51 protein-coding genes (2 of these 51 only partly in view) are annotated in these 55,658 nt (G+C 68.4%); 33 read left to right on the top strand and 18 right to left on the bottom strand.

Annotated elements, in window-relative coordinates; all coding sequences use genetic code 11:
* The 3 genes from NR810_RS06765 to NR810_RS06755 all read left to right on the top strand — a co-directional run.
* A protein-coding gene (locus NR810_RS06765; RefSeq protein WP_257449138.1) for a cytochrome P450 family protein crosses the window boundary here: on the top strand, nt 1-1,037 show its 3' portion. Its footprint begins 163 nt before the window's first position; 1,037 of the gene's 1,200 nt are visible here — the last part of the coding sequence; its start codon lies off the left edge, out of view; its stop codon occupies nt 1,035-1,037.
* Between the two features lie 100 nt (nt 1,038-1,137).
* Nucleotides 1,138-3,201 (top strand): carbon starvation CstA family protein, encoded by a 2,064-nt coding sequence (locus NR810_RS06760; protein ID WP_257449136.1) that lies wholly within the window; start codon nt 1,138-1,140, stop codon nt 3,199-3,201.
* A 1-nt stretch (nt 3,202) separates the two neighbouring features.
* Nucleotides 3,203-3,406, top strand: a complete 204-nt coding sequence (locus NR810_RS06755) for a YbdD/YjiX family protein (protein WP_257449134.1) — start codon at nt 3,203-3,205, stop codon at nt 3,404-3,406.
* A gap of 11 nt (nt 3,407-3,417) precedes the next feature.
* On the opposite strand, the gene NR810_RS06750 is transcribed toward NR810_RS06755, so the two are convergent.
* The 3 genes from NR810_RS06750 to NR810_RS06740 are packed head-to-tail and all read right to left on the bottom strand — an operon-like array spanning nt 3,418 to nt 7,138.
* Complete coding sequence (locus NR810_RS06750) at nt 3,418-4,614, bottom strand: substrate-binding domain-containing protein (protein ID WP_257449132.1); 1,197 nt, start codon at nt 4,612-4,614, stop codon at nt 3,418-3,420.
* Nucleotides 4,611-5,417: a hypothetical protein gene (locus NR810_RS06745; RefSeq protein ID WP_257449130.1), complete on the bottom strand. Its 807-nt coding sequence runs from the start codon at nt 5,415-5,417 to the stop codon at nt 4,611-4,613. The genes NR810_RS06750 and NR810_RS06745 overlap by 4 nt, the downstream gene beginning before the upstream one ends.
* 20 nt (nt 5,418-5,437) lie before the next feature.
* Nucleotides 5,438-7,138, bottom strand: coding sequence for a substrate-binding and VWA domain-containing protein (locus tag NR810_RS06740; protein ID WP_257449128.1), 1,701 nt, complete (start codon nt 7,136-7,138; stop codon nt 5,438-5,440).
* Nucleotides 7,139-7,355: 217 nt separating this feature from the next.
* Between NR810_RS06740 and NR810_RS06735 the strand changes: the two genes are divergently transcribed.
* Nucleotides 7,356-8,171, top strand: a complete 816-nt coding sequence (locus NR810_RS06735; RefSeq protein ID WP_257449127.1) for a hypothetical protein — start codon at nt 7,356-7,358, stop codon at nt 8,169-8,171.
* Between the two features lie 9 nt (nt 8,172-8,180).
* On the opposite strand, the gene NR810_RS06730 is transcribed toward NR810_RS06735, so the two are convergent.
* Genes NR810_RS06730 through NR810_RS06720 form a run of 3 tightly spaced genes read right to left on the bottom strand, consistent with a single transcriptional unit; the run spans nt 8,181 to nt 10,166 of the window.
* Nucleotides 8,181-8,885, bottom strand: coding sequence for a hypothetical protein (locus tag NR810_RS06730; protein WP_257449125.1), 705 nt, complete (start codon nt 8,883-8,885; stop codon nt 8,181-8,183).
* Complete coding sequence (locus tag NR810_RS06725) at nt 8,882-9,295, bottom strand: hypothetical protein (RefSeq protein WP_257449124.1); 414 nt, start codon at nt 9,293-9,295, stop codon at nt 8,882-8,884. The genes NR810_RS06730 and NR810_RS06725 overlap by 4 nt, the downstream gene beginning before the upstream one ends.
* Before the next feature lie 19 nt (nt 9,296-9,314).
* Nucleotides 9,315-10,166: a WGR domain-containing protein gene (locus tag NR810_RS06720; RefSeq protein WP_257449123.1), complete on the bottom strand. Its 852-nt coding sequence runs from the start codon at nt 10,164-10,166 to the stop codon at nt 9,315-9,317.
* Nucleotides 10,167-10,250: 84 nt separating this feature from the next.
* Between NR810_RS06720 and NR810_RS06715 the strand changes: the two genes are divergently transcribed.
* From NR810_RS06715 to NR810_RS06705, 3 genes are all read left to right on the top strand, one after another.
* The gene (locus tag NR810_RS06715; RefSeq protein WP_257449122.1) at nt 10,251-10,724 is read left to right on the top strand and encodes a GNAT family N-acetyltransferase; all 474 of its coding nucleotides are present in this window, start codon (nt 10,251-10,253) and stop codon (nt 10,722-10,724) included.
* A gap of 119 nt (nt 10,725-10,843) precedes the next feature.
* Entirely contained in the window at nt 10,844-13,993 is a 3,150-nt protein-coding gene (locus tag NR810_RS06710; RefSeq protein ID WP_257449120.1) for a serine/threonine-protein kinase, read from the top strand.
* An 83-nt stretch (nt 13,994-14,076) separates the two neighbouring features.
* Nucleotides 14,077-14,289 carry a hypothetical protein gene (locus tag NR810_RS06705; RefSeq protein ID WP_257449118.1) on the top strand — a complete coding sequence of 71 codons (213 nt, stop codon included), beginning with the start codon at nt 14,077-14,079 and terminating at the stop codon, nt 14,287-14,289.
* Nucleotides 14,290-14,298: 9 nt separating this feature from the next.
* Here the strand turns inward: NR810_RS06705 and NR810_RS06700 are convergent, their stop codons facing one another.
* The 3 genes from NR810_RS06700 to NR810_RS06690 form a co-directional block, all read right to left on the bottom strand.
* Nucleotides 14,299-15,183: an OmpA family protein gene (locus tag NR810_RS06700; protein WP_257449116.1), complete on the bottom strand. Its 885-nt coding sequence runs from the start codon at nt 15,181-15,183 to the stop codon at nt 14,299-14,301.
* 104 nt (nt 15,184-15,287) lie between these two features.
* Complete coding sequence (locus tag NR810_RS06695; RefSeq protein WP_257449114.1) at nt 15,288-15,680, bottom strand: DUF2750 domain-containing protein; 393 nt, start codon at nt 15,678-15,680, stop codon at nt 15,288-15,290.
* Nucleotides 15,670-16,677, bottom strand: a complete 1,008-nt coding sequence (locus NR810_RS06690) for an FAD-dependent oxidoreductase (protein ID WP_257449112.1) — start codon at nt 16,675-16,677, stop codon at nt 15,670-15,672. The genes NR810_RS06695 and NR810_RS06690 overlap by 11 nt, the downstream gene beginning before the upstream one ends.
* Before the next feature lie 105 nt (nt 16,678-16,782).
* Between NR810_RS06690 and NR810_RS06685 the strand changes: the two genes are divergently transcribed.
* Both NR810_RS06685 and NR810_RS06680 read left to right on the top strand, forming a co-directional pair.
* Complete coding sequence (locus NR810_RS06685) at nt 16,783-17,565, top strand: SAM hydrolase/SAM-dependent halogenase family protein (protein ID WP_257449110.1); 783 nt, start codon at nt 16,783-16,785, stop codon at nt 17,563-17,565.
* Between the two features lie 96 nt (nt 17,566-17,661).
* Entirely contained in the window at nt 17,662-18,294 is a 633-nt protein-coding gene (locus tag NR810_RS06680) for a DUF488 domain-containing protein (protein WP_257449108.1), read from the top strand.
* On the opposite strand, the gene NR810_RS06675 is transcribed toward NR810_RS06680, so the two are convergent.
* The gene (locus NR810_RS06675; RefSeq protein ID WP_257449107.1) at nt 18,242-19,288 is read right to left on the bottom strand and encodes a PrsW family intramembrane metalloprotease; all 1,047 of its coding nucleotides are present in this window, start codon (nt 19,286-19,288) and stop codon (nt 18,242-18,244) included. The genes NR810_RS06680 and NR810_RS06675 overlap by 53 nt on opposite strands.
* Nucleotides 19,289-19,720: 432 nt before the next feature.
* Here NR810_RS06675 and NR810_RS06670 point away from each other — a divergent pair, with 432 nt between their 5' ends.
* The 4 genes from NR810_RS06670 to NR810_RS06655 all read left to right on the top strand — a co-directional run bounded on the left by NR810_RS06670 (nt 19,721) and on the right by NR810_RS06655 (nt 27,595).
* Nucleotides 19,721-22,633: a hypothetical protein gene (locus tag NR810_RS06670; RefSeq protein WP_257449105.1), complete on the top strand. Its 2,913-nt coding sequence runs from the start codon at nt 19,721-19,723 to the stop codon at nt 22,631-22,633.
* A 172-nt stretch (nt 22,634-22,805) separates the two neighbouring features.
* Entirely contained in the window at nt 22,806-24,368 is a 1,563-nt protein-coding gene (locus NR810_RS06665) for a GMC family oxidoreductase (protein ID WP_257449103.1), read from the top strand.
* A gap of 82 nt (nt 24,369-24,450) precedes the next feature.
* Entirely contained in the window at nt 24,451-24,651 is a 201-nt protein-coding gene (locus tag NR810_RS06660; protein WP_257449101.1) for a hypothetical protein, read from the top strand.
* Nucleotides 24,641-27,595, top strand: a complete 2,955-nt coding sequence (locus tag NR810_RS06655; protein WP_257449098.1) for a sensor histidine kinase — start codon at nt 24,641-24,643, stop codon at nt 27,593-27,595. The genes NR810_RS06660 and NR810_RS06655 overlap by 11 nt, the downstream gene beginning before the upstream one ends.
* Nucleotides 27,596-27,607: 12 nt before the next feature.
* Here the strand turns inward: NR810_RS06655 and NR810_RS06650 are convergent, their stop codons facing one another.
* On the bottom strand, nt 27,608-28,039 hold the full coding sequence (locus NR810_RS06650) for a MarR family winged helix-turn-helix transcriptional regulator (RefSeq protein WP_257449096.1): 432 nt from the start codon (nt 28,037-28,039) through the stop codon (nt 27,608-27,610).
* A 189-nt stretch (nt 28,040-28,228) separates the two neighbouring features.
* On the opposite strand from NR810_RS06650, the gene NR810_RS06645 reads away from it, so the two are divergent.
* Both NR810_RS06645 and NR810_RS06640 read left to right on the top strand, forming a co-directional pair.
* Entirely contained in the window at nt 28,229-28,609 is a 381-nt protein-coding gene (locus NR810_RS06645) for a DoxX family membrane protein (protein WP_257449094.1), read from the top strand.
* Entirely contained in the window at nt 28,606-28,932 is a 327-nt protein-coding gene (locus NR810_RS06640) for a c-type cytochrome (protein ID WP_257449092.1), read from the top strand. The genes NR810_RS06645 and NR810_RS06640 overlap by 4 nt, the downstream gene beginning before the upstream one ends.
* 619 nt (nt 28,933-29,551) lie before the next feature.
* On the opposite strand, the gene NR810_RS06635 is transcribed toward NR810_RS06640, so the two are convergent.
* Nucleotides 29,552-29,854: a hypothetical protein gene (locus NR810_RS06635; protein WP_257449090.1), complete on the bottom strand. Its 303-nt coding sequence runs from the start codon at nt 29,852-29,854 to the stop codon at nt 29,552-29,554.
* On the opposite strand from NR810_RS06635, the gene NR810_RS06630 reads away from it, so the two are divergent.
* The 15 genes from NR810_RS06630 (at nt 29,853) to NR810_RS06560 (ending at nt 45,445) form a co-directional block, all read left to right on the top strand.
* Nucleotides 29,853-30,311, top strand: a complete 459-nt coding sequence (locus NR810_RS06630; protein ID WP_257449088.1) for a hypothetical protein — start codon at nt 29,853-29,855, stop codon at nt 30,309-30,311. The genes NR810_RS06635 and NR810_RS06630 overlap by 2 nt on opposite strands.
* Nucleotides 30,312-30,402: 91 nt before the next feature.
* The gene (locus NR810_RS06625; protein ID WP_257449086.1) at nt 30,403-30,849 is read left to right on the top strand and encodes an SRPBCC family protein; all 447 of its coding nucleotides are present in this window, start codon (nt 30,403-30,405) and stop codon (nt 30,847-30,849) included.
* Between the two features lie 37 nt (nt 30,850-30,886).
* Entirely contained in the window at nt 30,887-32,062 is a 1,176-nt protein-coding gene (locus NR810_RS06620; RefSeq protein WP_257449084.1) for an alpha/beta hydrolase family protein, read from the top strand.
* Nucleotides 32,063-32,076: 14 nt separating this feature from the next.
* Nucleotides 32,077-32,940 (top strand): cyclase family protein, encoded by an 864-nt coding sequence (locus NR810_RS06615; RefSeq protein ID WP_257449082.1) that lies wholly within the window; start codon nt 32,077-32,079, stop codon nt 32,938-32,940.
* A gap of 28 nt (nt 32,941-32,968) precedes the next feature.
* Complete coding sequence (locus NR810_RS06610) at nt 32,969-33,919, top strand: aromatase/cyclase (protein WP_257449080.1); 951 nt, start codon at nt 32,969-32,971, stop codon at nt 33,917-33,919.
* Nucleotides 33,920-33,961: 42 nt separating this feature from the next.
* A complete protein-coding gene (locus NR810_RS06605) occupies nt 33,962-34,753 on the top strand; it encodes an SDR family NAD(P)-dependent oxidoreductase (protein WP_257449078.1) in 792 nt (263 codons plus the stop codon).
* A gap of 26 nt (nt 34,754-34,779) precedes the next feature.
* A complete protein-coding gene (locus NR810_RS06600) occupies nt 34,780-36,075 on the top strand; it encodes a beta-ketoacyl-[acyl-carrier-protein] synthase family protein (RefSeq protein ID WP_257449076.1) in 1,296 nt (431 codons plus the stop codon).
* Nucleotides 36,072-37,319: a beta-ketoacyl-[acyl-carrier-protein] synthase family protein gene (locus NR810_RS06595; RefSeq protein ID WP_257449074.1), complete on the top strand. Its 1,248-nt coding sequence runs from the start codon at nt 36,072-36,074 to the stop codon at nt 37,317-37,319. Before NR810_RS06600 ends, NR810_RS06595 begins: the two co-directional genes overlap by 4 nt.
* A 35-nt stretch (nt 37,320-37,354) precedes the next feature.
* On the top strand, nt 37,355-37,591 hold the full coding sequence (locus NR810_RS06590) for an acyl carrier protein (RefSeq protein WP_257449072.1): 237 nt from the start codon (nt 37,355-37,357) through the stop codon (nt 37,589-37,591).
* 86 nt (nt 37,592-37,677) lie between these two features.
* Nucleotides 37,678-38,142, top strand: coding sequence for a holo-ACP synthase (locus NR810_RS06585; RefSeq protein ID WP_257449070.1), 465 nt, complete (start codon nt 37,678-37,680; stop codon nt 38,140-38,142).
* A gap of 47 nt (nt 38,143-38,189) precedes the next feature.
* Nucleotides 38,190-40,130 carry an asparagine synthase (glutamine-hydrolyzing) gene (asnB, locus tag NR810_RS06580; protein ID WP_257449068.1) on the top strand — a complete coding sequence of 647 codons (1,941 nt, stop codon included), beginning with the start codon at nt 38,190-38,192 and terminating at the stop codon, nt 40,128-40,130.
* Nucleotides 40,127-41,467 (top strand): hypothetical protein, encoded by a 1,341-nt coding sequence (locus tag NR810_RS06575; protein ID WP_257449066.1) that lies wholly within the window; start codon nt 40,127-40,129, stop codon nt 41,465-41,467. The genes asnB and NR810_RS06575 overlap by 4 nt, the downstream gene beginning before the upstream one ends.
* Nucleotides 41,464-43,050 (top strand): phytoene desaturase family protein, encoded by a 1,587-nt coding sequence (locus NR810_RS06570; protein ID WP_257449064.1) that lies wholly within the window; start codon nt 41,464-41,466, stop codon nt 43,048-43,050. Before NR810_RS06575 ends, NR810_RS06570 begins: the two co-directional genes overlap by 4 nt.
* A gap of 35 nt (nt 43,051-43,085) precedes the next feature.
* Nucleotides 43,086-43,889 (top strand): SDR family NAD(P)-dependent oxidoreductase, encoded by an 804-nt coding sequence (locus tag NR810_RS06565; protein WP_257449062.1) that lies wholly within the window; start codon nt 43,086-43,088, stop codon nt 43,887-43,889.
* Between the two features lie 194 nt (nt 43,890-44,083).
* Nucleotides 44,084-45,445, top strand: coding sequence for a sigma-54-dependent transcriptional regulator (locus tag NR810_RS06560; RefSeq protein WP_257449061.1), 1,362 nt, complete (start codon nt 44,084-44,086; stop codon nt 45,443-45,445).
* A 12-nt stretch (nt 45,446-45,457) separates the two neighbouring features.
* On the opposite strand, the gene NR810_RS06555 is transcribed toward NR810_RS06560, so the two are convergent.
* The 3 genes from NR810_RS06555 to NR810_RS06545 all read right to left on the bottom strand — a co-directional run bounded on the left by NR810_RS06555 (nt 45,458) and on the right by NR810_RS06545 (nt 48,849).
* Nucleotides 45,458-46,654 carry a cytochrome P450 gene (locus tag NR810_RS06555; protein ID WP_257449051.1) on the bottom strand — a complete coding sequence of 399 codons (1,197 nt, stop codon included), beginning with the start codon at nt 46,652-46,654 and terminating at the stop codon, nt 45,458-45,460.
* 150 nt (nt 46,655-46,804) lie between these two features.
* Nucleotides 46,805-47,431, bottom strand: coding sequence for an SAM-dependent methyltransferase (locus NR810_RS06550; RefSeq protein WP_257449049.1), 627 nt, complete (start codon nt 47,429-47,431; stop codon nt 46,805-46,807).
* The gene (locus NR810_RS06545) at nt 47,401-48,849 is read right to left on the bottom strand and encodes an APC family permease (RefSeq protein ID WP_257449047.1); all 1,449 of its coding nucleotides are present in this window, start codon (nt 48,847-48,849) and stop codon (nt 47,401-47,403) included. Before NR810_RS06545 ends, NR810_RS06550 begins: the two co-directional genes overlap by 31 nt.
* A 273-nt stretch (nt 48,850-49,122) precedes the next feature.
* Between NR810_RS06545 and NR810_RS06540 the strand changes: the two genes are divergently transcribed.
* Both NR810_RS06540 and NR810_RS06535 read left to right on the top strand, forming a co-directional pair.
* Nucleotides 49,123-49,401 carry a DUF485 domain-containing protein gene (locus tag NR810_RS06540; RefSeq protein ID WP_257449045.1) on the top strand — a complete coding sequence of 93 codons (279 nt, stop codon included), beginning with the start codon at nt 49,123-49,125 and terminating at the stop codon, nt 49,399-49,401.
* A 15-nt stretch (nt 49,402-49,416) separates the two neighbouring features.
* Nucleotides 49,417-51,039: a sodium:solute symporter family transporter gene (locus tag NR810_RS06535; RefSeq protein ID WP_257449043.1), complete on the top strand. Its 1,623-nt coding sequence runs from the start codon at nt 49,417-49,419 to the stop codon at nt 51,037-51,039.
* 55 nt (nt 51,040-51,094) lie between these two features.
* Here NR810_RS06535 and NR810_RS06530 read toward each other — a convergent pair whose 3' ends face one another.
* The 3 genes from NR810_RS06530 to NR810_RS06520 all read right to left on the bottom strand — a co-directional run bounded on the left by NR810_RS06530 (nt 51,095) and on the right by NR810_RS06520 (nt 55,297).
* Nucleotides 51,095-51,487, bottom strand: coding sequence for a RidA family protein (locus tag NR810_RS06530; protein WP_257449041.1), 393 nt, complete (start codon nt 51,485-51,487; stop codon nt 51,095-51,097).
* A 23-nt stretch (nt 51,488-51,510) separates the two neighbouring features.
* Nucleotides 51,511-54,312 (bottom strand): PAS domain-containing sensor histidine kinase, encoded by a 2,802-nt coding sequence (locus NR810_RS06525; protein ID WP_257449038.1) that lies wholly within the window; start codon nt 54,310-54,312, stop codon nt 51,511-51,513.
* Nucleotides 54,313-54,442: 130 nt separating this feature from the next.
* Nucleotides 54,443-55,297: a sterol desaturase family protein gene (locus tag NR810_RS06520; protein ID WP_257449036.1), complete on the bottom strand. Its 855-nt coding sequence runs from the start codon at nt 55,295-55,297 to the stop codon at nt 54,443-54,445.
* 120 nt (nt 55,298-55,417) lie between these two features.
* On the opposite strand from NR810_RS06520, the gene NR810_RS06515 reads away from it, so the two are divergent.
* Nucleotides 55,418-55,658: the 5' portion of an RNA methyltransferase gene (locus tag NR810_RS06515; RefSeq protein WP_257449034.1), read on the top strand. It continues 422 nt past the right edge of the window; 241 of the gene's 663 nt are visible here — the first part of the coding sequence; its start codon is at nt 55,418-55,420; its stop codon lies off the right edge, out of view.

Genomic DNA, 55,658 nt, shown 5'->3' with positions numbered 1-55,658 from the left:
TGCGCGACGAGCGGCTGACCAAGGACCCGCGCAAGTTGAGCGCGCAAGCGCGGTCGACCGTCTTCCGATCCGCCCAGCAGGGGCTGCTCGAGCACATGCTGGCCTCGGATCCGCCGGACCACACCCGGCTGCGCGCGCTGGTCTCCCAGGCCTTCACCCCCAAGCGGGTCGAAGCGCTGCGCCCGCGCATCCTCACCCTCGCCACCGAGCTGCTGGAGGCGGCGCTGGCCCGTGGGAGCGTGGACTTCATCGACGCCTTCGCCTTCCCCTTCCCCGTCATCGTCATCGCCGAGATGCTGGGAATACCCACCGAGGATCGCGATCAGTTCCGCGAGTGGACACAGGCCCTGTTCGCTCCGGACAGCAGCCCCGAGCACTCCATGGCCGCGGGCCGGAGCTTCGTGCAGTACCTCTCCACGCTCATCCAGCGGCGGCAGACCGAGCCGGGGGAGGATCTGCTCAGCGCGCTGATGGCGGCCGAGGAGCAGGGAGAGCGGCTCAGTCCCACCGAGCTCACCAGCATGGTCTTCCTGCTGCTGGTGGCCGGCCACGAGACGACCGTGAACCTGCTGGGCAGTGGGCTGCTGGCGCTGCTCGCGCACCCCGAGCAGCACGAGCGGCTGCGGGGAGACCGGAAGCTGATGGGCCCGGCGGTGGAGGAGATGCTGCGCTATTGCAGCCCGGTGGAGACGAGCACGGCGCGCTTCACGGTGGACCCCATCGAGGTGTGCGGCCAGATCATCCCCGCGAACGAGATGGTGGTCGCGGGGTTGATGGCGGCCAACCATGACCCGGAGGTGTTCGCCGAGCCGGATCGCTTCGATGTGGGGCGCACGCCCAACAGACACGTGGCGTTCGGCTCTGGCATCCACTTCTGCCTGGGGGCGCCGCTGGCTCGGATGGAAGCGGCGGTGGCCTTCGAGCTGCTGTTGAACCGGGCACCGGGGGTGAGGCTGGCGGTGGAACCCGAGCGCCTGGAGTGGCGCAAGACGGCCTTCATCCGGGGCCTGGAGCACCTCCCGGTCACCTTCGGCTGAACCCACGCTGCTGACTGGTGCCCGGAGCGCGATCTGGAGCATTGACCCGGCCCGGTCCATGGGGAACGTTCCGGGAGATGCACCGAGCGAAGGGAACACCATGAATCGTATCGCAAGCAAACTGGGGTGGGCACTGCTCGCCATTCTCGGCGCGTTCTGTCTGGGGACGGTGGCGCTGCACCGGGGCGAGACAATCAACGCCACCTGGCTGGTGGTCGCGTCCGTCAGCATCTACCTGCTCGGCTACCGCTTCTATGGCCGGTTCGTCGCGGACAGGGCCCTGAGGTTGGACCCCTCCCGGGCCACCCCGGCGCAGCGCCGCAATGACGGCCTCGATTACGTGCCCACCGACAAGTGGGTGCTGTTCGGCCACCACTTCGCCGCCATCGCGGGCGCCGGTCCGCTGGTGGGCCCGGTGCTCGCCGCGCAGATGGGCTACCTGCCCGGCACCTTGTGGATCCTCTTCGGCGTGGTGCTGGCCGGCGCGGTGCAGGACTTCATGATCCTGTTCCTCTCCATCCGCCGCGACGGCAAGTCCCTGGGCGACATGGTGCGCATGGAGCTGGGCCCCGCCGCCGGCGTGGTGGCGATGATCGGCGTGCTGATGATCATGATGATCATCCTCGCGGTGCTGGCCCTGGTGGTGGTCAAGGCGCTGGCCGAGAGTCCCTGGGGCACCTTCACCGTGGCCATGACCATTCCCATCGCCCTGCTGATGGGGCTGTACCTGCGCTACCTGCGTCCGGGCCGCGTGCTCGAGGTGTCCGTCATCGGCTTCGTGCTGCTGATGCTGTCCATCTGGCTGGGTGGCCGGGTGGCCGAGAACCCGACCTTCGCGCCGCTGTTCACCTACGACGGCAAGGCGCTGGCCTGGATGCTCATCGCCTACGGCTTCTGTGCCTCGGTGCTGCCGGTGTGGCTGCTGCTCGCGCCTCGCGACTACCTGTCCACCTTCCTGAAGATCGGCACCATCCTGCTGCTGGCGGTGGGCATCGTCCTGGCCATGCCGGACCTGCGGATGCCGGCGATGACCCGCTTCGTCGACGGCTCGGGTCCGGTGTTCGCGGGCAACCTGTTCCCGTTCCTCTTCATCACCATCGCCTGCGGCGCGGTGTCCGGCTGGCACTCGCTGATCTCCTCGGGCACCACACCGAAGATGCTGGCCAACGAGCGCGAGGCGCTCATGGTGGGCTACGGCGCGATGCTGATGGAGTCCTTCGTCGCCATCATGGCGCTGATCGCCGCCACGGTGCTGCAGCCGGGTGTGTACTTCGCCATGAACTCACCGCCCGCGGTGATCGGCACCACCGTGGAGCAGGCGGCCCAGACCATCAGCCAGTGGGGCTTCGTCGTCACCCCGGAGATGCTCACCCAGACCGCCCGGGAGATTGGCGAGTCCTCCATCCTGTCGCGAGCGGGTGGCGCGCCGACCCTCGCGGTGGGCATGGCGCAGATCCTCCATGGGCTGGTGGGCGGCGAGGGCATGATGGCCTTCTGGTACCACTACGCCATCCTGTTCGAGGCGCTGTTCATCCTCACCACCGTGGACGCGGGCACGCGCGTGGGGCGCTTCATGATTCAAGAGCTGGCCGGCCTGGTCTACGCGCCGCTGAAGAGGACGGAGTCCTGGAGCGCCAACCTGATCGCCACGGCCATCTGCGTGGCGGGCTGGGGCTACTTCCTCTACCAGGGCGTGGTGGACCCGCTGGGCGGCATCAACACGCTGTGGCCGCTGTTCGGCATCGCCAACCAGATGCTGGCCGCCATCGCGTTGATCCTCGCCTGTGTGGTGCTCGTGAAGATGAAGCGCGAGCGCTACCTGTGGATTCCCGCGCTCCCCACCGTGTGGCTGGTGTGCTGCACGCTGACCGCCGGCTGGCAGAAGGTGTTCGGCGAAGATGTCCGGGTCAGCTTCCTCGCCCACGCGCGCGCCTTCTCCGCGGCGGCGGAGAGCGGCAAGGTGCTGGCACCGGCGAAGTCGCTGGCGGACATGCAGCAGGTCATCACCAACGACTACGTGGACGCCGCCCTCACCGTCATCTTCATGCTGGTGGTGGTGGCGACCCTCGCCTTCGGAGTCCGCGCGGCGCTGGCGGCCCGCCGCTCGACGGTCCCGACGGCACAGGAGACACCGCCTGTCCCCCTCGCCGCCGCGGGCCCGTGACATGGACGCCTCTCGAGCCACTCCGAAGACGCTCTGGCGCCGGGTGGTGCAGACCGCCCGGTTGCTCATCGGCGTGCCCGACTACGACACCTACGTCGCGCACATGCGCCAGCACCACCCCTCGCGGCCGGTGATGAGCTACGAGGAGTTCTTCGACGAGCGCATGCGCGCGCGCTACCGGAGCGGCGGCGGGCGCTGCTGCTGAGCACGGTGGGCTCAGCGCTGCGCCGAGCCCACCACGCGCGACCACATCGTCAGCAGGTTGCGGACCACCGACCCCTCCGGCACCTCGGCCACGGGGGGCACGTCCACCTGGATGCCCTGGGGTGCCAGCCGCGTGAAGGGGTTGGCCGCGTCCTGCGTCTTGAGCGGTACCGAGGGGTCCGCCGGGCGGAAGCCGAACGCCAGCGCGCGCTCCTGCACCGGACGGCTGTGCAGGTACGCCAGCCACTTGCGCGCCGCGTCCTGCTGCTCCGGCGTCACCCAGTCCGCCTGCAGCAGCGCCGCCGGGTGGTCGCTCCACAGCGTGAGCGCCGGGTAGTACACCTTCAGGTTGCCCCACCGGCCCTGCGCGTTGCCGATCTGCGAGATGGCCAGGTTCTCGTACACCACCGCCATGTCGTACTTCGATGGGCCGAAGCGGACCATGTCCGTCATGAAGGTGCCGGTGGAGGTCTCGAACCGCGTCACGCCCTTCTCCAGCTCCTTCACCCACGTCTGGTACTCGGGCTTGAGCAGGTCTCCCACCGACAGCCCCGTGCGCTTGCCGTAGAACTCCAGCGTCGCCAGCAGCATCGCCTGCAGGCCCGAGTTGGAGCGCGTCGGATCCGTGTGGCCCAGCTTCACGAAGCCCCACTCCGGCTTGCCGCCGATGGCCGGCCAGCCCTGGTCGCTCGCCACCGCCTTGTGGATGGCCTTCCACGACACCACGCCCCCCGAGGCCTTCTGCAACACCTCGGCCCGGTCCTCCCACACCACGAACACCAGCGGGGTGATCACCAGCGGCTGCGGAGCGTCATCCCCGCTGGTGGCGAACAGCTGCCCGCGCTGCGGGTCCGTCGACCACTCCGACTCCAGCATGCGCAGCACGGCGCTGTCGGCCGGGCTCCACACCGTGGGCTTCTCCTTGCCGTCCAGGATGGATTGGGCCGCGTCCAGCGAGCCCTTGCCCACCAGCTTCACGCGGATGGACGGGTTCTCCTGCTGGAAGCCCACCACCGCGGACTCCACCCACTCCTTCTTCTCCGTACTGTAGAGGAAGGTGATCTCCGTCGCCGGCCCGGAAGGCCCCTGCCGCGATGAAGGGGCGGTCTCTCCGCCCTGCTGCGCCTTGTCCTTGTTCGAGGACGTGATGAAGAGCACCGCGCCGACCGCGACGAGGAACCCCAGGATGATGAAGACCTTGGGCTTCATGATGCGACTCGAACCTCCTTGAGCGATTGCAGGGTGTCCTCGAAGGCCTGGAGCTCACCGTTCATCCGGGCGAGCTCCTCGCCGAGGTCCCCGTACATACTGTCCGTGGCCTGCGCGTCCAGGGCGCGCAGGCGCATCACCTTGGCGGGCAGCCCCTGGAAGGTGACCGCGACGCTCGAGAGGTTCGCCAGCACCCGCTCGTACGCCGTGTGGATGTCCATCAGCGCCGCCAGATGCTCCTCGCGCGTCTTGCGCGAGCTCTCGTACTGCCCCCGCGCCTCCGTGTCCCGCGCCGCCCGGGACTGCTCGTCCAACAGGCGGATCTGCTCGCGCACCGCGCCCAGGTCCACCGTGCGCAGGTAACGGAAGAGCTCCTCGCCCCGCTGAACCAGGCGCACCGCCCGGCCCTCCAGCTCCCGCACCGACGCCAGGGCCAGCCCCAGGTGCGCCACCACCCCGCGCGGCGCGCCCTCCAGTGTGCGCGTCAGCTCCTCGCGCGCCTGGTGGATGGCCCGCACCGAGTCTCGAATCCGGGGATCCTCCAGCCTGCCCGGGGCGGGCAGCTTCCGCGCCTCGTCCGAGCCGCCGGAGAGGGTCTCCTTCCAGAAGCCGGGCGACACCACGTCCCACGCCACCAGCGCGACGTAGGCCGCGCCTCCCAGCGCGGCCACCGCCCAGGAGTGCAGCACCGCGGCCAGCAGCGCCGACGAGCCCGCCACCACCAGGTTGAGCGTGCTCCCCGCCGAGCGCGCCAGCACCTTCGGAAGGTGGCCCACCAATGTCGATTCACCGCGCTCGGCCATGTCCCCTCTTGGTCCCACTCTCAGAAGAAGGAGGCCATGTCCCGGTACACCTGGACGATGTCCTCCACGCCGCCCTTCGCGCTCGAGCCCTTGCCCGCCTCGGCGATGCGCTCCAGCACCTGGCCCTCGGCGCCCTGCCCGTAGGCGATGGTGAAGATGCGCACCGGGTTCTCCTCGCTCGAGGAGGACAGGCCGCTCTGCAGCTGCGCCAGTGTGATGGTGCTGCTCTCATCCTTGCCGTCCGTCATCACCACCACCGCGTGGATCATCCCCGGGCTCTTCTGTGCCCGGGCGACGGCGGATTGATAGGCCGCCAGGGTAGCGGAGTAGAGGGCCGTGCCCCCGTCGGCGATGATGTTGTCGACGCGGCCGAGCAGTTCGGCGCGGCCCTTGCCGAGCACCAGCGGGCCCATGGGCGGATACACGTTGTTGTCGAACAGCATGAGCGTCACCGCGTCCCGGTCCGACAGCGACTCCAGGAAGCGGCGGGCCCCCACCTTGGCCTCCGCCAGCGGGCGGCCCAGCATGCTGCCGGACTTGTCGAAGACGAAGGTGACGTCCGTGGACTTCTTCGTCTCGCGCCACACGGCCAGCAGCTTCTCCAGCACGTCCGCGCCGGGCACCTCCAGCAGCGTCTGCGGCTGCTTGGGGTCCACGCCATGCGCCGCGTCCACCGGTGCCGCGATGGCCACCGCGGGGTCCGCCGGACGGAAGCCCAGCGCCAGCGCGCGCTCCTGCGCCGGCCGCGCCTTGAGGAAGGTCAGGAAGGCCTGCGCCGCCTCACGCTCCTCCGCCCCCACCCAGTCCGCCTCCAGCACCGCGTACGGATGGTCCGACCAGAAGGTGCCCTCCACCGGGTAGATGGAGACCAGCGGGAAGGGCGCGGCCGATGGCTTGCCGTAGGATTCGATGACCAGGTTCTCGTACAGCACCGCCGCTGACACGTAGCCCGGTCCGCGCTGCTGCATCTTGTCGGCGAAGAAGCCGGTGGACTTGCCGTAGTGCACCACCGTGCCCTCGATGTCCGTCAGCAGCTCCCTCGTCTTCTTGCCCTCCACGTCGGACACCGTCAGTCCGCGCGTCTTGCCCGCTCCCGCGTAGGCCTCGGCCAGCACCGACAGCAGCCCCGAGTTGGAGAACTCGGGATGCGTGTGGCCCAGCTTGAAGCGGCCCCACTCGGGGTGCCCGTACGCGCCCCACCCGCGCTTGTCCGCCGCCACCTTCATCAGGTCCACCCAGCCGATGGGCTTGCCCGGCCAGCCCAGCGCCTCCGCCATGGGCTTCCACATGGCGATGACGATGGGCGAGAGCAGCAGCGGCTCCCCCTCCCCCACCACCGGCTTCGTCTTGCCCGAGGCCGTCAGCCACGCGCTGTTGAGCAGCGGCAGGTAGGCGCTGGAGGCCGGGCTGTAGACGTGCGCCTTCAGCTTGCCGGAGACGATGTCCTGCACCGCCTCCCCGGAGCCCATCGCCTGACCCCGCACCTGGATGGAGCGGCCCGACTTCGTCCTCGCCCCGCTCCGCTCGAAGGCCCGCGCCTGCTCCTCGAACCAGCTCTTCTTCTCGCTGCCGTAGGCCACCGTCAGCACCAGCGCCGGCCCGCCCACCGCCTCCTGCTGCTTGCGCGCGGGAGCCGACGCTCCCGAAGGTCCCTGGTTGGACTCCTTGCAGGCAACCAGCACCACCACCAACGCGAGCACTCCTGGAAGCAGCTTCCGCATCCCGACGGTCCTCCCCACGGCACGTGCGCCACGACTGTGTGACGGTGCGTCGGGCGCCTCAACCGTCCGCTGCTCAACTCACCGGGTTCTTGCAAGACCGTGACGGCCCTGTCACGAAAGGCCCCGGGTTGTCGGGGTTGGATCAACCCGCTGGGCATGTAGTTTGAACTCCAAGTAATTCGACCGGATGTATCCTTGTCCGATAGAGTCGGGAGCCATGAATTTCTTGAGCCGGAAGCTGTGGATTGTCGGAGGTTTGAGTCTGGCGCTGGGTGCGTGCGGGGCGAAGCGGGTGGCGCCGTCACAGCAGTACAGCCTGGGATCGGCCCGCGCGGAGTACCGCGACTACACCGGGGCCAAGGCCAACATCTGTGACGCGGAGCCGCGCTGGCTGTCGGACGAGCTGAGCGGAGTGAACGGACTGCTGGCGCGCTTCCTGTCCTCGACGGAGCAGGCGAAGGATCCGAAGGCGGCGGAGTACGCGCAGCAGGTGGCGCTGCTGAAGGAGGCCTCGGGTTCGCTGGGCAAGGTGCTGGATGTGCACCAGACGAACCTCAAGGCGGTGCAGGCGTGCGGCTTCGCGAAGTCCGGGGCCTTCCCGGAGCTGTCCAAGCGCGGCTCGGAGCTGGTGGAGCTGTCGCGGACGCGGCTGGCGGAGGCCACGGCCGTGGCCGCCGTGGAGGCGGCGCAGGCCAAGTGGAACGAGGAAGCGCCGCAGCGCGAGCAGGCGGCACGCCAGACGTGGTGCGCGAAGAACCCGGAGATCGGCAGCACCGACGTGTACTACGCGCGCAAGTTCGCCGACGGCCGCACCGAGTGGCTCTTCTGCGACGGCCACGTCGTCCAGTCCGTGAAGGAGGGCGAGCAGAGCCTGGTGTCCCCCGAGGGCCTGAGCGCGAAGGACAAGCGCAAGGTGAAGGCTCCGCGCTACTACGAGGCGGCGCGCGGCTGGCCGGCGGAGGAGATCGACAAGCAGCCGGACCTGTCGGGCACGTCGGCGCCCGCCCACAGCTCGTCCGCGGGCGGGAACTGAGCGCGAGCGCTACGGCGCGTACGTCACCACCAGGTGGTTGGCGGTGAGCACCATGCGGCGCGGCACCGCGCCGCTGCCCTGGATGGTGAGATCGAAGGCGAAGGGCGAGCGCAGGGTCCGGTCATTCATCTGATCCCTCAGCATGCCCTCCGCCGTACCGTTGGAGTGGGCCTTGAGCCGCGTCTGCGTGGCGCGGGCCCGGGCCACCAGGGAGCTGTCGCTCAGGGACAGCTCCACCACCAGGTCCGCCACCACGCCGGCGGCCACGCCCGCCTGGAACTTGCGGATCTCCCCCTGGTAGCCCTTGGGCACGCGGCCGGTGTAGCGGACGTTCTCTCCGCGCAGCACGGCCCTGCAGGTGAGCGTGTTGAGCGGGCCGAAGCGGATGTCGGAGAGGCTCTCGACGATGACCTCGCCCTCGAGCTGCTTGTGGAAGTTGCGCGCCGCCATCCGCATCGGAAGCATCTGCGAGGCCAGCTGCTGCAGGGACGCGGGCGAGAAATACATGTTGAAGGAGCGCCCCGACGCCCCGGGCGAGCGCAGCTCCCCGGTGTAGGCGTGCACCGACTGGAGGGCCAGGTCCGTCTCCGCCATCTCCCGGGTGAGGCGCTGGTTCTCCTGCTCGGCCAGACGCATGCGCGTGGCCGGGTCCGTGGCGCAGCCCGTGGCGACGAGGGCGAGCAGCGCCAGCAGCCCGAATCGAAGCACCCTCACGGCCCCACCACCCTGCAGGTGCCCTGGGACACGCGCCAACCGCCCGCCGGGCGAGGCGCGGAGAAGGTGGCCGTCATGCGGTAGGGCTGGCCCCGCAGGCTGAACTGGGCGTGGACGGCGCCCGAGCGGGGCAACCCCTGCATCTGCGCGTTGGCCGGAGCCACTCCGGCACAACCGAGCGAGCCGAGACCCGCGGCGCCTTCCGCCTGCGCCATCGTCTGGAAGGACTGTTGCAGCTCGGCCTTCTTGCGGCTCAGCTCCTCGCGCATCGCCTCGTTACGCGCCTCCAGGTCCTGCGCGCGCTGCTCGGTAGCGGAGCCCGAGGGGGCACGCGAGGCCCTCCTGCCCGAAGCACACCCGGCCGCGCACAGCGCGAGCACGGGCACCCAGTACCAGCGGGAGATGGTCATGTCCCGCACGGTACACCCCTCACGCGCCCAGGCGGGAGAGGCGCTCGGCGAGGCGCGAATCCCCTCCGGCGTCGAGCGAGCGCAGCCAGGCCGGCAGCGAGCTGCCCCCCGCCACCAGGTGGCCCTCGACATGCGGCCGTAACGCGCTCCAGCGCTTGTCCCAGGCCTCGTCCGACGTCAGCAGCGTGCCCATGCGAAGCGCCAGCTCGGGCTCGCCGAGAGCCTCGGCCTGACGGGCCAGCACGCCGGTGGCTGCCATGGCCGGAGCGCCTGCGGGAGCGCGCTTCCACTGCTCCAGCGTCCGGACGAAGGCCGACACTTCCACCTCCGCCAGCAGCTCCATGGCCGCCCACAGCGGCAACCGCGGCTGCCCCTTGGGCGCCACCACCTTCGCCATCAGAGAGGAGAACACCGGGCCCATGGCGGAGTGGCTGGATGGATCCAACCCCCCCAGCGCCCGGAGCGCGCGCCGCGCCCGGCGGGCCTGGAGCGCCACCCGCCAGCTCCGCCCGCCCACCAGGGTGTCGAGCCGGGTGAGCGCCTCGACGGCCGCGGACACCTGTCCGGCGGTGGGGCTGCCCGCGCGCACCCGGGGTGGGAGCGTGAGCTTCGGCGAGGCCGCGGCGGCGCCCTTCGCGTTCTTGGGAGCCTCTTGCGGGGCCTCGGCGGACACCTCGTGGTAGCCCTCGCGCAGCTTCTCGGCCACCTTGCGCTCGTACTCTCGCCGCGCGCCCGCCTCGTCGGGGAACGCCTTCTCCTTGCGCTGCCCCTCGGTGCCCAGCCGCCCGTACACCACGATGAAGGTGTTGCCCTCGACCTCGGCCATCCAGAACTTCGCGCTGGTGCCCTCCACGAACTCGAACCTGCGCATGATGCTGCCCCTCCCTCTCGGGTGTGCGGATGCCGGCGGACGCTACCATGGGCGGCCACGCTCCCACGCGCTAGCATCACGCGCATGATCCGCTCCGCGACCCCCTCGGACCTCCCCATCATCACCCGGCTCATCCGCGCCCTGGCCGAGTACGAGAAGCTCACCCATGCCGTCACCCTCCGCGAGGAGGATCTGCGAGAGCACCTCTTCGGCGGCCGGCCCTACGCCGAGGTCGTCCTCGCCGAGGACGCCGGGCAGGTGGTGGGCTTCGCCCTCTTCTTCCACAACTACTCCACGTTCCTGTCCAAGCCGGGCCTCTACCTGGAGGACCTCTTCGTCCTGCCGGAGCACCGGGGCCAGGGGCACGGCAAGGCGCTGCTGTCCCACCTGGCGAAGCTCGCCGTCGAGCGGGGCTGCGGGCGCTTCGAGTGGAACGTGCTCGACTGGAACACGCCGGCCATCGAGTTCTACGAGTCCTTCGGCGCGGAGATGCAGCGGGAGTGGAAGCTCTTCCGCCTCACCGGCGAGGCGCTGCGGCGGTTCGCGCGGGCTGGCTGAGCCCGGTCACCCTCCGAGCGGCCCGCCACATGCCGCCCTCCGCGGGTTGATTGGAGAATCGATGCAGCGATGCATTCTCGCGGCCATGGGGGCGTGACATCCTGCGGGAGCGAGGTGGAATGGGGTCCTTCGATGACAAAGAGCGCCGTACGCTCGAGACCGACGGGCGCCGCACGCTCGTGACCGACGAGCGCCGCACGGTCGCGCTCGGCACGGGAGAGGCGCGAGGTGAGAGCGCCAGCCCCCGTCCGCCGGAGGCGCCGGCGCTCGGCCGGGGAACGCCCCTGGACCGGTACGTGGTGTTGGATCCCCTGGGCCAGGGCGGCATGGGGATGGTGTACGCCGCCTACGACTCGGTGCTGGACCGGAAGGTGGCGCTCAAGCTGCTGCCGCCAGAGGACCCGCTTGGAGGCACCGAGGGGTCACCCGGACGGGCCCGGTTGCTGCGCGAGGCGCAGGCCATGGCCCGGCTCTCCCACCCCAACGTGGTGGCCGTCTACGACGTGCACCAGCACGACGCCCAGGTCTTCATGGCCATGGAGCTGGTGGACGGCCAGACCCTGTTGCAGTGGCACCAGGAGAAGCCCCGGAGCTGGAAGGAGACGCTCTCCGCCTTCCTGGACGCGGGCCGGGGCCTGGCCGCCGCGCACGCCGCCGGGCTCGTGCACCGCGACTTCAAGCCCACCAACGTCCTGGTGGGCAGGGACGGCCGCATCCGGGTGACGGACTTCGGCCTGGCGCGCCCGCACAACGCGCCCGCGGAGGAGCCCGCGTCCGGCGACGGCGCGCCCGTCTCGGGGACGAGCACCGGCCCGGTCAAGCAGCACAGCCTGCTGGAGTTGCAGCTGACGCAGCGGGGCGCGGTGCTGGGCACTCCGGCCTACATGGCGCCCGAGCAGTTCCGCGGCGCCACTGCGGACGCGCGGAGCGATCAGTTCTCCTTCGCCGTGTCGCTGTGGGAGGCCCTCTACGGCGAGCGTCCCTTCGAGGGGAGCACGCCCGAGGAGCGCAAGCAGAACGTGCTGGCCGGCCGCATCAAGCCCCCGCCGCCCCACTCCAAGGTGCCGCCCTTCGTGCACCGCGCCCTGCTGCGCGCCCTCAACACCCCGCCGGAGGCGCGCTATCCCTCGCTGGACGCGCTGCTGGCCATCCTGGAGAGGGATCCGGCCCTGGTGCGCCGCCGCTGGCTGTCCGCCGCGGCCCTGCTGCTCCTCCTCACGGGCGCGGGCGTGATGGCCTGGACCGAATGGCACCACCACCATGCCCACGTGTGCACGGGCGTTCCCGAGCAGATGGAGGGCATCTGGGGCGCGCCGCGCCAGACGGCCATCGAGCAGGCCTTCCTCGCCACCGGCCAGCCCCATGCCCAGGACACCTGGGGACGCGTGCGCGAGGCGCTGAACGCGTACACGGCGGCGTGGTCGGACATGCACCAGGACACCTGCGAGGCCACGCGCATCCGCGGTGAGCAGTCCGAGGCCGTCATGTCCCTGCGCATGGCGTGTCTGGAGGGCAGCCGGCGGGAGCTGGCCGCGCTCACCGACGTGTTCACCGAGGCCGACGCCACCGTGGTGGAGAAGGCCATCTCCGCCACCAGCGCCCTGCGGCCCCTGCGGCGCTGCGCGGACGTGGAGGCCCTGCTGTCCGAGGTGAAGCCCCCCGAGGACGCCCCCACGCGCCAGGCCGTGGAGGCCGAGCGCGCCCGGCTCGCCCGCGTCAAGGCGCTCACCGAGGCCGGCAAGTTCAAGGAGGCCCTGACCCTGGCCTCGGAGGTGATCGGCAAGACGGCGACGCTCGGCTACAAGCCCGTCCGCGCCGAGGCCCTCTTCACTCGGGCGTGGACGCAGATCATCTCCGGGCAGAACCAGGGCGTGCCTCCGCTGCTCACGGACGCGCTGTGGCTCGCGTACGAGTCCCGGCACGACACCGTGACGGCGGCGGCCAGCGTGCGGCTGATGGGCTACTACTGCCTGAACGGGCCCCAGGAGGAGGCCGAGCGCTGGAAGCAGTTCGCCCAGGCCTCGCTGGACAGGCTGGGGGAAAATGGCGAGCTGCGGGCCATCTTCTTCAACAACCTGGGCATGTCGTTCTACCAGCAGGGCAAGTTCGCCGAGGCCTACGAGGCCTTCGACAAGGCCTTCGCCCTCGCGCAGCAGCACCTCGGTCCGGCCAGCGCGACGACGCTGCGCTATGCCACCAACTCCCTGGCCGCGCTGGGCAACCTGGATCGCATGGACGAGTCGCAGCGCGCGCTCGAGTCCCTCGTGCGCATGGGCGAGACGTACCTCGGCCCCCTGCACCCGTTCCTCACCCAGCCCCTGACGAACCTCTCGAATGCCTACGCCTCGCAGGGGCGGATCTCCGACGCGCGCCTCCTGCTCGACCGGGTGCGGGAGATCAACCAGAAGTCCTACGGCAACCGCTCCGAGGAGTGGGCGCACCTCCACCTGGCCTACGGCGATCTCGATGCCTCGGAGGGACGGGATCTCAATGCCCTCTCACACTACGAGGAGGCCGTGCGCCAGTTCCGGGAGCTCACGGGCCCGGAGAGCACCCACCTGCTGCAGGCGCTCGAGAAGGTGGCCGAGGCCCAGACCTCGCTGGAGCGGCTGTCCCAGTCCCAGCAGACCTTCCAGGAGGTGCTGGAGCTGGCGAAGCAAGACCCGCGGCAGCACGAGCACATCTACACGATGGCCCTGCTCGGGCTCGCGCGGCTCCATGAAATCCGGGGCCAGAGCGACAAGGCGCTGCGGCTTCGCCAGCAGGCGCTGCAGCTGCGCGAGCAGTACCTGGGACCCGACCACTTCAACACGGCCCTCATCCGCATCGACATCGGCACCACCTACCTGGAGATGGGCCAGGCCGCTCGCGCGCTCCCCCTCTTCGAGAAGGAGCTGCCCCTCTTCGAGAAGGTGATGGGTGGCGACTCCCCGGCTGGCGTCCTGCCGCTGGCGGGAAAGGGCGAGGCGCTACAGAAACTGGGCAGGGCCACCGAGGCCATCCCGCTGCTCGAGCACGCGCTCCATGTCGTCGAGAGCCACCCGGGACGGCCCGAGTACGCGGCCTCCATCCGGTTCGCCCTGGCCCGCGCGCTCTGGGATGCCGGGCAGCAGCCGGAGCGTGCGCTGAAGCTCGCCCAGGCCGCGCGCACCACCTACCTCAGGACCCCCATCCTCCACGCGGACGAGCTGTCCGAGCTGGAGGCCCTGCTCAAACGGCATGCCCCGAAGACGGCATCACCTGGCTCGATGGCGCTGACACCTCCGTGACGGAGGCCGACCCGGAGTCCGAGCGAGCGGTGCGACGCCCTCTCCTTGTACACCCCGGGACACATGCCCAGCTTTCCGGGGTGATGAAGACCTCACAAACAATCCCGGTCTGGATGCTGTACCTGCTCACCCCGGTGCTGGCGCTCGCGCAGTCGCGAGAGAACCAGCAGGTCCTCAGCAGCCCGGCGCTCTGGTACTGGGTGGCGGTGCTCGTCGTGGCGGCGGTGGCCTTCGCCGTCGTCTCCTTCCGCCTGTCGAAGCACAAGCAGCCGCCCCATCGCCCGGGCACTCCCTGACGCACGGGCTCAGTGCGAGCTGGCGTCGGCCTTGGCCTCGCTCCGCTTGCCCGCCGGGAGATCCGGAATGAGGAGGATCTCGATGCGACGGTTGCGGGCGCGCCCCTTGGGCGTGGCGTTGCTGGCCACGGGCTTCGTATCGGCGTGACCGGCGGCCACCAGCCGGCCCGGGGGCACACTGGCCTTCTCCCCGAGGAAGCGCACCACGTTCACCGCGCGGGCCACGGACAGCTCCCAGTTCGTCGGGAAGGTGGCCGCCAGCCGTTGCGAGGGCGGGGCATCGTCCGTGTGGCCCGACACCAGGATGGAGCGGCCCTCCACCTTGGAGAGGACCGTGCCCAGCCGCGCCAGCACCTCGGAGCCCCGCTCGGAGAGACTGGCCTCGCCGGAGTCGAAGAGGATCTTGTCCACGAGGTCCACCTGGATGCGGCCCTCGGCCTGGGACAGGCGGATCTCCCCATCGGAGATCTCCGCCTTCAACTTCTGCTCGATGTCCTCGTAGGTGGCCTTGAGGCGGGCGAGCTCGGCCTCCTTCTCCTGGACCGCCTGCGAGAGCTGGTCACGCTCGGTGGACAGCCGGGTGCGCTCGTCCTCGAGCGCGGAGAGCTTCTGCTCCTTGGCCGCGAGCTGCTCCGAGAGCTTCACCTCCAATTCCTTGCGTGCCTGCTCCGTGGCCACCACCTGCGCACGGGCCTCCGCGGCCGACTTCTCCGCTCCCTCCGCGCGCGTCTTCTGCGCCGACCAGGCGCTGAAGCCGAAGTAGCCCGCGGCGCCGGAGATGAGCACCACCAGCGCCGTCACCAGCCACGGAACCCAGGGCTTCGACCCACCACTGCCCTGACGGGGGCCAATCCCCTTCGCGTACACCGTCTTGTTGTCGGAATCTCCAGACATGGCACGCAAGCTAGAAGCCCCGCCCGGGTGTGCCTCAAGGCGGTACAGGTGCGCGCAGGTATCTGGAGGTGCAAGGTTCCACTCGCGGCGGAGCGGGCTTCCGCTCAGGCCACGGGTCCGCTCGTCGCGCGCAGGGCGTCGATGAGCTCGCGCGCCGACACGGGATGGCCCTGACCTTCCGGAGTGAAGAAGATGCCCACCGGCATTCCCTCCTCCTCGAGCTGCGGCAGCACGTTGTCCAGCAGCTCCTCCAGCTTGATGGCGCGGGGCTGGAAGCCGGACCACAGCCGCCTGGCGCAGAGCGCGGCGAACTCGGGCGCGGGCCAGAGCGGCAGCACGTCCCGCCCCGTGTCGTCGAGCGCGAGCGCCCACCCCTCGCCATCGAGTCCCCAGACCTCGCCGGACTCCACCGCGCGCTGGAGGAAGTACGAGTAGCGCCTGGCCGCGGGCAACCGCAGCACGGCCTGAAGACGCTCGTGGCTCTGCTCAGTTTCCATCCGTCCTCCCAGTGCTCGAAGGATTCTTGACCGATCCGAGGGGGTCCGCGCCACTGGCGACCTGTGCGACGAGCGCCGTCACCTCCTCGGCACAGCCCCACGAGAGTGTGACGCCCGCCCCGCCATGGCCGTAGTTGTGGATGACGGGGCGCCCCCCCACCCGCTCCAGCTCGAGGCGGACCGAGGGCCGCCCGGGCCGCAGGCCCACGAGGTGCTGCAACACCTGGATGCGGGTACCCGGGGGCAGCAGGCGCGCCGCGCGCGCGAGGATGCCCTCGGCCTGGGCCGGGTCGGGCTCCAGCGACGCGTTGCCCGCCTCGGCTGTGCCGCCGAGGATGCAGTCGGTGGTGCGGGGAATGAGGTAGGCCATGCCTCGCGTCTCGTCTTCGTCCAGGAGGAAGCGCTCGAGCGGGAGCGGCGCCACGCGGAGCACCTCGCCCCGGATGGGGAAGAGCGTCTCGTCCCCCAGCAGGGAACGAGACCCCAGTCCGGTGCAGTTGATCACCAGCGGAGCCGCCGCCCACGCCTCGTCCAGCGAGCGGACCTCGCGCTGGTGCACGGTGCCGCCGAGCCGGCGGAAGCGGGCCAGCAGGTACGGGAGGTAGCGAGGCATGTCGATGACAGGGGCCTCGAAGACGAAGCCATCCACGTAGCCCGGGAGCAGCTCGGACGGGGTGGCGCGGCGGAAGTCGGGCACGCTCGACCGCCACCACGGGTCGGGAGCGTGCTTGCTCAGCAGCTCGAGCCCGAGCACCCGCAGGACACCGGTTTCCGGCTGCCGGGCGAGCGTGCCCAGCTCCTCGAAGGTGCGCCTGGACCAGGCGGTGACGCGGTCCTGGGGAAACGCGAGGTACGGGTACCAGACGGCCGCCGCGATATCAGAGGTGGTGTGAGGAGGCAGCTCGCGCGCCCAGAGCTCCACCGAGTGACCGGCCTCGAGCAGCCGGACACCACAGGACAGGCCAGAGACTCCACATCCGAGAATGACGAGGTGCATACAGGGCCAGGGGGGCTGATCTCCGTTCTATCGCGGATGGGGCCCGGGGCGTGAATGCCTCCTCTTCACTCCATGAACGGAGGGCCCGTGGATATCCTCCGAACGATGCCTCCCATCAGTCTGCTGACGGATTTCGGCCTGAAGGACACCTACGTGGGCCAGATGAAGGCGGCGATCCTCCGGGTCGCCCCGGGAGTGGACCTCGTGGACCTCACCCATGAGGTCCCCGCGCAGGACGTGAAGGCAGGAGCCTTCCTGCTGTGGAGCGCGGTGGAGGCATTCCCCGAGGGCTCGCTGCACCTGGCGGTGGTGGATCCGGGAGTGGGGTCGACGCGCCGCGCCGTGGCGGCGAGGACGAGGAGAGGCGATGTGCTGGTGGGCCCGGACAACGGGTTGCTGGTGCCGGCCCTCGAGCAGCTTGGAGGATTGGCGGCAGCGGTCGAGCTGACCGAGCCGGAATACTGGGGGCCGAAACAGTCGAGGACCTTCCACGGGCGGGACGTGTTCGCACCGGCGGTGGGGCACCTGGCGGCGGGCGTACCGCTGGAGAGACTGGGCCGGACGCTGCACCACCTGGAGAGGCCCATCTCCTTCCCGCCGCCCCGGGAGGAGGACGGATGCCCGGTGGGCGAGGTGCTCCACGTGGACACCTACGGCAACCTCATCACCAACCTCCCGGGAGCGGTACTTCCGGCGCGGTTCCGGGTGCACATCGGGAGCAAGGTCATCGAGGACGCACCGCACGCGCACTACCAGGTCGTCGCCTCGGGGGAACCGTTGTCACTGGTGGGAAGCGCGGGGTTGCTGGAGGTGTCGGTGAGGGATGGCAGCGCGGCCCAGGAGCTTGGAGCAAGCCGAGGAGCAAGGGTGCGAATCGAGCCCCGCTGACAAGCTCCCTCTCCCTCTGGGAGAGGGCTGGGGTGAGGGTATTGGCTTCCCATCGATCGCCCCCGTGCCCACCTTCCCAGCAGGAGAATCCCATCCATGAGCACAAAACCACCGGGACGAAGAGCACCGGGTTGGGGAAAGGCGGACATCTACACGGTGGGCCACTCCACGCGCTCGGCGGAGGAGCTGGTGGAGCTGCTGCGGGCGCATGGCATCCGGACGCTGGTGGACATCCGCACGGTGCCTCGCTCGCGAACCAATCCCCAGTTCAACCAGGACACACTGCCCAAGACACTCGCGGAGGCGGACATCCGGTACGTGCACCTGCCGCGGCTCGGGGGCCTGCGGCGCGCGCGAAAGGACTCACCCAACTCCGCGTGGCGCAATGCCAGCTTCCGGGGCTACGCGGACCACATGCAGACAGACGAGTTCGCACGGGGGCTCGAGGAGCTGAGGGAGCTCACACCGGACGGGCCGCTGGCGCTGATGTGCGCCGAGGCGGTGCGCTGGCGTTGCCACCGAACGCTCGTGGCGGATGCGCTATACGCCCGGGGCGTGGTGGCGCGGCACATCACCAGCCGCACCCGAGCCCAGCCCCACGCGCTCACACCCTTCGCGGAGCTGCATGGCCGGGAGGTGCTCTACCCGGGGGGCGAACCAGAGCAGCCCGAGACGCTCAAGACTCGCGTTCTGGAGCGAAGGGGCCACGCAGCCCCGAGCGGAAGATGAGGAAGAAGCCGGCCGCGGGCAGTCCGACCAGCAGGAAGGACACCACGAAGGTGAGGAGCTCCGCCAGGTCCCACGGTGTCTTCCACTCGGAGACCACCACGCACACCATGATCAGCACGAGCGAACAGAAGGAGAGCCCCACTCCTCCGAGGAAGAGCTTGAGCCACGACCACCAGGTGCGCGCGAGAACGGGAGGCCGGAGCGGGAGTTGAACCAGCCCCGAGGAGGGGAGCGTCGGGTCAGTCGGGAGCGCCCTGCCCATGCCACCCGCGGCGCGCATCCACTCGGGCACGAGGATCTGCTCGGTGACCACGGGGACGACACGGACCTGCTCGGCCTGGAGCCGCTTGTAGAGACCGCGCCCCCAGTAGACCGTGACGAACAGCACCACGGGCATCAGCAGGGCGAACCCGCTCCGGGTGAGCAGGAAGGCATCGTAGGCGGCATGCAGCGCGATGGCGCCGCCCAGGCCCATGGCCAGGAGCCGGAGGCGCTCGGAGACACTCTCGGAGAACCGCGCCCGGCCCGTATGGGCGCCCATCACCACGCCGAAGAAGGCATGGGCGGGAACCGAGGACAGGGCACGCGCCAGCGCGACACCCATGCCGCCCTCGCTCACGTAGAGGATGTTCTCCAGCGTGGCGAAACCGAGCGAGGCGGTGGCGCCATAGACGACGCCATCGAGCGGCTCGTTGAAGGCGGGCTTGCGCCACACGTAGCCGAACAGCACCAGGAACTTGAAGACCTCCTCGGGGATGGCGGCCACGAAGAGGGCCTCCAGCCACGCCTGCCGCCACATGCCCGAGAGCCACGGCCGCAACAGCCCCTGGATGGCGAGCTCCAGCAGGGCCACCGGACCGCAGATGAACACACCGAGCAGGAACGTCTTCACCAGCAGCGAGCGGGGCTCGGGGTTCTTGTCGCGCGCGAGGATGTACCAGAGCAGGAGGAGGGACGGCACGATCGCCGACCCACCCAGGACGAAGGCGGACATGGTGGACGCAGCCTAACAGTTCCGGGAACGCGGCTCCCGCCCGCGTGCCAGTGGAGTCGATGAGTTCGGCGCGGCTGGCCCAACCAGCCCGTTGCGGGTAATGCGCCGCAAAGGCGCGCAACAGCAATTCGAGGGCTGCTTTTTGAAAGGCTCGCAGAGTCTCTGGAGCCGCAGCGCCTTTGGCTCTGAAATGCTGCGCAATGTCTTTGCGGAAGACTACGCAATGAGATGCCCCCTGGGGGTGATAGCTCGTTGATGGCGATCGTTAGCGGCGATGGAGCACGAGCGGCCTCTTGCAATTCATTGCGCGCATGAAAATACAATACACAGGAAAACCCATACAGGTGCTTTCACATGTTCGAGACGTGGATCCGGTTGGTGGAGAGCTCCGGTAGCATTTTCCCTAGTCTCATAGACCTCAGGAGGACACTCATGAGCAGTCAGCACGCCTCTCATTTCGTTGGCGCGGTGGCCCGAGCGTGCATCTTTTCCCTCGTCCTCCTCGCCGGGTGCCGGACAACACCTGCGTCATCCACGCAGCCGCCCAACCCGGATACTCCCCTGCGATTCGAGACGCTCCGGGAACATGTGGGAGAGGAGGAGCACGTAGCGCTCGACGTCTACTTCGTCGGCTTTCCCGAGGAGCTGCGGGGAGAGGTCCAGGCGCGGCTCTCGAAGCTCCTGTCGTCCCTCCACATCGTGGACGCGAAGCCCTGGTGGATTCCCAACATGCCCAGATACGGTGCGGCGGAGTTCTCACTCGCTCCCGCTCCTCCCGGGCTCCCACCCCACCTCGTTCCACCCGATGGCATGATCCGCTACGACGCCCTCTCCCTGGCGAAAGAGGTGGATTCCAACACCGGGCGCGTCATCTGGAAGCCGAACAAGGATCTCGAGGATCTGGTCGATGACTGGCACAGGCGCGTCGATATCATCCACTACGTCGAGCATGACGGAGCCTACACGGACGTCCCTTGGCGCGTTGGCCGGCTCCAAGTCCACTTCCTGCCCACCTCCGCCCTGCAGACCCTGTATCCCCGCCTGCGGAACTCCAAGACTCCCTTCTCTTCGAACAATCCCCCGGCCACCTACAATCTCTACTCGTATGAAGAGCTCTTCTCCTGGCTCTCGGAACAACCCTTCGGCCAGCAGCCGCGTGGCGGGGCAACCCTGGTCTTCTTGAACCTCGCCGAGCTCGCCAGGGAGCACTACAGCTTCTATGCGGATCCCACGAGGGATCTGGTGCCGGCTGGGGGACTGGCTCCAGCAGAGGTGCACTACCCGCCCGCCACCGCCACCACCTCCACGAGTCAGGAGATCTCCCAGCTCATGACAGCGGTCCTGGGAGGCGGACTGACCCAGCCCAAGATGATGGCTGCCCTGGAGGTGGAATGCGCTCGAGGCACCAACGCGGCGCAGGCGGGCATCAGCATTCCTGGCCTGAAGCCCACACAACCGCTGTGTGCACAGTGGAAGCTGGAGCCCATCCGGAACCTGCTCGGAAACAAGGGGCGCCGGCTCTTCGTGTCGGACACGACCCGGGAGCTCGCTGCCTTCAGCTCGGGTCAGCTCGACCGCCAGCGGCTGCTGGAGCAGATCGAGGACGGCTTCTTCGAACTCTACCGCCACGGCGTCCTTCAGACTTCCATCAAGGCCAACCACGTCTATTCCGAAGCCTACGAGCTGAGGACGCTGGTCATCGACCTGCGGTTCGATGCCCTGGAACTCTGCTTGTTGGCGAAGCAGAAGGCGCGCATCCCGGAGCCCGCGGCGCTGGCGCAATGCCAGGCGGAATCCTCGACCGGCCGTGGCGAGAAGACCTATGAGATAGCGGAGGTGTTCGACGTGGGCCTGGCCACGCACTCCTTGAGCCAGTTCAACCCAGGGGATTGGAAGGTGACCTTCGTTCCATTCCCATTCGGTTTGATGCCAGACGGCACCATCGACCCGATGAAGGCAGCGCAGCTCAAGGCGCAGCTGAGACAGTTCCTGAACAAGCCGACCCTGGTGGATCCAACCTCGGGCCGAGCCATCACCCTCCCGCATCCCCCCTTGTACCGGAAGCTGAAATTCCCAGACGGGAAGGGGGGACTGATCGAGCTGGGCTCGAGCTGGGAGAAGGGGCTGGACTACCTGGTCACCACCTCGATGCTGACCGCCAGCCCGGCGGAGGGAGGCCTGGGGATCTACGAGGCCGTCTGGCCCGATGTCCAGGGGGTGAACGCCAGGCCCTTCCACGAGACCGGCAAGCGCACCGTGCTGCCCCTGGCGCTCCTGCTCACGCCTCCGCCGGATGGACCCTTGGGTGAGAAGTGGGGGCCCTTCACCGTCAACTTCTCGGTCGTCTCGGGGCTCGGCCTGGTCACGGATTTCGGTGGAGGCGGATTCTGGGTCTCCGTCGCGGGCAATGAGCTGGGAGGAGGCATCCTGCGCAGGGACTTCTCACTGGTGGTGCCTCAATACATCCTGGGCAAGCACCGCGGAAATGGCAGCCAGGTCCCTTATGGCGTCATGCCGGATGGCAGCGTCCAGCCTCAAGCCTCGCTCCGGACGTTCTCCGAGAAGATGATGGACATGGGCGCGCCTCACTGGTGCAACGAGTTCAACTCCCAGGACGAGACCCTGCGCGCCACCTGCCGGAGGTTCGTGCGGACAACCACCACCCTCCAGACCCTCGAGACGCTGCAACACGGACTCGGCTACATGCACGCGCCAGAGCCCCGGAAGCGCTACCACTATGATGGCGAGCGCTCCAGCTTGCGGCGGCTACAGGAGCTCCTCGCTTCTCCCACGGACTGCACGGGTCAGCTGCTGCATCAGCTGGTGAACATGTACACGACGACCGGTCTCTCCACCGTGTGGGGGCCAACCACCTCCGAGTGGAACGGTGTGGGCCCTCAGGCTGGGATGGGAGCGACGCTGCACAGGTCCCACGCTCGGGAGGAGCTCGCGGCGGTGGAGCGGCACCTCGGCTACGCCATCACCCGGTTCGAGTCTTCCTTTCCCCAGGAGGTGGAGCCGCGACGCCTCTTGGTGGAGGCCCTCCAGGTGCACAGCGGCGCCCTGAGGCGCTACGACGACTGGGACTACGAGGGCGCGCTGCGGGAGGCGATGCGGGTGCTGTCCCTGCTGGACCAGGCCCTCACGAGAATGGGTGAGCCCGATCGCATCCATGATCCACTCACCGAGGTCCCCGTGCCCGCGAGCCCGCCCGTCATCAGGAGCAGTGCCTCCACCGGGTTCTCGTCCTCCCTGGAGTCCTCGTTGAAGGAAGGGTCGGGCCTGCGGGAGCTGCGCGAGGCGTACCGACGGTCCGGCGCTCGGGACTGCCAGGGCGTCCCTTGAGCGAGCCCGGAGGTGACGCAGCGGAGGCGCGCTCCCCGACGGTTCCGCGCTCATCCCGTCCAGGCCCCTCACAAACGCCCCGCCAACCCTCCACCCATGGAGCTGGATGAACGGCAGAGGCCCCACGCGCCTCGGGTGCTGGGGGACGGACTCCTGGCTGAAGGAGAACGTCATGCATGATTATGTCATCGTAGGTGCGGGCTCGGCAGGCTGTGTGCTCGCGAGCCGACTCAGTGAAGATCCCTCCATCCGTGTCCTCCTCCTCGAAGCCGGCGGCGAGGATCGCAAGAGGGAGATCCAGATCCCCGCCGCGTTCGGCAAGCTCTTCCAGACGGAAGTTGACTGGAACTACCGTACCGAACCCCAGCCCCAGCTCGCCGGGCGCTCGCTTTACTGGCCTCGCGGCAAGCTCCTGGGGGGTTCGTCCTCGATGAATGCCCAGATGTGGGTGCGGGGCAATCCCATCGACTATGACGAGTGGGCCCAGCTGGGCAACCCGGGATGGTCGTATCGCGACACCCTCCCTTATTTCCGCCGAGCGGAGGATTGTCAGGAAGGGGCCTCGGAGCACACCGGAGCGGGCGGGCCCATGGGTGTCTCCGCGCTTCGGTCCCCCAATCCCCTGACCCACGCCTTCATGGAGGCCTGCGTTCAGGCAGGCATCCCTCTCAACCCTCGCATCAATCCCAGCTCCCAGGAAGGGAGCTACTACACGCAGGTCTCCCAGCGCCGGGGCGTGCGCTGCTCCACCGCCGGAGCCTACCTACGGCCCGCGATGAAGCGGCCCAACCTCGAGGTGCGCACCCTGGCCCACGCCACCGGAATCGTGGTCAAACAGGGAAGGGCGATGGGGATCCGCTATCTGCAAGGCGGAATTGAAAAGACAGCGGAGGCCCGGCGGGAAGTGCTCCTGTGCGGTGGAGCCGTGAACTCACCCCAGCTCCTCCTCTTGTCGGGCATTGGTCCGGCGGAGGAGCTCGCCGCGCTGGGGATTCCCGTCGTCGCGAATGTGCCGGGAGTGGGGCGCAATCTCCTCGACCACCTGATGGTGGCGGTGATCATGGGCGTGCGACGGCCCATCACACTCCTGGCGGCGGAGACCCCCGTCAATCTGCTCAAGTTCCTGCTGCTGAGGAAGGGGATGCTGACCTCGAATGTGGCCGAGGCCCATGCCTTCGTGCGGTCCGCGCCCCAACTGAGTGCCCCCGACCTCGAGCTCGTGTGGGCCCCCTATCCCTACATCAACCATGGGCTGACCCGGCCCACCGGGCACGGCATGACCATCTCCGCGGTGCTGCTCCGTCCTCGAAGCTCTGGCCGGCTCACCCTGCGCTCCCCCCATCCGATGGAGCCACCCCGCATCGATCCTCGCTATCTGTCCGATCCCGCGGACCTGGAGCTGCTGGTGGCCGGGGTGCGTCGAGCGCAGGAGGTGTTCCGAGCACCCGCCCTGGCTCGAGAAGAGACAATCCCCATCGAACCGGAGCCCGGTACCGGCGCCGATCTGCCCACCTTCATCCGTCAGAAAGCCGAGACCCTGTACCACCCGGTGGGAACGTGCCGGATGGGTGTCGATGAGGGGGCGGTCGTCGATCCAGAGCTACGGGTCCGCGGGCTCGCGGGTCTTCGGGTGGTAGACGCTTCGGTGATGCCGACCCTCATCCGGGGCCATACCAATGCCCCGACCATCATGATCGCCGAGCGAGCCGCCGACCTGCTCCGTCAAGCCTCGTAAAGCTCCACCGGCATCACCCAGGATTGACCCATCCCCTCTCCTCCCGGCCACGCCGACCTCCGCGCTGCTATGCTCGGAGCCGATGAAGCGCGCTTCGGAGCCGGGGGGACAACCGGCCATGCTCTCGCTGTTCGTGTTCACCGTGGCGGCGCTCCTCTTCGGCTCGCCGCTGCGCCAGCTGTGGTTGCGAGAGGGCGCGCCCTGGTACCAGCCCTTCACCGTATGGCTCGGCGTCATCGCACTGGGAGCGTGGGCGGCGCGCCGGAGCGGCCATGACCCTTGAGCTCGGCACGCTCGTCGTCGCTTCCCTCGTCTACCTGCTGGTGCTGTTCCTCATCGCCTACGCCGCCGAGCGCGGGCGCATCCCCTCGCGCGTCACCCAGCACCCGCTCGTCTACGCCCTGGCGCTCGGCGTCTACGCCACCTCCTGGTCCTACTTCGGCAGCGTGGGCTACGCCTCCCAGCACGGCTTCCGCTACCTCGGCATCTACCTGGGCGCCACCCTCTCCTGCCTGCTCGTCCCCGTGCTGTGGCGCCCGCTGCTCAAGCTCACCCGGGAGCTACAGCTCACCTCGCTCGCGGACCTCTTCGCCTTCCGCTACCCGGGCCAGGCCACCGGCACCCTCGTGACGCTGGGGCTGCTCGCCGGCACCCTGCCCTACCTGGCCCTCCAGGTGCGCGCCATCGTCGAGTCCGCGCGCGTCCTCAGTCCCTCGGCCCCGGCCGCCGTGCTGGGCCCGGGCTTCTGCGTGACGACCATCGTCTTCTCCATCCTCTTCGGTGCCCGTCACGTCACCCCGCGCGAGCGGCACGAGGGCCTCGCACTCGCCATCGCCTTCGAGTCGCTGGTGAAGGGCGTGGCCCTGGTGCTCGTGGGCGCCTGGGCGGTGATCTCCATCTTCGGTGGCCCGGGTGGACTCCAGGCCTGGCTGGACGCTCACCCCGAGGCCCTGCGTGCCATGCAGCAACCCGCGCGCGAGGCGTCCTGGACACCGCTGCTCGTCCTCTCGTGCGCCGCGGCCTTCCTCATCCCGCGCCAGTACCACGTCGCCTTCACCGAGAGCCCCGAGCGCGATGCCCTCTCCACCGCCACGTGGGCCTTCCCACTGCTGTTGCTGTTGATGAACGTGGCCGTGCCGCTCGTCCTCTGGTCCGGCACCGCGCTGGGCCTGACGGGACCGGCGGACTTCCACGTGCTCGCGGTGCCCGCGGCACGCGGGGCTCACGCGCTCGCGATGCTGGCCTTCCTCGGTGGCATCTCCGCCGCCAGCGCCATGGTCATCGTCACCACCCTGGCCATGGCGCCCATGTGCCTCACCCACCTGGTGCTGCCGCTCGGCTACGCGCGCTCGCCGGGCAACCTGTACCGCCGGCTGCTCTGGGCGCGGCGCGTCCTCATCGCCGCCATCATCCTCGCCGGTTACGGCTTCTACCTGCTGCTCGACAGGCGGGCCGCGGGACTGGTGGACCTGGGGCTCGTCTCCTTCGTGGGCGTGGCGCAGTTCATCCCCGGGCTGCTGGGCCTCCTCTTCTGGCCCCGGGCCACGCGCGTGGGCTTCCTCTCGGGTCTGGCCGCCGGCACCACCGTGTGGGGCGTGCTGCTGCTGCGTCCGCTGTGGATCGGCCATGGCCTGCCCCCGGCGGCCACTGCGCTGGCGGCGCTCCTGGGCTTCTCCACCGTCGAGCCCTGGGGCTTCGTCACCTTCACCTCCCTCATCCTCAACGCGCTGGCCTTCGTCGGCCTGTCGCTGGCCACGCGGCCCTCCACCGAGGAGGCGGAAGCGGCCCGGCTGTGCGCGCGCGAGGCCCCGTCGCTCGCCGCTGGCAGCGTGACGGCCGGCTCTCCAGAGGAGTTCCGCCGCCAGCTGGCCCCCGTGCTGGGCCCGGAGGCCGCCGTCGCCGAACTGGACCGGGCGCTCGCCGAGCTCGGATTGTCCCAGGGAGAGCGCCGCCCCGCCGAGCTGCGCCGGTTGAGGGATCAGATCGAACGCAACCTGTCCGGCCTGCTCGGCCCGGTGTTGGCGCGGCTGGCCGTGAGCGAGGCGTTGCAGGTGGACCCCCAGGCGCGCACGGCGCTCGCCGAGCAACTGCGCTTCGTGGAGGAGCGGCTGCGGGACGCGAGTGGGATGAAGGGGCCGGTGCGTGAGCTGGAGGCGGTGCGGCGTTACCTGCAACGCATCCTCGAGGAGCTGCCGCTGGGCGCGTGCGCGCTGGGACCGGACCAGGACGTGGTCATCTGGAACGCGGAGCTGGAGCGGCTGTCCGGGCTGAAGTCCGAGCAGGTGCGGGGCCAGACGCTGTCACGCCTGCCTCCGCCCTGGGGCGAGCTGCTGTCCGGCTTCGCCTCTGGCCCGGACGCGGACGCGGAGGCGCAGGTGCGGCTGGACGGACGCGAGCGCATCCTCCGGCTGCACCGCTCACTGGCCACGCCCTCGGGAACCTCGGAGGTGGAGCCCGAGCGCCTGGAGGGCGCGGTGCTGCTGCTGGAGGACCTGACCGAGCGCAAGGCGATGGACGCGCGGCTGGCGCATCAGGACCGGCTGGCCTCGGTGGGGCGGGTGGCGGCGGGCGTGGCGCACGAGATTGGCAACCCGCTGACGGCGATCACCAGCGTGGCGCAGAACCTCCGCTACGAGGAGGACCCCGCGGAGATTCGCGAGCGGGTGCAGCTCATCCTCCAGCAGGCGAAGCGCATCGACGCCATCGTACGGGCGCTCGTCACCTTCAGCCATGCGGGGGTGGCGGGGAGCCAGGGGGAGCCCATCACCCGGGTGCCGCTGGCGCCGCTGCTGACCGAGGCCGCGCAGCTCTCGCGCCTGGGCCGCAAGAGCGCCGACGTGCAGTGCGTGAGCCACTGCCCCGAGAGCCTGGAGGTGGTGGGGAACGCACAGCGGCTGGTGCAGATCTTCGTGAACCTGGTCACCAACGCCATCGACGCCTCGCCACGAGGCGGGCGGGTGGAGCTCTTCGCCGAAGAGTTGGGAGAGCAGGTGCGCGTCCGGGTGGTGGACAAGGGCCATGGGATTCCGCCCGAGTTGGCCCAGCGCATCTTCGAGCCCTTCTTCACCACCAAGCAGCCCGGAGAGGGAACGGGGCTGGGGCTCGCGCTGGTGTCCAGCATCATCCGGGAGCACGGCGGCACGTTGGAGGTGGACAGCCAGCCGGGAGCCGGCACGACCTTCACCGTCCTCCTTCCGAAGGCGATGGCCCAGCACGCCGCCGGGTAGAATCCGACTTCTTCAGGGGGTTGGATCTCCCAGCACCTGCCGGAGCTCCCGGAGAAGCTCCAGGAGCTTCCTGCGACGCGCCTCGGGGAACCCGTCGAGCACCCCCTCGAAGTGCTCGAAGATGAGGGGAGGCAGAATGGTCTGCAGCTGACTCCCCTCCTGCGTGAGCTCCACGCGGAACGACCGCCCGTCCTTCGGGTCCTCCACCCTCCCCACCCACCCTCGCTTCTCCATGCGGGAGAGCATCCGGGAGATGGAAGGTAGATCCTGCAGGGTCACGCGAGCGATCTCCGAGGGAGACAGCGGACCGTGCGCCCAGAGGGAGGCAAGGGTCTGCCACTGCTCGGGCGTGAGGTCGTGCTCCCTCAGGGCCCGGATGAGCTCTCGACGGAACAGGAGCGCTGCGCGGTAGAGGTTGTATCCAAGCTGGTCGTTCAGTTCCACGGCGTCCTCCACACCGATGATGCCCGGTCGCTCCGATGGCGCCAATCGAGCGGGTCGCCGAATCTCCTTGTCGTGCCACATGACTGGACCCCTCTAACCAGAAAAGGTTGTCCGGACAATTGATTCTTGCCCCTCCCTCCACCACCCCATATAGTTGTCCGCACAACATGATGCCGTGTGGGGGTCACCATGCAGCGCTTGGAAGTCGTGGTCCGGTGGTTGATGGGAGCGGTATTCGTGCTCTTCGGAGCGAGCAAGTTCTACCCGTTCATGCCAACGCCCCCCGTGCCGCCAGCGGCCGCCACGTTCATCGCGGCCCTGATGACCAGCGGTTACATGTGGCCACTCCTGGGGCTCATCGAGGTCGTGGGGGGAGTCCTTCTGCTGTACGGACGCTACGTTCCCATCAGCGTGGCCATCCTGGCCCCGGTGATCACCAACATCGCGCTCTATCTGCTGCTGCTCGCGAAGACGGGGCCGGGAATGGGGATGGCCCTCTTCCTCGTCTCCTGCGAGCTGTTCTTGATCTGGCGCTACCGGCAGCGCTGGGCGCTGATGGTGACCGCATGAGGGGCACCACCACGCTCCCGGCGGCACTCGTCGCCGCCTGGCTCCTCGTGGGATGCGAGGCACCGGACACCGTGCTCGCGAAACATGGATGTTCCTCGTGCCACACGCCATCCACCGAGGGATTGGGTCCCTCCCTCCGCCTCATCTCGACGCACTACTCCTCGCGAGAAGAGCTCGTCCAATTCCTCGAGGGGAAGAGCGCACCACGGGTCGCCCCGGAGGGCTTCGAGGCGATGAAGCCCATGGTGGAGATGACTCGCACCCTGACGTCTGAAGAGCGCGTGCGCATCGCGGAGGCAATCCTCCGGCACCGCGCCAAATAAAATGAGAGCGGACCGGAGCCCGATTCCGGTCCGCTCTCATTCCATTCGTTACACCCTCACCGCACTCGACCTCCCTTCCAGAAGTCCGCGTGGGCCCCATTCGAGGGACAGCGAGACCTGGGCGTGCGGCTCCTCTCAAATCCTGACGGACAACTGCCGCTGGCTGAATCCTGGCAGCCGAACACCCCCGCGGGATTGACTCTCCAATCAAATCCTCCCAAGCTGGAAGACGCAAATTTTGCCGGTCCGGGACCGCGAAACGAATCATCTGCGCGCGGAACCATCTCTCAACTTTGTCACAGCCTCCATCTCCCCGCATCTCCGGCCACTTGAGAATCTCCTGACACTGGCACCCGCATTGCACAAAAGAAAACAGCGTTGCCAAAGGACATGATTGTCCGCACAATAAAAATCGACGAAAGCAAGTTTCCCCACCTTCTCATGTCCTGACGAGTCATCAGCAACCAATGCCTGACGTGTGAGCACCGCCCTCACGACCCTCATCACCCCGGCGTCAGCGGCTCATGGAAAGTTCACATGATGGCCACGACAAAGTCTCGCAACTCCGACTCGAAACAATGGATGTTCCACTGAGCTGGTCTGATGGATGGAGACCGTGTCAATCCATCGAGCCAGCAATCGATTTGAGAGCCTTCCCTTGGAACCACATGCCAGAAGCAATGTCAGTGCTCTCGGGAGTGACCGCCGGAGCACCGTCCGAGGCTTCATCCTTCACCTGCGGGACAATGGCTACACGGCAAACCAGATCATCGCTGTCGCCAACGAGATCCTCGATTTCGTCATCAACGATCTGAAGCAGCGGGTCCCTCCGGCCGCCGGCCTCGGGCACGACGGCGCGCACAAGGGACAGTAGAGCGCCACGGCAGCAATCTTCGCATTCCGACAAGGGTCTCTTCGCCATGAAGAACCGTATCCACGCCATCCTCGGCACGACCGCGCTCCTCTTCATCTCGAGCTTCTTCATGACCTCCAGCATCGTCGAGCTCTCTGGCAGGACGGACTGGATCCTCGCCGCCAAGCGCTACATCGCCTACGCGCTCGTCTTCGTGTTCCCCTGCATGATCGCGACGGCGGCGGTGGGACGCTCCCTGGCCGCCAACCGCGAGAGCGCCCTCATCCAGAAGAAGCAGGCCCGGATGCGGTTCATCGCCGCCAACGGATTGCTGGTGCTGACCCCCCTGGCCATCGCGCTCTACATGTTGGCACTTCGTGGCTCCTTCGGCCCTCTGTTCATGGTGCTCCAGCTCGTGGAGCTCATGGCCGGGGCAACCAACATCTACCTGCTCACCCTGATGATGCGGGATGGCTTCCATCTGAGTGGCAGGCTCATCCCCCGTCAGACTTCCAGAATCGAGTAGTCCCAGCCTCGACCGCCGTTCGCCACGCCCCCACATCCTCTCCTCGTTGCCGCCAGCCGGCGGACAGGGAGAGCCACGCCCGGAATCCGCCATGGAAACCTCCGTCAAGAACGAGATCGTCATCAAGCAGTCCCCCGACATCGTCTATCGCTGCTGCACGCAGGTGGAGTCCTGGCCGCAGGTGTTCCCCACCTGTCTGGCGGTGAAGCAGAACGCGGTGGGCGCGGACGCGCGGGAGGTCATCATGGAGATGACGGTCCGCAACGCCTTTGGCACCAATACCATCCGCTCGCACCGCCACTACACGCACGAGCGCCAGCACATCCAGTTCAAGATGATCACCGTGCCGCCCCAGTTCGCCGGGATGCACGGCACCTGGAGCGTCGAGCCCTGCGAGGGTGGCTCCAGATTGGTGGTCATCCACACCTTCGAGCCGGCGCAGCCCACCGCGCAGGCGCAGGAGGAGCTGGGGCGCAACGTCTACGCCAACACCGCGCAGGTGCTCACGCACCTCAAGGACTGGGCCGAGCGCCAGTAACGACCTCCACCTGCCTCACCCTCAGGAGCACCATCCCATGCAGAACCAGGCGAAAGACATTGGCCCGTCCGTATCCAACGAGCTCCCGCAGACCCGGAGCCTTCCCGTGGAAGCCTTCCACGCCTGGGAGGCGTTCTTCACGCGCCTGGTCTTCGCCGGGCTCGACTGGGGAGACACCACCATCGCGCTGGAGGGCTTCAAGCCCGGTGCCCCGGGCAAGGTCGACTGGCGGGACTGGCATGACCGCTGGCTGAAGCTCGGGAAGGACTACGAGCAGTCCGCGGAGAAGGCCCTGGCCGCCGGCCACCACCTCACGGCCCGGCAATGGCTGCTCAAGGCCGCAGCCGCCGGCCACTTCGCGGAGTTCATGTACTTCGACAACGCGCCGCTCAAGCGCGAGACGCGCATGTGGGTCACCCGCGTCTTCCATCGGGCCATCCCCTATCTGGAGTACCCCACGGAGCGGCTCACGGTGGCGTACAAGGGCCACGCCCTGCCGGCCTACTTCATGCGCCCGGCCACCCCGGGCCCCCACCCCTGCGTCATCCTCGTCAATGGTCTGGACTCGGCCAAGGAGGTCGAGCTCTTCGTGTTCGCCCAGACGTTCCTGGCGCGAGGCATGGCGGTGATGCTCTTCGATGGCCCCGGTCAGGGCGAGCTCATCGGTGTGGAGCCGCTGACGCCCGACTTCGAGCACGTGGTGGGAGCCGTGCTGCGGCAGATGCGCGCCAACAGCGGCATCGACCAGAGCCGGATCGGCATCTTCGGGGTGAGCTATGGCGGATATCTGGCCAGCCGGGCGGCCGCCTTCCACCCCCAGGAGATCAAGGCCTGCATCAATCTGGCCGGCACCTTCGACCTCGAGAACTACCTGAGCATCAACCCCCGGGTGCGCACGGACTTCCGCTTCGTCTTCAAGCAGAAGGACGACGAGGCCATGAACCGCCTGGCCCATGAGCGGTTGCACCTGAACGATGCCCCCGCCCTCACCTCCCCGCTGCTGTGCATCCACGGAGAGCAGGACAACGTCTTCCCCTTCGTCGCCTGCAAGCGCTTCCAGGAATGGGCCCGGGGTGGATTCGAGCTCATCTCCTATCCCCGTGAGCGGCACGTGAGCACCAACTACTTCGCGGACTTCATCCCGCGCTTCGGCGACTGGATGGCCCAGAAGCTCGGTGCCACCGCTCCCCTCCCCGTCAGCGCCAGACGCTGAAAGGCCTTTCCACCATGTCTCCTCGAGCCCCGCAGACTTCCGCGGCGAATCCCGCGCAACGGTTCATCGATCTGAGCGTCCCCGTGGATCCCCAGTATTGGGAGCCAGAGCCCGTCACGGTCAAATACATCGACCACCGGAAGGGGGCCGACCTGCTCGGCAAGGGCCTCATCCACGCGGTGCGTGGCTCCTGGTTCGCCACGGTCCGTGAGTGGCTCAAACACCACCTCGGCAAGGGGCTCGACCATCGCAACTTCCCGGACGGCAAGGGTCTGTCGTTGATGCACTACTACCTGACGACCCATACGGGAACCCACATGGACGCGCCGTTCCACTACGGCGACAAGAACGCCCAGGGAGAGAAGGCGCGCACCATCTGCGAGGTTCCCCTGGAGTGGTGCTTGCGCGATGGGGTGGTGCTGGATGTCCGCGGGCCGGCGGAGCAGGGACCTGTCACCCAGGAGGAGGTGGTCGCCGCGCTCGAGCGGATCGACTACCGCCTCAAGCCGCTCGACGTGGTGTTGCTGTACACCGGCGGCGATGCCCATCTGGGCAAGCGCGAGTACTTCACCCACTTCCGGGGTGTCACTCGCGCCGCCACGGCCTGGCTCATCGAGCAGGGAATCCGGGTGATTGGCATCGACAGCTTCGGCTTCGACGCGCCCTTCCCCCGGATGATCAACGCCTACCTGCGCACCCGGGACCCCGGAGAGTTGTGGCCCGCCCATCTCTTCGGCCGGGAGCGCGAGTACTGCCAGCTCGAGCGGCTGGCCAATCTGGGAGGAATCAGCCAGCCCCATGGATTCAAGGTGGCGTGCTTCCCGGTGAAGTTGGCGCGTGCCGACGCGGCCTGGTGCCGCGTCGTGGCGATTGTCTGACGCAACAGAGGAGACACCGATGCACCTGATGGAACACCATATCGAGATCGATGCCGACGTCGAGGCCGCCTACAAGCTCTGCCTCGAGGTCGAGCGCTGGCCCCAGATCTTCCCGCCCTGCAAGGCCGCCAGGGTCATCGAGCAGGACGAGCGCTCCCAGCTCATCGAGCTCACCGCGCTGGCCAACGGCCAGCCGATGACCTGGCGCTCGCGGCGGGAGATCTTCCGCGACTCGCGTGTCATCACCTTCCGGCAGGTCAAGCCCTCTCCGCTGCTGAGCTGGATGGAAGGTGTCTGGCACTTCTTCCCCCTGCGCAAGGGCACCCTGGTGGTGCTGGAGCATCGCTTCGACGTCAAGGAGCAGCTCGACGCCAACCATGGCATCCAGGGCGTCACCAACCCGAAGGAAGCGCTGGAGTTCATGACGCGCTCGGTGGACACCAACAGCCAGCGTGAGCTGTCCGCCATCAAGGAATACCTCGAGCGGGACTCCAGCAAGAGCGCCACCCACGCGTGGCGCAGACAGTTCGAGGAGCAGCTCGTCATCGCCGCCAGGCCCGAGGCCATCTTCGAGCTGCTGAAGCGCGCGGACGAGTGGCCCAGGCTCCTGCCCCACTGCCACTCCGTGGAGATGGTCTACGACGACGGCCACAACCAGGAGTTCATCATGACCGTGTCCACCCAGGCCGGCCAGGAGCGCATCCGCACCGTGCGCCACTGCAATCCCTCCTCCTGTGTCTCCTATTTCCAGTCCGAGCCCCCTCCGCTGATCCGGATCCACACCGGCGAGTGGCTGCTGGAGCCGGTCTCCGGCGGCGTGCGCGTCACCTCCCGGCACCTGGTCGAGCTCAAGCCCGACAAGGTGAAGCAGTTCTGGGGGGAGCTGAGCGCGCAAGAGGCACTCGACCGCGTCGAGAAGGCCATCAACGCCAACAGCCGCGGAACCATGCAGGCCATCCAGAAGCGGCTGTCAGCCTGAAGCCAACGGCAAGCACCTCACACCCCAGAAAGAGAAGAACCCATGCAGCAGACGGCCAAGAACGAGAGCAACAACCGGAAGCGGGCCCTGGTGACGGGGGCGGGTCGCGGCATTGGCAGGGCGGCGGCCCTGCGGCTGGCGAAGGATGGCTTCGACGTGGCCCTCACGGCGCGTACGCGTGAGCAGCTCGAGGAGGTGGCCTCCGAGATTCGCGCGCTCGGCACCCGGGCGGTCATCGCCCAGTGCGACGTGCGCTCGCCGCAGTCCATCTACTCGATGGTGAACGACGTGGTCTCCTCGCTGGGTGGCATCGAGGTGCTCGTCAACAACGCGGGCCGCCCCGGCGGTGGCACCACCAGCGAGGTGGAGGATGAGCTGTGGCGGGAGGTCATCGAGACCAACCTGAACAGCGTGTTCTACGCCACCAAGGCGGTGCTCAAGGCCAGCCCCTCCCTCCAGAGCATCATCAACATCGCCTCGACGGGCGGCAAGCAGGGCGTCCTCCATGGAGCCCCCTACAGCGCGTCCAAGCATGGCGTGGTGGGCTTCACCAAGTCGCTGGGCCTGGAGCTGGCGAGCAAGGGCATCACGGTCAACGCGGTGTGTCCGGGCTTCGTGGAGACCGGGATGGCCGAGAAGGTCCGCGGCAACTACGCGCGCATCTGGGGCGTGCAGGTGGAAGAGGCCAAGAAGCGCATCGAGCAGCGCGTTCCCATCGGCCGCTACATCACCCCCGAGGAGGTGGCGGACATGGTGGCCTACCTCGCTTCCGACCACGCCAGGGGCATCACCGCGCAGGCCATCAACATCTGCGGCGGTCTGGGCAACTACTAGCAACTCGCCATCCGGAGCGGCAACAAGTGAAAACACATAACAACAAAGAGCGACGTGTCGTCGTTACCGGGATGGGCATCATCGCCCCGAACGGGATCGGCCTGAAGGACTTCTGGAGCAACACCCTGGAGGGGAGGTCCGGCATCTTCGAGGTGGACCGGTTCCCGCTCGAGGGTCTGAGGTCCAGGATCGCCGGACTGGTGAAGGACTTCCGGCCGCGGGAGCTCGGACTGAGGGAGGAGCAGATCCGCCGCATGGACCGCTATGCCCAGTTCGCCCTGGCGGCGGCGCGCATGGCCACGGGGGACTCGAAGCTCGACTTCCAGAAGCTGGACCACGAGCGGCTGGGCGTGTGCGTGGCCAACGCCATCTGCGGCACCCGCTTCATGGAGGAGGAGTTCCTGGTGCTCACCGAGCGGGGCACCGCGCCCCTGAACGGAGCGTGGGCCCAGCGCTGGCTCTACCAGGGCGCCACCTTCAACGTGGCCTCGGCGGAGCTCGCCTCCGAGTACAAGGCTTTCGGGCCCTGCTTCACCCTGAGCACCGGCTGCACCGCGGGGTTGGATGCCATCGGGTTCTCCCTGGATCGCATCCGCTCGAATGAGGCGGACGTGATGATCTGCGGCGCCGCCGAGGCGCCCATCACCCCCATCGCCATGGGAGCCTTCGACGTCGTCGGCGCGCTCTCCAGCAAGCGCAACGCCGCTCCGCACCAGGCGTCGCGCCCCTTCGATGCCGACCGCGACGGCTTCGTGCTCGGCGAGGGCGCCGGCATCCTCATCCTCGAGGAGCGCCAGCACGCCCTGCGGCGCAACGCCCCCATCTACGCCGAGGTGCGAGGGTTCGGCTCCTGCAACAACGCCTTCCACATGACGGACCTGCCGCCGGACGGCCACGATCTGTCGCGGGCCCTGCGCGCGGCCCTCGAGGACGCTCGCGTCCTCCCGGGGGAGATCAGCTACGTCTCCGCGCACGGCAGCTCCACCCGTCAGAACGACGTCAACGAGACGACGGCGCTCAAGGAGGTGCTCGGCAAGCACGCCTATGAGATCCACGTCAGCTCGCTGAAGTCCATGGTGGGCCACCCCCTGGCCGCCGCCAACGTCCTCGAGAGCATCTCGGCCCTGCTCGCCCTGCACACCGGGAAGCTGCCTCCGACGATCAACTACGAGACGCCCGACCCAGCCTGCGACCTGCACTACGTGCCCAACAAGAGCATCCAGCAGAAGCTCGATGTCGTCCTCAAGGAGGCGAGCGGGTTCTCTGGCATCCACAGCGCCGTTGTCTTCTCGAACCCTGATTTCGTTGGAGGTCTGCGATGAGCCGCCGCGTCGTCATCACCGGCCTTGGAATGCTCACCCCTGGCGGTATCGGCAAGCGCAACGCCTGGGCCAGCACCCTCTCTGGCAAGCAATCCATCCGCCCCATCACCGGCAACGAGCTGGCGGAGCGCTCCGGCTGGGAGGGAGGCGCGCTGGAGGCCTTCACCCCCTCCGACTTCATGCCCATGCGGTTGGCACGCAAGCTGGATCCGTACACCCAGTACTCGGTGGCCGCGTCGAAGCTCGCGCTGGAGGATGGCTCGGTCGACCTGCAGAAGGTCAACCGTGAGCGCTTCGGTGTCTTCGTGGGCAACTGCCTCGGTGGCTGGGATTTCACCGACCGGGAGCTGCGCAAGCTTCACACCCTGGGCTACAAGGAGCTCAGCCCCTTCCAGGCAACCGCCTGGTTCCCGGCCGCTCCGCAGGGGCAGATCTCCATCCTGTTCGAGCTCCGGGGCCACAGCAAGACGCTGGTGTGTGACCGCGCCAGCGGCCTGGTGAGCATCGGCTATGCGGCGCGCACGATCGCCCAGGGCGCCGCGGACATCATCCTCGCGGGTGGAGCGGAAGCCCCCCTCACGCCCTTCGCCTACCTGGCCTGCGTGACGGAAGGGGTCATCGCCGGAGGCCAGGACGCCACCACGCCCCGGGCCTACCGCCCGTTCGACGTGTCGCGGCAGGGCCTGCTGCCGGGTGAGGGCGCCACCTTCCTGCTGCTCGAGGAGCGGGAGCACGCCCTGCGGCGCGGTGCCCATGTCTACGCGGAGATCGACGGCTTCGGCCTGTCGAGCGACGCGTGCCACCCGGCCACGCTCCCGCCCGAGGAAGGAGGCCTGTCGCGCGCCATGTCCGGTGCCTTGAAGGATGCCGGACTCGAGCCCAGGGACATCCACCTGCTGCTGGCGGACGGGCTCGCCACCCGGGAAGGAGACCAGCAGGAGGCCACCGCCATCCAGAAGGTGTTCGGAGACCTCTGCCACCGCCTGCCCGTGACGGCCCCCAAGTCCATGACCGGCCACCTGTATGGGGCGGCCGGTGCGTTGGACACGGCCTGGGGCGCGTTGGCTCTCGAGCACCGCCAGCTCCCGCCCACGGTCGGCCTGAAGCAGCAGGATCCGGGTCTGGGATTGTCCGTGGTCACCCAGGCCACCACGGTCAACCAGCTGGATGCCGTCCTGATCAACTCGCGCGGCTCCGGCGGCATGAACGCGTCGCTGGTCATCCGCCGCGACTCGGGCAGGTAGACAAACAAACCCCACAACACATCGAGGACATTCCCATGCGGCAAGAAGTCGAATCGAAGATCAACAACATCCTGTCCAACCTGCTCGAGCGGAAGATCGAGGAGATCAACGCCAGGATCTCCCTCAAGGACGATCTGGATGTGGACTCGACCGAGATGGTCGAGATCTGCAGCGCCCTGGAGAAGGCTTTCAATGTCGAGATCGACGACGGGGTCGAGAAGAAGCTGAAGACCGTCGGCGACCTCTACTCGCTCATGTCGGCGCAGCCGTAGAGCGGTTCACGCGGTCCCGAGGGAGCGCGACTCCCTCGGGCTCACACCACGCAGCACGGTACGAAGCACGGAAGTGGGAGTCATCCATGGTCATCGGCATTGGCATCGATCTGTGCGAGATCGGGCGCCTGTCCAAGGCGTTGGAAAGGCATGACGGGCGGTTCGAGGAGCGCGTCTTCACGGAGGCGGAGCGGACGTATTGCCGCGGCCGCAAGCAGCCAGGGCAGCACTTCGCGGCGCGCTTCGCGGCGAAGGAGGCGGTCATCAAGGCGCTCGGGGCTCCCGAGGGACTGCACTGGCACGAGCTGGAGGTGCTCAGTGCCCCCGACGGAAAGCCAGAGCTCCGGCTGTCCGGGGCCGCGCACCAGATCGCCCAGCAGCTCGGCATCCACCGGTTCAAGCTGAGCTTGAGCCACAGCGCCGGGTTCGCCGTGGCCATGGTCGTCGCCGAGGGTCCCAGCCCCATGGAGTACCCGCTGTTCAACAGGCGCTCGGCCGCCGATGAGTTGCTGTCCGAGGAGAGCGAGTCGGTGGAGTCGCTCTCCTTCTGATGGCCCCGAAGCTGTTCCTTTCTCCTACGCGAACCTGGTGAGGATGTATGTGTGGATTCGTCGCCCTGTTGTCCAAGGAAGCGCCCATTTCCCCAGACGTACTGGCTGGCGCCACCCGTGCCCTTCACCATCGCGGACCCGACGCGCAGCGGTACTGGCTCCGGGGTGACGGGCGCGTCGGGCTGGGGCATGCCCGGCTCAGCATCATCGATCTCAGCACCGGAGATCAGCCGCTCACCAACGAGGACGAATCCCTGCGAGTGGTCGTCAATGGTGAGCTCTACGACTTCCAGCGCATCCGGCGTGAGCTGGAAGAACGTGGGCACCGCTTCCGCACCCGCTCCGACAGCGAGATCGTCCTCCACCTGTACGAGGAATATGGTCCGCAGTGCCTCCACCACCTTCGGGGCGAGTTCTCGCTGGCGCTGTGGGACGAGCGCAACCGGTTGCTCTTCGTGGCGAGGGACCGGTTCGGCATCAAACCGCTCTTCTACGCCCGGCACGGCGACACACTGTATTTCGCCTCGGAGGCCAAGGCCCTGTTCGCCGCTGGCGTGCCCGCCCGGTGGGATCATGAGTCCGTCTTCCAGTTCCACCACCTGCTCAACCCGCTCCAGGACAGGACCCTCTTCGAGGGCATCCACCAGATTCCTCCCGGGCACTATGGACTGGCGACGGAGGGACAGTTCCAGGTCCTGAAGTACTGGGACTTCGACTACCCGGCCGAGGAAGCACAGGCAGCCCCCCAGGAGACGGAGACCTACGTCGAGCGGTTCCGCACGGCCCTGGATGAAGCCATCCGCCTCCGCCTCCACGCGGACGTTCCCGTGGGCCTCTACCTGAGCGGCGGGCTGGACTCGTGTGCCGTCCTGGGCCTGGCGCAGCGGCAATGCAGCAAGCCCATCCACGCCTTCACGCTCGGATTCGACCGCCCCGAATATGACGAGTCCTCCATCGCGGAGGAGATGGCGAAGAAGGCGGGAGCGAGCTTCACGCCCATCCCCGTGCGCCAGGAGGATCTCGCCGACCACTTCGCGGATGCCGTCTGGCACGGGGAGTCCTTCCTCATCAATGCCAACAGCGTCGCCAAGTTCATGCTCAGCCGCGCCGTGCGGAAGGCGGGCTACAAGGTCGTCCTCACGGGCGAGGGCTCCGATGAGGTGCTCGCCGGCTACCCGCACTTCCGCCGGGACATGCTGCTCTACAACAAGCGGGGGCAGGATCCAGCGGCCCTCGAGCGGGCCCTGGAGGATCTCCGGGCCGCGAACCAGGTCTCGCGTGGCACCCTGCTGCCCGACGCGAACAACCCGGAGAACGCCAGCATCTCGCGGGTGCTCGGCTTCGTCCCCTCCTTCCTCGCGAGCTTCTCCAACATCGCGACCCATGGCCGCGGACTCTTCTCCCAGCAGTTCGCGGCACACTTCGCGGGCCGGGACGCCTACCGCCTGTTCCTCGGCGGATTGGATGTGCGCGGACAGCTCACCGGGCGCGCCCCCGTCAACCAGTCGCTCTATCTCTGGTCCAAGTGCGGGCTGCCCAACTACGTCTTGAGCCTGCTGGGAGACCGGATGGAGATGGCCAACTCCATCGAGGGACGGTTGCCCTTCCTCGACCATCACCTGGTGGAGCTGGCGCGGACCTTCCCCATCTCGCAGAAGATCCGCGGCACGACGGAGAAGTACGTGCTGCGCGAGGCGGCGAAACCCGTGCTGACGGATGCCGTCTACCGGAGACAGAAGCACCCGTTCATGGCGCCGCCGTCGACCCTCTCGCAGGGGAGCCGGTTCTACGAGCTGGTGCAGGACACGCTGCGGGGACCGGCCTTCCGCGCCCTGCCCTTCTATGACCCCCAGAAGTTCCTCGCACTGCTCGACCGGCTGCCCGGCATGGACCTTCCCACCCGGAACGCGATGGATCCCATCCTCCTGTCCGCCCTCAGCGCGTGTGTCCTCCAGCAGCGGTTCGGCCTCCAACCCCAAACCACATGAATACATCCATTGCCAAGAAGCAGAGCGCCCCTGCCTCGCTCCTCGCCTGGGATGTGGCCCTCTCCGCCCCCGTGCTGTGGAAGCACCTGCGCGAGACGGAACCCTGGGTGGCCGCCGAGCTGGAGAATCTGCGGCGGGAAATCCCCATACCGCCCACCAACAACACCTTCGAGACGGAGAGGCTCTTCCGTCCCTCGGGACACTTCCGGGCCTTCTACATACGCGGGCCTGGAGACAGCGTGCTGGCCATCAAGGGCGGGGACCTGCGGTGCGCGGATCAGCAGGCCTTCCTCCACGTCATGCACGAGCGGCCCTTCGAGCGATACCAGCGACACTCGGTGCTGAACGCGCTGGAGTACTTCCTCATCCAGGAACGCAAGATTCCGGGCGCGTTGACGCTCGCGGAAGGCCTCTCCGAGGCCCAGCGGGCCGCGGAAGTCCAGAGCGGCTTTCTGGCGAAGTTCGGCGAACTGGGCGGACTCCCCGTGCCCTTGTTGGTGATTCGCTGGTCCCCTGAAGTGGAGGCGGAGTTCCGCGCCCGACTCCTGCCACTCCTGTCCGGCTTCTCCCTGGAGATAGCCCAGGGCGAGCTGGAGGGCGGGCTGGCCTGCTACGTCTACTGGTTTCCCAAGGCCCCCTTCCCCCGTGTGAGCCACTTCGCGGGCGCACTGGCCATGGAGAGCAGCCGCACCAGCACCGCGGGCTTCCAACAGAACACCCGGCTCATCTACGACACCCTCAAGCACGAGGTGGCTCCCGAATGGGTCCTGGACTCGTGGCTGAAGCTCGTCGCGAAGCTGATGCTGCTGGGGTACTTCCCGAGCGACGCCCAGCATTTCAAGAACGGGCAGTGCATCGAGCCGCAGAACGTGCTCGTCAATGGCACCTTCGCGGACGTGGATTCCGTCACGCCCATGCGGGACCTGGCGGGTGACCGGGAGTTCTACACGGGATTCCTGTGCATGTTGAACCTGCTGGTCAACACCGTGCGCGTCTTCCTCATCGCGGAGAACAATGGAGCGACGTCGCAACCCAGCCCCTTCCCGCCCCAATTCCAGCGGCCGGACTTCATGGAGATGTTACTCGTCATCCATGTCTGGGAACGGATGAAGACCCACCTCCTCGAGGTGCGCAAGGGTTTCCCCGTCACCCTCGACCCGCGGCTCGAGGAGCTGGTGTCCAGCAACCTCTCCTTCCAGGTGCTCTTCGACAAGATCCTCTACGCCATCTACTACGCGGGGCCGCAGCTCCCCGAGAGCATCCGGCCCATGCTGGGCATCACCGCCGCCTACAACCACGTGGGGGATACGGACGGCGCAACCAGGAAGGCGCCATGAAGAACCCCGCCTACGATGTGATTGTCATTGGCTCTGGCCACAACGGCATGACCACCGCGGCCTATCTGGCCAGGGCGGGACTCGACGTCTGTGTCCTCGAGAAGAGCGGCGGGCTCGGTGGCGGCTGCGTGACTCGCGAGCTGTGCGGCCCGGGATTCAAGTCCGACCCCGCGTCGACCTGCCACATCACCATCCAGGCCAACCCGCTCCTCCTCGACGACGAGCTCGGGCTGATGTCGAAGTACGGGCTCAAATACCACTACCCGGACATCCTCTACTCGGTCGTCTTTCCCGACGACAGCTCCTTCATCTGCTACCGCGACATCGATCGCACCTGCGCCTCCATCGCAGAGAAGTTCTCGGCGCGCGACGCGGAGGCCTACAGGCGGTTCTGCGCATGGGCGGGGGCCGGGCTGGAGATGATGTTGCCCACGATGTTCTCCGCCTGTCCGCCCACCGGACAGCTCTTCTCGATGCTCGACCAGAGCGATGCGGGACAGGAGACGATGCATGCCTTGATGCTGAGCGGCATGCAGCTACTCGACGAGTGGTTCGAGGATGACCGGCTCAAGATCGCCATGGCCCGCCAGGCCAGCGAGGTCATCTTCGATCCGCACGAGGTGGGCTCGGGGAGCCACCTCTACATGCTCACCCCCTTCATCCACCGCTTCGGCATCGGCGTGCCCGAGGGGGGAAGCGGGGTGCTCGTCGACAAGCTGGCGGAATGTCTGCGTGACCACGGAGCCACGGTGCGCACCCGGAGCGGCGTGCGGCGGATCCTCGTGCGAGGAGGGAGAGCCACCGGGGTGGAGCTCGAGACGGGCGAGACGCTCACGGCACGGAGGGCCGTGGTGTCCGGTGTCAACGTCAAGCAGCTCTTCCTCGGGATGCTCGAGCCCGGGGAGCTGCCCGCCGAGATGCCCCACCGCGTGCGCCGTCTGAAGATCAATCCCTTCCAGTCCTTCTGTCAGGTCATGGCCCTCCAGGAGGCGCCCCGCTACAAGGCTGGCGAGGAGGTCAATCGCTCCGCCATGGTCGAGTTCTCCCCCGCGACACGGAGGGAGTTCCGCCGCTACTTCGAGGATCTCCAGCGCGGCCAGCTCCGGCCGGATGTACCGGCCATGGTCACGCAGACGCTGTTCGATCCCACGCGCGCACCGCCCGGCAAGCACACCGGCTACCTGCACTGCTACGCGCCCTATCACCTCGAGCAAGGAGCGGAGAAGTGGGATGAAATCGAGATGGACGTGGCCAACGAGGTGTTCGCGCACCTGGAGCGGCACACGACCAACATGAGCGCGTCGACCCTCATCCACCGGAAGATCATCAACCCGCGGGAGATCGAGCGACGCAACGCCGCCTTCATCGAGGGGGAATCGACCCACCTCGGCAACTATCTCTTCCAGTCGATGGCCATGCGGCCGCTGCCGGGTTGGGGCCAGTACCGCACGCCGATCGACGGGCTCTACATGACCGGCTCGAGCACCCACCCGGGTGGCAGCATCAGCGCGGGCAGCGGCCGCGCCTCGGCACAAATCCTCTGCCAGGACCTGGGCATCGACTTCGAGCGCCTGGTGGCCTGAGCGGCTCCTCCCCCAACAAGGACATCGAGGCTTCCATGAATCTGGAGCTCGAGGGCAAACGCGCCCTCATCACTGGCAGCAGCATGGGCATTGGCGAGGAGATCGCCCGGACCCTGGCGGCCGAGGGTGCCACCGTGGCCGTCCACGGCCGCAATGCCGAGCGCGTCCACGCCATCGCCAAATCCATCCACGACGCAGGAGGTCAGGCCGTCCCCCTCGTCGTCGACCTCGAGCCTTCGGGGGCGGGATGGCGCCTCGCGGCGGAGGCCCGGGAACGGCTCGGCGGGGTGGACATCCTCGTCAACAACGCCCCTGGCTTCGCGATGCCTGGCTGGTTCACTCCGCCCCCCGAGGAGTGGCAACGGACCTACCGGATCAACGTCGTGGCCTCGATCGAGCTCATCCATGCGCTCGTCCCCGCGATGAAGGAGGCTCGCTTCGGACGCATCATCCAGATCTCGAGCAACGTATCGACCCGCCCGCTCGCGGACATGGCGGCCTATGGAGCGTCCAAGGCGGCCATGAACCACCTGACCGCGAGCCTCGCGCTCGAGCTGGCCGATTCGGGCATCACCGTGAACACGGTCAGCCCGGGTCTGATCCAGACCGAGTCGATGCAGACCCACATGTTCATGATGGGTGTGCAGCGTGGCTGGGGAAAGACCTGGGAAGAGGTCAAGGACCACCTCGTCGAGGAGTACTACCCGACGCCGCAGGCACGGATCGGCGTGCCGAAGGATGTGGCGCATGCCGTGGCCTTCCTGGCGAGCCCGCTGGCGAACTACATCCACGGGGCGCTGCTGCGCGTGGATGGAGGGAGCGCCGTGGCGGTGCCCTGAGGAAGCGAGCGGCTCAGGGCCTTCTCCGATGCGAGCCGCACCAGCGGGCTCGCTCGGCGCGCCGGGCATGACGCACCTCGTCAATCCGTTTGGAGGTGGACAGAGGACGGGTCCGAGGGACTACCCTTACGGTCAAGCCTTCCGAGAATCCGCCGGGCCCCCGCGAGCGGCCTCGGACAGGGGGGCAAGCACCTATGAGCCGCATCCTGGTCATCGAGGACGAGCCCGTCATCCGCACCGAGCTGCGCCGCCTGTTGACGCGGGCAGGGCACGACGTGGCCGAGGCCGGCGCCGTACACGAAGCCGAGGCCGACCACGAGCTGGACTCGTTCGACCTCATCCTGAGCGACCTGCGCCTGCCGGGTGCGGCGGGTACGGACATCATCGCCAAGGCGCCAGCCGTGCCGGTGCTCATCATGACCAGCTACGCCACGGTGCGCTCGGCGGTGGAGGCGATGAAGCTGGGGGCGGTGGACTACATCGCCAAGCCCTTCGACCATGACGAGCTGCTGCTGCAGGTGGAGCGCGTGCTGCGCGAGGGCCGGCTGAACCGGCAGAACGCGGCGCTGAAGCGCGAGGTGGAGCGCACGTACGCGGTGAACGGGATGGTGGGCAACTGCCCGGCCATGCGCGACGCCTTCGAGCGCATCCGCAAGGTGGCGGCCTCGCCGGCCACGGTGCTGGTGCTGGGCGAGTCCGGTACGGGCAAGGAGCTGGTGGCGCGGGCGCTCCACGCCCAGAGCCCCCGGCGCGACGGCCCGCTGGTGGCCGTCAACTGCGCCGCCATCCCCGAGGGTCTGCTGGAGTCCGAGCTGTTCGGGCACGAGAAGGGAGCCTTCACCGGAGCGCAGACCGCGCACGCGGGCCTGGTGGAGAGCGCGGACGGGGGCACGCTCTTCCTCGACGAGATTGGCGAGCTGCCCCCCCCCGCGCAGGCCCGCCTGCTGCGGATGATGCAGGACGGCGAGGTGCGGCGCGTGGGAGCGACCCGCTCGCGCAAGGTGGACGTGCGCATCGTCGCGGCCACCCACCGGGACCTGCCCAAGCGCGTCCAGGAGGGCGCCTTCCGGCAGGACCTCTACTTCCGGCTTCGCGTGGTGGAGATCAAGCTGCCGCCCCTGCGCGAGCGCGGCGAGGACATCCCGGCGCTCGCGAAGCACCTGTTGGAGAAGGCATGTCAGCGGCTCAACCGGCCGCCAGCCACCTTCTCGCCCGAGGCGCTCGCGACCATCACCACGCATCCCTGGCCGGGCAACGTGCGCGAGCTGGAGAACGCCATCGAGCGCGCCGTCATCCTCGCCGATGGGCCAGTCGTCACGCCCGGGCTGCTCGCGCTGGAGCCTGGTGGAAACATCACCTTCGAGACGCACGAGCTGCCGGAGCCCGGCATCGAGGGCAGCGCTTCGCCGGACTCACTGGAGGAGTACTTCCGCCGCTTCGTGCTGGAGCACCAGGACAAGCTGGGGGAGACGGAGCTGGCACGCCGGCTGGGCATCAGCCGCAAGGCGCTCTGGGAGAAGCGCCAGCGGCTGGGCATCCCCCGCATCCGGGCCTGAGCCACCCGCCACTCAGGCCGGGTGAAGTTCCAGGTGCAGCACCGCGGGCCCTCGGGTGGTCACCGCCGTGTTCCACTGGACCGGCCCGGGCTCGCGTACCAGCTTGGAGCAACGTTCGAGCAGCACCTCCACGGCCAGCCGCGCCTCCAACCGGGCCAGGGGAGCACCCACGCAGAAGTGGATGCCATGGCCGAAGCCCAGGTGCGGCGCGCCCGTGCGGTCCAGGTCGAAGCGGTGGGGATTGGGAAAGGCCGACTCGTCCCGGTTGGCCGAGACGAACTGCACCATCAATACCGCCCCCTTGGGCAGCCGGACCCCACCCAGCTCGGTCTCCTGGGTGGTGATGCGCATGGTGGACTGAGAGGGCGACTCGAAGCGCAGCACCTCCTCGACGAACTTCGGAACCAGCGAGCGGTCCGCCTTCAAGCGCGCCCAGATGTCCGGCTGGTCCACCAGCATCAGCCCGCAGAGTCCCAGCAGGTCGTACGTCGTCTCCAGTCCCGCGACCAGCAGCAGGACGAGGAAACCCAGCAGCTCGTCATCCGAGACGACCCCGCCTTGAGCCCGGGCCTGGAGGAGATCGCTGACCACGTCGTGGCCGGGCTCGCGCCGGCGCAGCTCCAGGACCTGTCCCAGGTGCTGCTTGAGCTCGGTCAGGGTGGCGCGCAGCTCGGCCTGCCGCTCCGTGGCGTCCGGAGGGGTGATGCCGAAGCTCACGATGGCATCCGCCCAGCCCTTGAAACGCGGTGCCAGCGAGGTGTCCAGTCCCAGCAACGCGCTCATGGTGCGCGAGGGCAGCGTCAGGCCCATGGACTCGACGAAGTCCACCCGGCGGCGCGCCAGCATGTCGGCGACGATCGACTCGGCATTGGAGCGGACGAAGGACTCCAGGCGGGCCACGCCCGGGGCGGAGAAGGTGCGGGTAATGAGCGAGCGCAGGCGGGTGTGCTCCGGTGGATCCAACACCAGGATGGAGTCACTCACCGGGTTGCGTTGCCCGAGCCAGGCCGGCTGGGTAGCCGCGCGCAGACCCTGCGACGAGAAGATCTGCGGGTTCTTGAGGACGTGGAGCGCATCCTCGTAACGGGTCACTGCCCACAAGCCGCCTGGCTCCACCTGGCTGACCGGCGCCTCGCGCCGCAGCGAGGAGTAGAAGGCGTGTGGATTGTTCCAGATATCGGGGGCGTAGATGTTGGGTCGAGCACTCATGCGCGGGGCCTCGGGCGATGGTCCGACATATAGACCCCGGCCCCGCGCGAGAGCCACGGTGGGCGAGAGACTGTGTGGGAAAGGAATCAGCGGCTCTGCTCGGTGTCAGGCAACACCGAGCAAAGCCAATCACTGCACTGCCCCGGTGGGCTACCGCACCTGGGACGGGTTCTCGGGAACGACCCACAGGTAGAGCGTGGTCCCCTCCACCTCGATGGTCTTGAGCGGCTCCCATCCCTCGATGTCGAAGGCGTGCGAGACGATGCGCGTCCCCGGCGCCAGGTCCCGCAGCAGCTTGGGCTTCATCCGGTTGTTGACGCTCGGCAGCAGGTACATCGTCACCACCGAGGCATCCCCGATGTCCGCCTTGAAGATGTCCTGCTGCCGGAACTCCGTGAGCCGCTGAACGCCCGCGGCCTGTGCGTTGGCCTCGGCCTCCTGGATGCGCTCGGGGTTGATGTCGATGCCCACCCCGTGCACGCCGTACTTCTTCGCCGCCGTGACGACGATGCGGCCGTCCCCCGAGCCCAGGTCGTACACCACGTCTCCCTGCCGCACGCCCGCCAGCTCCAGCATCGCGTCCACCAGCGTCTGTGAGGTGGGCACGTACGGCACGTCTGGTGCCCGCTCGGGGAGCTCCGCCCGCCCCGGGTTGGGAGGGACGTAGACGAAGTCCGAGGGGTCCTGCCCCTCCGGGGCCTGCGTGGCGAGCGCTCCGCCCCCGAGCCCCAGCCCCGCCAACAGTGCTACGCCGATCGCTGCCTTCCGATTCCCCATGGTGTACGACCTCCGTGCAACGGATTCTTTCGCGGGCGGGCCTTCCGCCGCATGAGCACCAGCGGCACCAGCCCCGTGGCCAGCACCGCCACGCCAACGAGCGCCCCGGCCCCGGTGTAGGCGAGGCTCGAATAGAGGAGATATGCGCACGTCGCGCAGAACAGCAGCGGCGTGAGCGGGTAGAGCGGCACGCGGAAGGGGCGCACCACGTCCGGCTCGCGCCGGCGCAGCACCAGCAGCGACACGCCCGTCATCAGGAAGAAGAACCAGAAGACGGGCGCGGTGTACTCCACCATCGTCTCGAAGCCCCGCCGGGTGATGGCGCCCACGCCCACCAGCGCCAGGGAGAGCGTCCCCTGCATCAACAGTGCGTTCACCGGCGAGCCCGCCCGGGCGCTCCACCGCCCCAGGGGGGCGAACATCGGGAAGTCGCGTCCCAGCGCGTAGTTCGTGCGCGAGCCCATGAGGACGGTGGCGTTGGACGAGGTGAGCACCGCCGCGCAGATGAGCAGGCTGATGAGCTGAGCGCCCCCGGGCCCGGCCACGCGCCGCAGGAGCTCCGCCGCCACGGCATCCGATTGCGCCACCCCAGAGAGCCCCAGCGCCTTCAGGTAGGCCAGATTGGCCAGCAGGTAGAGGCAGGTGACGGCCACCAGGCTCCACAGCAGTGCGGAGGCGATGCCGCGACGGCTTCCGCGCACCTCGCTGGAGATGTAGGCCGCCTCGTTCCAGCCGCCGTACGTCAGCAGCACGAACACCATCGCCAGTCCCCAACCGGCATGGCCCGCTCCTCCCGCCATCGCCCCGGTGGCCGGTGGAGGAACGGCCGGCGAGGACAAGAGCCCGGCGACGATGACCATTCCCAACCCCGCCACCACCGCCACCGTGAGCAGGTTCTGTGTCCACTTGCCCAACCGGATGCCGGCCACGTTCAGCCCGGTGAGCACCACCACCGAGAGCGCGGCGTAGATGGCGGACGAGTGCGCACCCAGCGGCAGCAGTTGGGAGGCGTAGTCCCCGAAGATGAACCCCAGCAACGCGATGGAGCCCGTGGGGATGACCGTCAGCCGCGCCCAGGCGAACAGGAAGGCCAGCGACTCCCCAAGCGCCCGGCGGATGTAGTGGTAGTCCCCTCCAGCGTTGGGCCAGGTGCTGGCCAGCTCCGCGTAACACATGGCCCCGATGAGGGAGACCAGCCCGCCGAGGCCCCACAACAGCAGCACGGAGGCCAGGCCCGTCGAGTTCTGCGCCACCAGGGAGGGCGTCCGGAAGATGCCCGCCCCCACCACGATGCCCACGATGAGCGCGATGGCGTCCATGACACGCAGCGTCGGCAAGGGCAGCGCCGAGGATGCCGGGTCACCCTGGCCGTGCGCTTCGCCCGGCTGCCCCTCCCTCTGGTACCGCTCGCGTGTCATCGGCTTCCACCCCCTGGATGTGTGAAGGGATGGACACCTCCCGGAGGCGGAGCAATGAGCCCCGGGGAGGCCTCCGTGAGCGGATGCCTGGTGGGGACTCCGAGGGGCGGGGGAACGGTGTTACCGGCGTTACCGGGGTGACGGGGACGTTACCTTTCGACACGTCTGACGCGATGTGGCAGGCGCCAAGTCCGCGAGACCCTTCAGGCTGAAGCCTGGAATGAGCGTTGCTCATGGGATGCGTGCGTGCCCATCCAAGGAGACCCCCGCACCATGTCCCAGAAGACAAAGGCCGAAGAGCTCGAAACCCTGGCGGCGGCGCGATGGCGCGTGGCCGCCGTCCTCACCGCGGGCACGTTGGTGTCCTACTTCGGCTTCATCCTGCTCGTGGCCTTCGACAAGCCGCTCATGGGCAAGCTGCTCGCCCCGGGGCTCTCACTCGGCATCCTCCTGGGCGCGCTGGTCATCGCCGCCGCCTGGGTGCTGACCGGCATCTACGTCATGTGGGCCAACAACAAGTACGACAAGGCCCTCCACCAGTTCCGTCGCTGACAGGGGAAACACACCATGAATCCACAGCAGGCAGCGACCTCGATTGGCGAGCCCAACATCATCGCCATCGTCTTCTTCCTGGTGTTCGTGGGCTTCACGCTCGCCATCACCTATTGGGCGGCGCGCAAGACGAAGACGACGTCGGAGTTCTTCACGGCGGGTGGCGGGGTGAGCGCCGTGCAGAACGGCTTCGCGCTCGCCGGTGACTTCATGAGCGCCGCGAGCTTCCTGGGCATCGCCGGCCTGGTGGCGCTCTCCGGCTTCGATGGCCTCATCTACTCGGTGGGCTGGCTGGTGGGCTGGCCGGTGGTGACGTTCCTCATCGCCGAGCCCCTGCGCAACCTGGGCAAGTACACCTTCGCGGACGTGGTGGCCTACCGGCTCAAGCAGACGCCGGTGCGCATCTCCGCCGCGGTGGGCACGCTCGCCGTGGTGAGCTTCTACCTCATCGCGCAGATGGTGGGCGCCGGCAACCTCATCCACATGATGTTCGGCCTGTCCTACGAGGCCGCCGTCGTCATCGTGGGCGTGGTGATGATCCTCTACGTGCTCTTCGGCGGGATGATCGCCACCACGTGGGTGCAGATCGTCAAGGCGGTGCTGCTGCTGGCGGGCGCGACGGTGCTGGCGCTGATGGTGCTGGTGAAGTTCAACTTCAACCCGCTGGCGCTCTTCCAGGCGGCGGCGGACCAGTACGGCCCCGAGGTGCTCGCCCCCGGCAAGCTGGTGTCCAGCCCGCTGGAGGCGGTGTCGCTGGGCCTGGCGCTGATGTTCGGCACGGCCGGCCTGCCCCACATCCTCATGCGCTTCTACACGGTGCCCAACGCGAAGGCGGCGCGCGGTTCCGTGTTCTACGCCACCGGCCTCATCGGCTACTTCTACCTGGTGACGTTCATCCTCGGCTTCGGTGCCTCGGTGCTCCTGGGCCGCGATGCCATCAAGCTCGTGGACAAGGGCGGCAACATGGCGGCGCCCATGCTGGCCGAGGCGGTGGGCGGCAAGCCCTTCCTCGGCTTCATCTCCGCGGTGGCCTTCGCCACCATCCTCGCGGTGGTGGCCGGGCTGACGCTGTCGGGTGCGGCGGCGCTCTCGCACGACCTGTGGACGAGCGTGGTGCGCAAGGGCAAGGCGCCGGAGCACGAGCAGCTGCGCGTGGCCCGTCTGGCCAGCCTGGGCCTGGGCGTCCTGGCCATCTTCCTGGGCATCGTCTTCAAGGGGCAGAACGTGGCCTTCATGGTGGGCCTGGCCTTCGCCATCGCCGCGAGCGCCAACTTCCCCGCCCTGCTGCTGTCCATGGCCTGGAAGGGCTTCACCACGCGCGGCGCGGTGGCCAGCATGATCACCGGCTCGGTGAGCGCGGTGCTGTTCATCTTCCTGTCGCCCACGGTGCAGGTGGACCTGCTGGGCCACGAGGACGCGCTCTTCCCGCTGAAGAACCCGGGCCTCGTCACCATGCCGCTGGCCTTCCTGGTGGGCTGGGTGGTGTCACTGCTCGCCCCCGAGCCCGAGGCGGCCGGCCGCTTCGCCGAGGTGCGGCACCGCATGCACGTGGGCGCGGAAGCCGACGCGCCCGCTCCCGCGGCCACGCCGGCGGCCACGCCCGCGCCCGTGCCGGCCCCGAGGCCCCAGACCACCTGAGGCCCCTACCCGGCGGGGGCCGGGACGGCTCGTGCCCCCGCCCGGGTGTCGCGCTTCAGCGGGCGACCACCGCGATGCAGTCGATCTCCACCCGCGCCCCCAGGGGGAGCCCCGCCACCTGCACGGTGGTCCGCGCGGGTGGCTTGCCGGGGAAGTAGCGGCCGTAGACCTCGTTCATCGCCGCGAAATCGGCCATGTCGACGAGGAAGACGCCACACCGGACGACGTGGGAGAAGTCCAGTCCACCGGAAGAGAGCACCGCGCGGAGGTTCTCCAGCACCCGCTCGGTCTGCACCTTCACGTCGCCCTGGACCAGCTCGCCCGTGGCGGGCTCGATGGGCGTCTGGCCCGAGAGGTAGACGGTCCGCGTGGTATCCACCACGACGGCCTGCGAGTAGGGACCAACGGCCTTCGGTGCTTTGTCTGAGTGCAGCGTCGTGCGATCCACGGTGAACCTCCAGCCCACGGGGTTTACTGCGGGCCCGCGCCCAGCGGTAGCTCCACCGTGAAGGTGGAGCCCCGGGCGGGCCAGCTCTCCACGCGGATGCTACCCCCCATGGCCTCGATGATCTGCCTGGAGATGAAGAGCCCCAGCCCCAACCCGCCGTAGTGCCGCTCCGACACCGCACGCCCGAACCGGGAGAACAGGCGGGGCAGATGCTCGGGGGAGATGCCGATACCCTCGTCCTGGATCATCACCGAGGCGAGCGTCCCCTCCACCGCCACGCGCACGCGGATGGGCTTGCCCGCCCCGTACTTGGCCGCGTTGGAGAGCAGGTTGACGAGCACCTGATCCAACCGGAGGGGGTCCCAGTACCCGCGCACCGGCGGCGTGGCGGGGAAGTCCACGGTGCACTCCGCCTGGGCGAACACCTCCGAGAAGCGATCCATCACCTCGCGGATGAGCTGGGTGAGCTCCATGTCGACGGGCTCGAGCGTCAGCCGCCCGGCGCCGATGCGGCTCACGTCCAGCAGACTGCCCACGAGCGAGGAGAGCCGCTCCACCTGCCGGATGGCCGCCGAGAGCCTCGGGCCCACCGCCGCCCGGGTCTCCGGCCCCAGGAACCGGTCGATGAGCGCGTGCTGGAGCTTGAGCGAGGTGAGCGGCGTCTTCAGCTCGTGGCTCGCGATGGAGAGGAACTCGTCGCGCAGCCCCACGGCCTGCTTGGCCTCGCGGAAGAGGCGGATGTTCTCGAGCGCCATGGCCACCCGGTGGGCCAGCTCCTCCGCCAGCGAGAGATCCTGCTCGTCATACCGCCGCTGGGGCGCGGCGGCCGAGAGGATCATCAGGCCGACCACCTGCCCCCGGGCCCGCATCGGCACGCACATCATCGAGCAGGCATCCAGCGCGTTCATCACGTCCAGGTGCTCGGGGCTGACGGCATAGCGCTGCCGGACCTCCGGGGTGAAGTCCCGGACGAGGCTCGACCTGCCGGTGCGCACCACCTCCAACAGGGGACTCGACTCCTGGGCTCCGGGCCCGAACTTCGAGGACCTCCGGATGAAGTCCTCCTTGGCGGGCTCCCTGTGCACAGCGGCCACACGCGACACGCTGCCGTCCTCCTGCACCACGCTCATGATGCAGTAGGTGGAAAAGGTGGAGACGACGAGCCGGGCCACCCGCTGGAGCATCTCCTCGGGCCTGTCCAGGCGCTCCGCGAGGAGCCGGCTGGCGTCCGAGAGGAAGCGCGCGCTGGCCTCGGCCCGCTTGCGCTGGGTGATCTCCAGCACCGTGCCGACGAAGCGGAAGGCCTGGCCCTTGTCATCGAACCAGGCACGCCCCTGGGCCGCGATCCACCGCTCGACACCGTCCTGAAGGCCGACGGTGCGGTACTCGATGTCATAGTGCCCGCCGCTCTCCGGCCGCAGGGCCGACTGGATGGCCTGCTCCGTGCGCTCCCGATCCTCGGGGTGAAGCCCCGAGAGGAACACGCCGTAGTCCACCGGGGCGTCCGGCGGCAGCCCGAAGAGGGCCCGGGTGCGGGAGTCCCACAGCAGCCCGAGGGTGACCGGGTTGAAGTCCCAGGTGCCGATGGCGGCCGAGTCCATCGCCATCCGCAGGCGCTCCTCGCTCACCCGGAGTGCCTCCTCCGTCTCCTTGCGCCCGGTGATGTCGAAGAAGGACGCCACCATCCCCAGGGGCGTCCTTCCATCGGGGCCAGGGAGAGGAAGCGCGTTGATGGACAACCAGACCCGGGTGCCATCCGGGCGGTAGACCCCCATCACCTTGTCGAGCTGGGGAGCCCCCGTGCGCAGGGCGAGCATGGCCGGGTGCTCTTCGCCCGGATAGTGACTGCCATCCTCCTTCACGGCGCGCCAGCGCGGGTCGAAGGAGGTGCGGCCCAGCAGCTGATCCTGCGTGAGGCCGAGCAGCCGGCAGGCGGCCGCGTTGGAGAACCCGATGGCGCCCGCGGTATCGTGGAAGACGATGCCCTCGGACAGGGCGGCCACGACGCCGCGCAGGCGCAGCTCGCTCTCGCGGAGGGCCTCACGCGCGCGATTCTGCTCGGAGATGTCGAGCACGAAGGTGATGCCCTCGGACCTGGAGCCCTCGAAGAAGGCGCCCACCAGGAGCACCAGCACCCGCCGCCCGTCCTTGCACAGGAACACCCGCTCGGAAGGCACCTGGGCGGAGAACACCTCCTCGGGACTCCGCTCGTGGGCGCCCGCGTGCTCGGGGGGAGTGAGCGCGAGCCAGTTGAGACCCCCACCCTTCAGGTCCTCACGGTGGTACCCCAACATCTCGAGGATCCGGCCATTGGCCTCCAGGATGCCCCCCGTCCGCTCCCAGACCAGGATGCCGATGAGGTTCGAGTCGAACAGACGCCTCAGCCCGGCCTCGCTCACCAGGCGAGCTTCTTCCACGAGAATCCGCTCGGTGGTGTCCTCGACGTACACACAGAGGCCCACCACCTCCACACCGTCGTGGACGGGGTGGCAGCTCACTCGGGAGAACCGGTGCTTGCCTGGCGATTCCCGCGCCCCCCACTCCAGCTCGACATTCGCCAGGGGCTGACCCGTCGCGAGGACGCGCCGGGCACGCTCGAGGAGCTCCCTCGAGGCCTCGCCTGGCGGAAGCACGTCGGAGAGGAGCTTGCCCGTGTGCGCTTCAGGGAGCGGAAGGCCCTTCATCTCGGCCAGGGCCCGATTGATGCGCAGGACCCGGAGCTCCCGGTCCACGAAGGCAATGCCCAGGGGCGCGTTCCACAACACCTCCAGTTGGGCCGAGGCCGAGTCCAGCCTCGGGGCCGACTTTCGTGGAGCGCCATCCATTCCCTTGCTCCTCATCTCCATGAGCACCCCCCCGGGTGTTCCAGGCCCAACCATGGCCGGGCATCGCTTGTATTCCGGAGATATCAGAAACAACCTTGAGTCCGGAATACCCGAGTCCTCCATGAGTGGCTCATGGGGGGCCCACGAGGCAGCGCAAGCGCCGCCTCCACGAGGGTGCACGAGCGGTATCCCGGAGGAGTGCCCCCCACACGCGGAGTACCAGGATGAACGGGTTGTACGAGCGGGGAGTTCCCGGCAGTCCGTAGTCAGGGGACGCCTGCTCGGGGATGTAGGTGCCGAAGAGGCGGTCCCAGAGGATGAGAACACCGCCGAAGTTCCTGTCCAGGTACTCCGGATTGCGCGCGTGATGGACGCGGTGGTTCGACGGCGTGCTCAACAGGTGCTCGAGGGGGCCGAGCCGCCCCACGTGCCCGGTATGGGAGAAGAACTGCCAGACCATGCTGAGCCCCTGCTGGGTGACGATCATCAGCGGGGAGAACCCCAGCAGCGCCAGCGGCACCCAGAACACCCAGAGGAAGGCGCCATGCAGCCAGGGCGTGCGCACGCCGATGCTGAGATTGAAGCGCTCCGAGGAGTGGTGCACCTGATGCGAGGCCCACAGGATGCGGAGCCCGTGCTCGGCACGGTGGGAGACGTAGTAGCAGAGGTCCTCGAGGAAGAAGAGCAGCACCCAGGCCCAGACGGCGTCCACGGGCATGCGCAGCGGCGTGTGTGCGTAGACGAGGCCATTCATGGCCAGGGCCAGCGGGCTCCAGACGAGGTTCGCCACGGCGTTGCCCATGCCGATTCCCAGGTTCGCCAGCAGATCCCTCGCGTCGTAATGGCCGTCCCGCGTGAGCGCGCTCACGAGGGCCTCGAGCACCATCATCGCGAGCAGGAGGGGGATGGCCCAGACGAGCGGGCCCTTCATGCCGCTGTCCGACGAGGAGAGCCAATGCCAGAGTCCATGAAGTTGCTCGAGCAACCGGGGCTGCCTCCTGCGACGCGGAGATCCGGCCCGGAGCATACCGGCCGCGTTCATTACATGACGACTCCTCGCACGCTCCTGGGAGCCCGCCCGTGGCCAGGAGCCACTCCCGGGCCCATGTTCGATGCGGTGGGTCTCCGTCCGGAGTACCTGGCGGCGGGCCCCGAAGGGAGCACGAGCGTGGTCCACACCGAGCACGACGCCCTGGAGCTCATCCGGCAACGGCAGGTCGTCACGGAGGTCCCGGCCTTTGGGGTGACCTCACTCGTCGAAGCCGTGGCCGGAGGCCCGGTGCATGGGAGCTGGAGGACACACGCCAAGGGCCGGCTGATGTACCGGCTCGGACGCATGCTGAGGG

It is taken from the genome of Archangium lipolyticum (genome assembly GCF_024623785.1).
In the GTDB taxonomy this organism is placed as follows: domain Bacteria; phylum Myxococcota; class Myxococcia; order Myxococcales; family Myxococcaceae; genus Archangium; species Archangium lipolyticum.
The sequence above is the reverse complement of the archived record's forward strand: the minus strand, read 5'-3'. Positions and strand labels throughout refer to the sequence as shown.

What these genes read in the sequence shown, in the direction of transcription:
- NR810_RS06625 (WP_257449086.1), top strand. Translation starts at nt 30,403, where the DNA reads ATGGAAACCTCCGTCAAGAACGAGATCGTCATCAAGCAGTCCCCCGAC.
- NR810_RS06565 (WP_257449062.1), top strand. Translation starts at nt 43,086, where the DNA reads ATGAATCTGGAGCTCGAGGGCAAACGCGCCCTCATCACTGGCAGCAGC.
- NR810_RS06660 (WP_257449101.1), top strand. Translation starts at nt 24,451, where the DNA reads ATGAAGCGCGCTTCGGAGCCGGGGGGACAACCGGCCATGCTCTCGCTG.
- NR810_RS06740 (WP_257449128.1), bottom strand. Translation starts at nt 7,138, where the DNA reads ATGCGGAAGCTGCTTCCAGGAGTGCTCGCGTTGGTGGTGGTGCTGGTT.
- NR810_RS06720 (WP_257449123.1), bottom strand. Translation starts at nt 10,166, where the DNA reads ATGCGCAGGTTCGAGTTCGTGGAGGGCACCAGCGCGAAGTTCTGGATG.
- NR810_RS06620 (WP_257449084.1), top strand. Translation starts at nt 30,887, where the DNA reads ATGCAGAACCAGGCGAAAGACATTGGCCCGTCCGTATCCAACGAGCTC.
- NR810_RS06635 (WP_257449090.1), bottom strand. Translation starts at nt 29,854, where the DNA reads ATGGCGAAGAGACCCTTGTCGGAATGCGAAGATTGCTGCCGTGGCGCT.
- NR810_RS06595 (WP_257449074.1), top strand. Translation starts at nt 36,072, where the DNA reads ATGAGCCGCCGCGTCGTCATCACCGGCCTTGGAATGCTCACCCCTGGC.
- NR810_RS06745 (WP_257449130.1), bottom strand. Translation starts at nt 5,417, where the DNA reads ATGGCCGAGCGCGGTGAATCGACATTGGTGGGCCACCTTCCGAAGGTG.
- NR810_RS06570 (WP_257449064.1), top strand. Translation starts at nt 41,464, where the DNA reads ATGAAGAACCCCGCCTACGATGTGATTGTCATTGGCTCTGGCCACAAC.
- NR810_RS06715 (WP_257449122.1), top strand. Translation starts at nt 10,251, where the DNA reads ATGATCCGCTCCGCGACCCCCTCGGACCTCCCCATCATCACCCGGCTC.
- NR810_RS06680 (WP_257449108.1), top strand. Translation starts at nt 17,662, where the DNA reads ATGAGCACAAAACCACCGGGACGAAGAGCACCGGGTTGGGGAAAGGCG.
- NR810_RS06675 (WP_257449107.1), bottom strand. Translation starts at nt 19,288, where the DNA reads ATGTCCGCCTTCGTCCTGGGTGGGTCGGCGATCGTGCCGTCCCTCCTC.
- NR810_RS06610 (WP_257449080.1), top strand. Translation starts at nt 32,969, where the DNA reads ATGGAACACCATATCGAGATCGATGCCGACGTCGAGGCCGCCTACAAG.
- NR810_RS06545 (WP_257449047.1), bottom strand. Translation starts at nt 48,849, where the DNA reads ATGACACGCGAGCGGTACCAGAGGGAGGGGCAGCCGGGCGAAGCGCAC.
- NR810_RS06685 (WP_257449110.1), top strand. Translation starts at nt 16,783, where the DNA reads ATGCCTCCCATCAGTCTGCTGACGGATTTCGGCCTGAAGGACACCTAC.
- NR810_RS06640 (WP_257449092.1), top strand. Translation starts at nt 28,606, where the DNA reads ATGAGGGGCACCACCACGCTCCCGGCGGCACTCGTCGCCGCCTGGCTC.
- NR810_RS06690 (WP_257449112.1), bottom strand. Translation starts at nt 16,677, where the DNA reads ATGCACCTCGTCATTCTCGGATGTGGAGTCTCTGGCCTGTCCTGTGGT.
- NR810_RS06695 (WP_257449114.1), bottom strand. Translation starts at nt 15,680, where the DNA reads ATGGAAACTGAGCAGAGCCACGAGCGTCTTCAGGCCGTGCTGCGGTTG.
- NR810_RS06655 (WP_257449098.1), top strand. Translation starts at nt 24,641, where the DNA reads ATGACCCTTGAGCTCGGCACGCTCGTCGTCGCTTCCCTCGTCTACCTG.
- NR810_RS06575 (WP_257449066.1), top strand. Translation starts at nt 40,127, where the DNA reads ATGAATACATCCATTGCCAAGAAGCAGAGCGCCCCTGCCTCGCTCCTC.
- NR810_RS06555 (WP_257449051.1), bottom strand. Translation starts at nt 46,654, where the DNA reads ATGAGTGCTCGACCCAACATCTACGCCCCCGATATCTGGAACAATCCA.
- NR810_RS06550 (WP_257449049.1), bottom strand. Translation starts at nt 47,431, where the DNA reads ATGGGGAATCGGAAGGCAGCGATCGGCGTAGCACTGTTGGCGGGGCTG.
- NR810_RS06700 (WP_257449116.1), bottom strand. Translation starts at nt 15,183, where the DNA reads ATGTCTGGAGATTCCGACAACAAGACGGTGTACGCGAAGGGGATTGGC.
- NR810_RS06590 (WP_257449072.1), top strand. Translation starts at nt 37,355, where the DNA reads ATGCGGCAAGAAGTCGAATCGAAGATCAACAACATCCTGTCCAACCTG.
- NR810_RS06630 (WP_257449088.1), top strand. Translation starts at nt 29,853, where the DNA reads ATGAAGAACCGTATCCACGCCATCCTCGGCACGACCGCGCTCCTCTTC.
- NR810_RS06755 (WP_257449134.1), top strand. Translation starts at nt 3,203, where the DNA reads ATGGACGCCTCTCGAGCCACTCCGAAGACGCTCTGGCGCCGGGTGGTG.
- NR810_RS06540 (WP_257449045.1), top strand. Translation starts at nt 49,123, where the DNA reads ATGTCCCAGAAGACAAAGGCCGAAGAGCTCGAAACCCTGGCGGCGGCG.
- asnB (WP_257449068.1), top strand. Translation starts at nt 38,190, where the DNA reads ATGTGTGGATTCGTCGCCCTGTTGTCCAAGGAAGCGCCCATTTCCCCA.
- NR810_RS06750 (WP_257449132.1), bottom strand. Translation starts at nt 4,614, where the DNA reads ATGAAGCCCAAGGTCTTCATCATCCTGGGGTTCCTCGTCGCGGTCGGC.
- NR810_RS06560 (WP_257449061.1), top strand. Translation starts at nt 44,084, where the DNA reads ATGAGCCGCATCCTGGTCATCGAGGACGAGCCCGTCATCCGCACCGAG.
- NR810_RS06705 (WP_257449118.1), top strand. Translation starts at nt 14,077, where the DNA reads ATGAAGACCTCACAAACAATCCCGGTCTGGATGCTGTACCTGCTCACC.
- NR810_RS06725 (WP_257449124.1), bottom strand. Translation starts at nt 9,295, where the DNA reads ATGACCATCTCCCGCTGGTACTGGGTGCCCGTGCTCGCGCTGTGCGCG.
- NR810_RS06760 (WP_257449136.1), top strand. Translation starts at nt 1,138, where the DNA reads ATGAATCGTATCGCAAGCAAACTGGGGTGGGCACTGCTCGCCATTCTC.
- NR810_RS06645 (WP_257449094.1), top strand. Translation starts at nt 28,229, where the DNA reads ATGCAGCGCTTGGAAGTCGTGGTCCGGTGGTTGATGGGAGCGGTATTC.
- NR810_RS06585 (WP_257449070.1), top strand. Translation starts at nt 37,678, where the DNA reads ATGGTCATCGGCATTGGCATCGATCTGTGCGAGATCGGGCGCCTGTCC.
- NR810_RS06615 (WP_257449082.1), top strand. Translation starts at nt 32,077, where the DNA reads ATGTCTCCTCGAGCCCCGCAGACTTCCGCGGCGAATCCCGCGCAACGG.
- NR810_RS06735 (WP_257449127.1), top strand. Translation starts at nt 7,356, where the DNA reads ATGAATTTCTTGAGCCGGAAGCTGTGGATTGTCGGAGGTTTGAGTCTG.
- NR810_RS06670 (WP_257449105.1), top strand. Translation starts at nt 19,721, where the DNA reads ATGAGCAGTCAGCACGCCTCTCATTTCGTTGGCGCGGTGGCCCGAGCG.
- NR810_RS06665 (WP_257449103.1), top strand. Translation starts at nt 22,806, where the DNA reads ATGCATGATTATGTCATCGTAGGTGCGGGCTCGGCAGGCTGTGTGCTC.
- NR810_RS06605 (WP_257449078.1), top strand. Translation starts at nt 33,962, where the DNA reads ATGCAGCAGACGGCCAAGAACGAGAGCAACAACCGGAAGCGGGCCCTG.
- NR810_RS06535 (WP_257449043.1), top strand. Translation starts at nt 49,417, where the DNA reads ATGAATCCACAGCAGGCAGCGACCTCGATTGGCGAGCCCAACATCATC.
- NR810_RS06525 (WP_257449038.1), bottom strand. Translation starts at nt 54,312, where the DNA reads ATGGATGGCGCTCCACGAAAGTCGGCCCCGAGGCTGGACTCGGCCTCG.
- NR810_RS06710 (WP_257449120.1), top strand. Translation starts at nt 10,844, where the DNA reads ATGGGGTCCTTCGATGACAAAGAGCGCCGTACGCTCGAGACCGACGGG.